The 52,919-nt window shown below is 38.3% G+C and carries 47 protein-coding genes, 2 pseudogenes and 1 riboswitch (1 of these 50 only partly in view); of the genes and pseudogenes, 29 read left to right on the top strand and 20 right to left on the bottom strand.

The window, feature by feature from the left end:
- The 3 genes from BM211_RS14305 to BM211_RS14295 form a co-directional block, all read right to left on the bottom strand.
- Positions 1-1,079: SH3 domain-containing protein (locus BM211_RS14305; RefSeq protein ID WP_090998128.1), on the bottom strand; the 1,079-nt coding region annotated here is incomplete at its 3' end.
- Between the two features lie 210 nt (positions 1,080-1,289).
- Positions 1,290-2,162, bottom strand: coding sequence for a D-amino-acid transaminase (locus tag BM211_RS14300; RefSeq protein ID WP_090998125.1), 873 nt, complete (start codon positions 2,160-2,162; stop codon positions 1,290-1,292).
- Positions 2,163-2,401: 239 nt separating this feature from the next.
- Entirely contained in the window at positions 2,402-4,324 is a 1,923-nt protein-coding gene (locus tag BM211_RS14295) for an LTA synthase family protein (RefSeq protein ID WP_035430561.1), read from the bottom strand.
- Between the two features lie 631 nt (positions 4,325-4,955).
- Here BM211_RS14295 and BM211_RS14290 point away from each other — a divergent pair.
- Together BM211_RS14290 and BM211_RS14285 are read left to right on the top strand one after the other, a co-directional pair.
- Complete coding sequence (locus BM211_RS14290; RefSeq protein WP_035430560.1) at positions 4,956-5,321, top strand: YkvA family protein; 366 nt, start codon at positions 4,956-4,958, stop codon at positions 5,319-5,321.
- 29 nt (positions 5,322-5,350) lie between these two features.
- Positions 5,351-5,842, top strand: coding sequence for a metal-binding protein (locus BM211_RS14285; protein WP_035430559.1), 492 nt, complete (start codon positions 5,351-5,353; stop codon positions 5,840-5,842).
- A 172-nt stretch (positions 5,843-6,014) separates the two neighbouring features.
- Here the strand turns inward: BM211_RS14285 and BM211_RS26495 are convergent, their stop codons facing one another.
- Positions 6,015-6,188 (bottom strand): hypothetical protein, encoded by a 174-nt coding sequence (locus BM211_RS26495; RefSeq protein WP_177206940.1) that lies wholly within the window; start codon positions 6,186-6,188, stop codon positions 6,015-6,017.
- A 305-nt stretch (positions 6,189-6,493) separates the two neighbouring features.
- Between BM211_RS26495 and BM211_RS14280 the strand changes: the two are divergent.
- Together BM211_RS14280 and BM211_RS14275 are read left to right on the top strand one after the other, a co-directional pair.
- A pseudogene (locus tag BM211_RS14280) lies at positions 6,494-7,629 on the top strand (phytase).
- 284 nt (positions 7,630-7,913) lie between these two features.
- Positions 7,914-9,575, top strand: a complete 1,662-nt coding sequence (locus tag BM211_RS14275) for a lactate permease LctP family transporter (RefSeq protein WP_035430558.1) — start codon at positions 7,914-7,916, stop codon at positions 9,573-9,575.
- A gap of 45 nt (positions 9,576-9,620) precedes the next feature.
- Here BM211_RS14275 and BM211_RS14270 read toward each other — a convergent pair whose 3' ends face one another.
- Positions 9,621-10,316, bottom strand: a complete 696-nt coding sequence (locus BM211_RS14270; protein ID WP_035430557.1) for a hypothetical protein — start codon at positions 10,314-10,316, stop codon at positions 9,621-9,623.
- 45 nt (positions 10,317-10,361) lie between these two features.
- Positions 10,362-11,720, bottom strand: a complete 1,359-nt coding sequence (locus BM211_RS14265) for an arsenic transporter (protein ID WP_035430677.1) — start codon at positions 11,718-11,720, stop codon at positions 10,362-10,364.
- A 200-nt stretch (positions 11,721-11,920) separates the two neighbouring features.
- Positions 11,921-12,035: riboswitch (TPP riboswitch) on the top strand.
- A gap of 247 nt (positions 12,036-12,282) precedes the next feature.
- Between BM211_RS14265 and thiC the strand changes: the two genes are divergently transcribed.
- The 3 genes from thiC to BM211_RS14250 all read left to right on the top strand — a co-directional run bounded on the left by thiC (position 12,283) and on the right by BM211_RS14250 (position 15,425).
- The gene (gene thiC, locus BM211_RS14260) at positions 12,283-14,043 is read left to right on the top strand and encodes a phosphomethylpyrimidine synthase ThiC (protein WP_035430676.1); all 1,761 of its coding nucleotides are present in this window, start codon (positions 12,283-12,285) and stop codon (positions 14,041-14,043) included.
- A gap of 350 nt (positions 14,044-14,393) precedes the next feature.
- Positions 14,394-14,951 (top strand): DUF7010 family protein, encoded by a 558-nt coding sequence (locus BM211_RS14255; RefSeq protein WP_090998118.1) that lies wholly within the window; start codon positions 14,394-14,396, stop codon positions 14,949-14,951.
- 165 nt (positions 14,952-15,116) lie between these two features.
- Positions 15,117-15,425, top strand: coding sequence for a hypothetical protein (locus BM211_RS14250; protein ID WP_090998115.1), 309 nt, complete (start codon positions 15,117-15,119; stop codon positions 15,423-15,425).
- Positions 15,426-15,487: 62 nt separating this feature from the next.
- Here the strand turns inward: BM211_RS14250 and BM211_RS14245 are convergent, their stop codons facing one another.
- The 3 genes from BM211_RS14245 to BM211_RS14235 form a co-directional block, all read right to left on the bottom strand.
- Complete coding sequence (locus BM211_RS14245; protein WP_035430552.1) at positions 15,488-16,846, bottom strand: arsenic transporter; 1,359 nt, start codon at positions 16,844-16,846, stop codon at positions 15,488-15,490.
- Positions 16,847-17,224: 378 nt separating this feature from the next.
- Positions 17,225-18,244 carry a cytochrome d ubiquinol oxidase subunit II gene (locus BM211_RS14240; RefSeq protein WP_035430550.1) on the bottom strand — a complete coding sequence of 340 codons (1,020 nt, stop codon included), beginning with the start codon at positions 18,242-18,244 and terminating at the stop codon, positions 17,225-17,227.
- Positions 18,237-19,592 carry a cytochrome ubiquinol oxidase subunit I gene (locus BM211_RS14235; protein ID WP_035430548.1) on the bottom strand — a complete coding sequence of 452 codons (1,356 nt, stop codon included), beginning with the start codon at positions 19,590-19,592 and terminating at the stop codon, positions 18,237-18,239. Before BM211_RS14235 ends, BM211_RS14240 begins: the two co-directional genes overlap by 8 nt.
- A gap of 284 nt (positions 19,593-19,876) precedes the next feature.
- On the opposite strand from BM211_RS14235, the gene BM211_RS14230 reads away from it, so the two are divergent.
- The 6 genes from BM211_RS14230 to BM211_RS14205 all read left to right on the top strand — a co-directional run bounded on the left by BM211_RS14230 (position 19,877) and on the right by BM211_RS14205 (position 23,221).
- The gene (locus tag BM211_RS14230) at positions 19,877-20,020 is read left to right on the top strand and encodes a hypothetical protein (protein ID WP_090998139.1); all 144 of its coding nucleotides are present in this window, start codon (positions 19,877-19,879) and stop codon (positions 20,018-20,020) included.
- A 269-nt stretch (positions 20,021-20,289) separates the two neighbouring features.
- Positions 20,290-20,592 carry a PTS sugar transporter subunit IIB gene (locus BM211_RS14225; RefSeq protein WP_035430546.1) on the top strand — a complete coding sequence of 101 codons (303 nt, stop codon included), beginning with the start codon at positions 20,290-20,292 and terminating at the stop codon, positions 20,590-20,592.
- A 14-nt stretch (positions 20,593-20,606) separates the two neighbouring features.
- Positions 20,607-21,911, top strand: a complete 1,305-nt coding sequence (gene celB / locus BM211_RS14220) for a PTS cellobiose transporter subunit IIC (protein WP_035430545.1) — start codon at positions 20,607-20,609, stop codon at positions 21,909-21,911.
- Between the two features lie 6 nt (positions 21,912-21,917).
- Positions 21,918-22,235 (top strand): PTS lactose/cellobiose transporter subunit IIA, encoded by a 318-nt coding sequence (locus BM211_RS14215; RefSeq protein ID WP_035430542.1) that lies wholly within the window; start codon positions 21,918-21,920, stop codon positions 22,233-22,235.
- Between the two features lie 130 nt (positions 22,236-22,365).
- On the top strand, positions 22,366-22,812 hold the full coding sequence (locus BM211_RS14210) for a LytTR family DNA-binding domain-containing protein (protein ID WP_035430541.1): 447 nt from the start codon (positions 22,366-22,368) through the stop codon (positions 22,810-22,812).
- Between the two features lie 4 nt (positions 22,813-22,816).
- On the top strand, positions 22,817-23,221 hold the full coding sequence (locus tag BM211_RS14205; RefSeq protein WP_035430540.1) for a DUF3021 domain-containing protein: 405 nt from the start codon (positions 22,817-22,819) through the stop codon (positions 23,219-23,221).
- A gap of 65 nt (positions 23,222-23,286) precedes the next feature.
- On the opposite strand, the gene speD is transcribed toward BM211_RS14205, so the two are convergent.
- Positions 23,287-23,658 (bottom strand): adenosylmethionine decarboxylase, encoded by a 372-nt coding sequence (gene speD / locus BM211_RS14200; RefSeq protein ID WP_035430539.1) that lies wholly within the window; start codon positions 23,656-23,658, stop codon positions 23,287-23,289.
- Positions 23,659-23,681: 23 nt separating this feature from the next.
- Positions 23,682-24,674, bottom strand: coding sequence for a spermine/spermidine synthase domain-containing protein (locus tag BM211_RS14195; protein WP_051957220.1), 993 nt, complete (start codon positions 24,672-24,674; stop codon positions 23,682-23,684).
- Positions 24,675-25,011: 337 nt separating this feature from the next.
- On the opposite strand from BM211_RS14195, the pseudogene BM211_RS14190 reads away from it, so the two are divergent.
- The 3 genes and pseudogenes from BM211_RS14190 to chbG form a co-directional block, all read left to right on the top strand.
- A pseudogene (locus BM211_RS14190) lies at positions 25,012-25,098 on the top strand (PTS lactose/cellobiose transporter subunit IIA); the annotation flags it as partial.
- Between the two features lie 54 nt (positions 25,099-25,152).
- Positions 25,153-26,478 carry a 6-phospho-beta-glucosidase gene (locus BM211_RS14185; RefSeq protein ID WP_035430538.1) on the top strand — a complete coding sequence of 442 codons (1,326 nt, stop codon included), beginning with the start codon at positions 25,153-25,155 and terminating at the stop codon, positions 26,476-26,478.
- Between the two features lie 114 nt (positions 26,479-26,592).
- The gene (chbG, locus tag BM211_RS14180; protein WP_035430536.1) at positions 26,593-27,297 is read left to right on the top strand and encodes a chitin disaccharide deacetylase; all 705 of its coding nucleotides are present in this window, start codon (positions 26,593-26,595) and stop codon (positions 27,295-27,297) included.
- Positions 27,298-27,533: 236 nt separating this feature from the next.
- Here chbG and BM211_RS14175 read toward each other — a convergent pair whose 3' ends face one another.
- From BM211_RS14175 to BM211_RS14155, 7 genes are all read right to left on the bottom strand, one after another.
- Positions 27,534-28,250: a hypothetical protein gene (locus BM211_RS14175; RefSeq protein ID WP_141771645.1), complete on the bottom strand. Its 717-nt coding sequence runs from the start codon at positions 28,248-28,250 to the stop codon at positions 27,534-27,536.
- An 81-nt stretch (positions 28,251-28,331) separates the two neighbouring features.
- The gene (locus BM211_RS14170) at positions 28,332-29,525 is read right to left on the bottom strand and encodes a chromate transporter (protein WP_371261879.1); all 1,194 of its coding nucleotides are present in this window, start codon (positions 29,523-29,525) and stop codon (positions 28,332-28,334) included.
- A gap of 24 nt (positions 29,526-29,549) precedes the next feature.
- The gene (locus BM211_RS27160) at positions 29,550-29,858 is read right to left on the bottom strand and encodes a hypothetical protein (RefSeq protein WP_256217109.1); all 309 of its coding nucleotides are present in this window, start codon (positions 29,856-29,858) and stop codon (positions 29,550-29,552) included.
- 13 nt (positions 29,859-29,871) lie between these two features.
- A complete protein-coding gene (locus tag BM211_RS27155) occupies positions 29,872-30,168 on the bottom strand; it encodes an HNH endonuclease (protein ID WP_231559669.1) in 297 nt (98 codons plus the stop codon).
- A 91-nt stretch (positions 30,169-30,259) separates the two neighbouring features.
- Positions 30,260-30,799 carry an RNA-guided endonuclease IscB gene (gene iscB, locus BM211_RS27150; protein WP_256217108.1) on the bottom strand — a complete coding sequence of 180 codons (540 nt, stop codon included), beginning with the start codon at positions 30,797-30,799 and terminating at the stop codon, positions 30,260-30,262.
- Between the two features lie 704 nt (positions 30,800-31,503).
- Positions 31,504-32,268, bottom strand: coding sequence for a polysaccharide deacetylase family protein (locus BM211_RS14160; protein WP_090998112.1), 765 nt, complete (start codon positions 32,266-32,268; stop codon positions 31,504-31,506).
- A 152-nt stretch (positions 32,269-32,420) separates the two neighbouring features.
- Positions 32,421-33,491, bottom strand: coding sequence for a glycosyltransferase family 4 protein (locus tag BM211_RS14155; protein WP_035430531.1), 1,071 nt, complete (start codon positions 33,489-33,491; stop codon positions 32,421-32,423).
- A gap of 431 nt (positions 33,492-33,922) precedes the next feature.
- Here BM211_RS14155 and galE point away from each other — a divergent pair, with 431 nt between their 5' ends.
- Together galE and wecB are read left to right on the top strand one after the other, a co-directional pair.
- Positions 33,923-34,909, top strand: a complete 987-nt coding sequence (gene galE / locus BM211_RS14150) for a UDP-glucose 4-epimerase GalE (RefSeq protein ID WP_035430530.1) — start codon at positions 33,923-33,925, stop codon at positions 34,907-34,909.
- Positions 34,910-35,056: 147 nt separating this feature from the next.
- Positions 35,057-36,172, top strand: coding sequence for a non-hydrolyzing UDP-N-acetylglucosamine 2-epimerase (wecB, locus tag BM211_RS14145; protein ID WP_035430529.1), 1,116 nt, complete (start codon positions 35,057-35,059; stop codon positions 36,170-36,172).
- A gap of 41 nt (positions 36,173-36,213) precedes the next feature.
- Here the strand turns inward: wecB and BM211_RS14140 are convergent, their stop codons facing one another.
- Positions 36,214-37,404, bottom strand: a complete 1,191-nt coding sequence (locus BM211_RS14140; RefSeq protein ID WP_090998109.1) for an LCP family protein — start codon at positions 37,402-37,404, stop codon at positions 36,214-36,216.
- Between the two features lie 163 nt (positions 37,405-37,567).
- Positions 37,568-38,209, bottom strand: coding sequence for a YigZ family protein (locus tag BM211_RS14135; protein WP_035430527.1), 642 nt, complete (start codon positions 38,207-38,209; stop codon positions 37,568-37,570).
- Between the two features lie 304 nt (positions 38,210-38,513).
- Between BM211_RS14135 and BM211_RS14130 the strand changes: the two genes are divergently transcribed.
- The 11 genes from BM211_RS14130 to cccB form a co-directional block, all read left to right on the top strand.
- Entirely contained in the window at positions 38,514-39,356 is an 843-nt protein-coding gene (locus BM211_RS14130) for a DegV family protein (protein WP_090998088.1), read from the top strand.
- Between the two features lie 114 nt (positions 39,357-39,470).
- The gene (locus BM211_RS14125) at positions 39,471-39,785 is read left to right on the top strand and encodes a winged helix-turn-helix transcriptional regulator (RefSeq protein WP_035430525.1); all 315 of its coding nucleotides are present in this window, start codon (positions 39,471-39,473) and stop codon (positions 39,783-39,785) included.
- 623 nt (positions 39,786-40,408) lie between these two features.
- Positions 40,409-41,593, top strand: coding sequence for a C40 family peptidase (locus tag BM211_RS14120; protein WP_090998085.1), 1,185 nt, complete (start codon positions 40,409-40,411; stop codon positions 41,591-41,593).
- 357 nt (positions 41,594-41,950) lie between these two features.
- The gene (locus tag BM211_RS14115) at positions 41,951-43,297 is read left to right on the top strand and encodes an ATP-dependent helicase ComFA (protein WP_035430521.1); all 1,347 of its coding nucleotides are present in this window, start codon (positions 41,951-41,953) and stop codon (positions 43,295-43,297) included.
- Entirely contained in the window at positions 43,297-44,004 is a 708-nt protein-coding gene (locus tag BM211_RS14110; RefSeq protein WP_035430519.1) for a ComF family protein, read from the top strand. The genes BM211_RS14115 and BM211_RS14110 overlap by 1 nt, the downstream gene beginning before the upstream one ends.
- A gap of 1,076 nt (positions 44,005-45,080) precedes the next feature.
- Positions 45,081-46,679, top strand: coding sequence for a lipase family alpha/beta hydrolase (locus tag BM211_RS14105; protein ID WP_035430518.1), 1,599 nt, complete (start codon positions 45,081-45,083; stop codon positions 46,677-46,679).
- A gap of 197 nt (positions 46,680-46,876) precedes the next feature.
- Positions 46,877-47,074 (top strand): cold-shock protein CspD, encoded by a 198-nt coding sequence (cspD, locus tag BM211_RS14100; RefSeq protein ID WP_035430517.1) that lies wholly within the window; start codon positions 46,877-46,879, stop codon positions 47,072-47,074.
- Between the two features lie 540 nt (positions 47,075-47,614).
- A complete protein-coding gene (hpf, locus tag BM211_RS14095) occupies positions 47,615-48,157 on the top strand; it encodes a ribosome hibernation-promoting factor, HPF/YfiA family (RefSeq protein ID WP_035430516.1) in 543 nt (180 codons plus the stop codon).
- 273 nt (positions 48,158-48,430) lie between these two features.
- The gene (gene secA, locus BM211_RS14090; RefSeq protein WP_090998082.1) at positions 48,431-50,941 is read left to right on the top strand and encodes a preprotein translocase subunit SecA; all 2,511 of its coding nucleotides are present in this window, start codon (positions 48,431-48,433) and stop codon (positions 50,939-50,941) included.
- 316 nt (positions 50,942-51,257) lie between these two features.
- A protein-coding gene (gene prfB / locus BM211_RS14075) for a peptide chain release factor 2 (RefSeq protein WP_141771643.1) occupies positions 51,258-52,359 on the top strand; the annotation gives its coding sequence in 2 pieces (ribosomal slippage) (positions 51,258-51,329 and positions 51,331-52,359; 1,101 coding nt in all).
- Positions 52,360-52,880: 521 nt separating this feature from the next.
- On the top strand, positions 52,881-52,919 hold the start of the coding sequence (cccB, locus tag BM211_RS14070) for a cytochrome c551 (protein WP_035430513.1). It continues 291 nt past the right edge of the window; the window shows 39 of its 330 coding nt (coding positions 1-39); its start codon is at positions 52,881-52,883; its stop codon lies beyond the right edge, outside the window.

Raw genomic sequence — 52,919 nt, 5'->3', positions numbered from 1 at the left:
GTATTACCTTGTCCACCACTTACAGGTGTTTTAGATAAGTAACGAGTTCCTATATAGCCAGTGCGGCCGTTATAGCTAATTTTGCTCCAACCATACTCGTCTGCAAGTACTTGTACTTTTTGTCCTTGCGGCAGTGAACCGATTATACCGTAGTCCATTCCAGCGCCGCTGCGTACATTTAGTGCGCTCACATTGATGTAATAGTCTCCACTTCCTTGAGATGAAGTGTTGTTATTGTTGTTTGTTGACGGATTAGAAGTACCGCCTTTAACAAATTTCACAAATTCGCTGCTAACATAACCTGTATTTCCATTATGTTTTACTTTGAACCATCCATTTTCAGCACCAATAACGTTTAATGTTTGACCGTTTAATACGCCACCAATGATACTGTGGTATGTAGCTGGGCCTGTACGAACACGTAAAGATGTAGCATTTACAACATATGTACCGCCTGTTTGAACTGTAACATTGTTGTTATTTTGTTGTTGTTTATCTTGTACAACGTTAGCGTCAGAACCGCCTTTTGTTACATAGTCTTTGCTAACGTAAGCGTTTTGTCCACCGTAGTTAATTTTGAACCAATCTTTTACTTCACCAATGACTTGTACAACTTGTCCTTTATGTATAGAGCCTAATTGTGTGTGTGATGTGCTAGGGCCTGTACGAACACGAAGGGAAGATACATTTACTGTATAATTTCCGCTTGCTGGTTGAATAGTTGAGTTGCCTTGTGATGAAGAGCCTGTATTTACAAAATCGCCGCTAACGTAGCCGACTTTTCCGTTATATTGTATTTTATACCAGCCGTTTTCTTGTCCAATTACGTCTAGTTTCTGTCCTTCATACACACGAGAAGTAATGTCATAATCTGTGCTAGGACCCGTACGAACGCGTAATACGTCTGCATTTACTGTGTATTTTGTGTCGCTTTTTGGAGCTACTTTAGTTGTTTGTTCTGTTTGTGCTGCAGGTTGTTGTGCATTTTGTCCAGTTGTTTCTGCCTGAACTGTGCCCATTGCCGGGGCTGCTGCACCTGCTACAGACACTGCTGCAAGACCAGCAAGATATTTTTTCATAGTTTGTCGATTCCTTTCTGTCTGTATTTTAGGTGATGAAAAAATTACCAACTATAAAAATTCTAAAGTGGTTGTCGACTGATGTCAATGCATATAGGAAAATCCATATATGGTAAAAAGGATAAAAAAGAAGGGTGCTAATTCATTTGCACCTTATTTTAGGAACTAAATCTATATATTAATAATAAATAGATGTATTATTATTCGTTTTTAAGATAAAAAGGCGTTAGAAGTAGAAAAGCTTTGCATAAATGTCTTTTGTAGTAATTTTGTGATCGGGCCTACTTGCCCGTTTTGAATAGGGGTTCCATCTAGATGGGTAAGTGGCATTATTTCAAAGGTTGTGCCTGTAAAGAAGCATTCATCTGCTTTATACACATCATGAATGCCAAATAATTCTTCATGCAGGGAAATATGTAATGTATGGGCAAGTGATATAACATATTGCCTAACAATACCATTTAAAATGAGATGATTTGCAGGATGAGTGTATAGTTTGCCGTTTTTCACAAGAAAGAAGTTAGAATGACTACCTTCTGTGACAATGCCATTTCGAACGAGAAGAGCTTCTTTGCAGCCTCTTCGCTCTGCTTTCGTATTAGCTAGTATATTAGGTAACAAATTTAATGACTTAATATCGCAGCGAAGCCAGCGAATATCGGGCTCTGTTATCGCACGAATTCCATATTCAATCCATAAAGCAGGTCGCTCTTTTTTTCGAATGTAAGCATAAATAGTTGGAGTAGTATCAAAAGAGAAGGCATGAACACGAGGATTGACACCTCGGGAAATTTGTAAATAAATGATGCCATCTTCTTGAAATTGATTCTTTTCAAGTAGTTCGTATAAGAATGAGATAAGCTCAGCTTTTGAAAGGGTAAGGGACAACTCAATTTCTTCCATGGAGCGGTATAACCTTGTTATGTGTGGATCTAATAAGTGCAAAGTACCTTTATAAATACGAATAACTTCATATATGCCATCACCGAACTGTAGACCGCGCTCCTCTATATCAATATGAGGTTGTTCTTTTGCTGTATCAATCATTTTTCCATTCCATAATACAAAGCGTTCATACTTCATGTTTTCCCCTTCCTTCTCCAAGTAGTGTTTGCACATACAAATTCGAAGGTTGAAAGAAAGAATCCTGCTTTATGATATAAAAAATAGCAACGTTCTATCATAGAACGTTGCATAAAGGAGGGTAGCTTGTTTGTTAGGGACAAAGCTTACATGTTTTATTATAGAGATGTTTCATGAATTTTATGTAAAATTTTGGTGAAGGTTGTGTAATGGTTGCGCAACTATAAAAAAAGCACTGATTACTCAGCGCTTTTTTCTTTAATTGCAGTTTTGATTGTACCTGTTTTTGTTTTGTTGCCTTCAAAGAAACGAAGTAAGTCACCTTCAATGATCTTATCTGACATGTGCAATTCGTTTTGAGCACGGTCAACCATTGCTTGTGCTTCATCTTTTGGTACTTGTGCAACCTCACCTGTCAGGCGATTATAGAATGTGCTATTTGTATAAAGGTATTGATCTGTAACGAAGCTTCCATCACGTAATACGACAAATGATTTGCGATCTGGCGCGAACAAGTCATGTCCGAAATGAATATCGTTTGTTGTATCAACACCTAGTAAATTAAGAATTGTTGGTTTTACATCAATTTCTCCAGCAGGTGCTGTAATTGTTTTACCTTCTTTTTGACCAGGAACGTGAATGAAGAAAGGTGTACGTTGTAAGTTCATATGGTCAAATGTTGTAATTTCTTCTTTTCCTAAGAACTGTGCCATTGCACGGTTATGGTTTTCAGAGATACCATAGTGATCACCATAAAATACAATAACAGAGTTATCGTAAAGACCTTCAGCTTTTAAACGTTCAATAAAGTGTTTTAAAGCTTCATCTAAATAGCGAGCTGTTACTACGTAACGGTCAAATACACCGTCACCAGAGTTATAAGGCTCAATTAATTTTGTTCCATCATCATAATCAAATGGATAATGGTTCGTTAATGTAAGGAAACGTGTATAGAACGGTTTCTTAATATTTTTTAACATATCCACTGATTGATCGAAGTACTCAATATCTTTTAAACCCCAACCTAATTTCGTTTCAGGAGTAATTTTATAATCTAATTCATTAAAGTAACGATCGTAACCAAGTGCTGGGTATACGATGTTACGGTTCCAGAACGTTGCGTTGTTTGCATGGAACACAGCTGTGTAATACCCTTGATTGTGCAAGATTTCTGGTGTTGCAATAAATTCATTGTTACCGTGTGTAAAGAATACAGCGCCGCGATCTAACGGATATAATGAGTTGTCTACAAGAAACTCTGCATCAGATGTTTTCCCTTGGCCTGTTTGATGATAGAAGTTTTCAAAGTAATAGCTTTCTTTTGCGAATTGGTTTAAGAATGGTGTTACTTCTTGACCATTTACTTTTGAACCAATTAAGAATGTTTGCATTGATTCAAGAGATACAACGATTACGTTTTTCCCTTTTGCTACGCCGAACATATTTGGGTCTGGCTTTTCTTGTACTGTCTTCACATAGTTTTCTGCTTCTTGCAACTTACTTCCATCTGCAAATGCTTTTTGTGAACTTGATTTTGCTTGTAAACCAAGATCATATACTTGGTGTGTGTATAAACCTAAGTTTTTCACAAGCATAACGCGGTCAAATGAGCGCGTTAATAATTCAGGACGCTCTGTTTCTGCAAGCCCTAAGTTTGCAAAGAAAATAGCAATTGTTGATACAAAATATAATGAGCGCATTGGACGTGAAATACGCTCTGTTTTTGCATACTCTTTCTTTTTCTTTAAAAGAATAAAGAAGAAGATAAGATCAGCAAACGCAACGACAATTTTGTAGTTAAAGAGCTCTTTCACACTAGAGCCAAGACTACCAAAGTTTGACGTTTGTCCCAGTACAGGTAATGTTACGAAGTCGTTATAGAAACCATAGAACATTACGTTACCGACAAGAACGATAGTAAGAACAAAGTCGATTCCAAGTGCAATATAATTTCGTTTTTTTCCTTTTGCGAATAATGCAAGACCCACTAGAAATAATGATGTTGCTAACGGGCTAATAAATAAAATAAATTCTTGCATGAAAGACTCTAATTTTAAGTCGAAACTAGTACGTGTAATAATGTACGTTTTTAACCATAATGTAATGGCGACAAAGAAAGTAAAACGCACGTTTTGAAATTGTGATTTTAAAGATTCCTTCATCCATTTTCACCCTTTCTCTATCAGGCTTGGTCAATTTTGAGAGAAAAATGCTAAAATAAAAAATACATAGTTTTCTTTGCCATGAATAGAGTTTTTTCTTTCGTACATCCATATATGACTTGAACTATGCATACCTTTGTTTTCCTGCCTCTATGTTGTTCCATAAGCACAATGTCATTTTTGTATTATACAACAAAAATTGACTATTAGGAACACACTGGAATTTTACATTTTTTGTATCTTTTTCATTGTAGCTGACAGTGAAAACTTTAACATTGGTTTATATGCTCGTCAACTAAAAAATATAACAAAAATGGCAAAGGATATGTAGAGAAAGTGAGTATTATATTATTGAAAAATTTTTAAAAACAGAAATCGAACACTTGTTCTTTTCGTGTCTATTTGATATAATGAGGGTACATGATAAGTAGCGTAGCCAAGCTAGAACTTACCTTATATTGTATGTGTGTAAAGTTTGCTTATGTTGTAAATAAACGTAGTATATATAGAAATAATGTGAATTTCCCATTAGCAGAGGGTTTTCCTGCTAATGAAGCGCTCTAAATAAGTTTCTTTATTTTGTCACAAATTGACCGCAAATAGCGGGAAAATAACGAGGGGAGATTTCATAGTGAAGGAGAATTTTTCAGTCGAAGCGTTTTGGAATAAAGTAAAAAATGCGGCAATTAAGGCGGGACATTCAGTCATTTATACTAGTTTGTTACTGTTTTATGTATTGCAAAAACGAGATGTTCCAAAACGAGTAAAGCTTGTCATTATTGGTTCTCTTGCGTACTTTATTGCACCGATTGATGCGATTCCTGACTTTGTAGCTGGACTCGGTTATACAGATGACTTAGGGGCATTAACAGCTGCACTTATACAAGCTTCTATGTATGTTGATGAAGAAGTGAAAGAACAAGCGCGTACAAAACTGGGAGAATGGTTTGGTTCTGATGTGGATACGTCACTTATCGATCAAAAGTTAGATTCATGAAGTGAAACGTCTAACAGAAGGAATGGGATATGCCGTCAGGAAAAACACACACGAAGATAAACTTAGTTTCTCTTCCCATCGTATTATTTATGCTCGTCTCTTATGGGTTAACAAATTTTGATTTTTTACTTATGTTTGTAATTGGATTTATCGTTGGAACGTACTTTTTAACGCCGGATTTGGATATTCATAGTTCCGCTTATCGGAAATGGGGACTACTTCGCATCTTTTGGTATCCATATCAAACTGTGATGCCGCATCGCTCACCGCTTACTCATACCATTATTATTGGTGATTTAATTCGTCTTCTCTACATGCTTCTCGTTTTCTCACCATTTTTATATGTGTTAAATAAAACGGTGCTAGAAGGAAAGCTAGTAGAGATTGCAAAGGTACATGAAGTGGAAATTTTCACGTTTGTACTGGGCGTTATAGCTGCTAGTACATTACATATTGTAGCGGACAGCATCAATACAAGGCGGAAAAAGATGAAGCGCCGCAAACGGAGAAAAAGAAGATAGTAAAAGCACTTGCATACTGCAAGTGCTTTTTTGTTATCGATTGTTCTTTGAAATATATCGGCGCTTCGACACGGGATAAAGACCCCTTGACAATATTCGACACGCAAGTAGTCAATCGGCTGAGCTGAATCATCTCGAAAAGTGAAATTTTTAGTCAGCTCGTTGTTCCTTGTTATCTAGTTGTGACATCTTTCATTGTTTCTGAAATACGATCAACAGCTGCTTTTCCAGCGTTTTCAACAGTATCAATTGCATTTTGCATTGCGTCACTTGCTGCTTCAATGCCACGTTTTGTTTTATTACGTCCTTCGTCAATAGCGGCTTGATTTCGATTTTGGTCAGTCATTTGCTATTCCTCCTAAAGTCAGTTTTCTACTTTAGTATAAGAAGATGTTACTTTACTATTCATAAATAAACTGGAAACAGCAGTTTCATTTTTGGTGGATAATTTTAACAACTGGCGTATCATTTCGATTACGATAGGACCTCTAATTTCCTCTCCTAAAATTTACAATAAATACATAAATAATTAAAAATTAATCGATAAAATAATACAAGAAAAGTGCATCTGTTCTCGTTAACAAGATAAAGGAAATTATTATTTTCAGGGGGGAAATACAAATGTTAAAGGAAATATCAACAGCTGCTTTAATGACGAGTGTATTATTTTCGACAGTAAATTCTGCGGCGGATTTGGTTGGGGAATTTCCAAGTCTGAGTGTTCAAGAGAAACAAAGGCATTCAAAGTTTGTAAAAGTGGAAGCAAAAGAAGAAACAGCTGCAGTTGCCAATGCGGGTGATGCAGCGGATGATCCAGCAATTTGGGTTCATCCTCATGATTCTGAAAAGAGTAAGATTATTGGAACGAATAAGGAAGAGGGGATATCTGTCTACGATTTAAAAGGAAAACTGCTGTATTCATATAATTTTGGGAAACTAAATAATGTTGATGTACGATATGGATTTCCCATTGGAGGTAAAAAAATTGATATTGCAGCAGCTTCAAATCGTTCTACAAATACAATCGATATTTTTGCGATAAACTCTAAAACAGGAGAATTAGAAAATATTACGGGATCTCCCATTAAATCAAATATGAAAGAAGTATATGGGTTTAGTCTCTATCATAGTCAAAAAACAGGTGTTTTTTATGCATTAGTTGTAGGGAAGGACGGAACTTTTGAGCAATATGAGTTATTTGACAATGGAAAAGGGAAAATAGAAGGAAAGAAAGTACGTGAATTAAAGTTAAGTTCTCAATCAGAAGGAATTGTAGCAGATGATGAGTATGGAACAATGTATATCGGTGAAGAAGATGTTGCGATTTGGAAATTCAATGCGGAACCAGACGGAGGAAAACAACCGATTACAAAGGTAGATAGTGCTGATGGAAACCATTTAACAGCGGATATTGAAGGTTTGACGATATATTATGGGAAAAATGGGACAGGATATTTAATTGCTTCTAGTCAGGGGAATAATACTTATGCAGTGTATGACCGTAAAGGTAACAATGAGTATATTGGTAATTTTGCTATTGTTGATGGTAAAAATACTGATGGAACGAGTGATACAGACGGTATTGATGTAATGAGTTTTGGATTAGGAAAAAATATCCAAACGGCATTTTTCTAGCGCAGGATGGAGAAAATATAGAACGCGGGAAAATAGTAAATCAGAACTTCAAAATGGTGGATTGGAAAAAGATTGCAAAAGGATTTGACTCAAAATTACAGATAGAAAATAATGTAGACCCTCGTAAACTGAAATTTAGACAAAATAGTTAAGGGAAATAAAAGGACATTTCATTGTATATTGAAATGTTCTTTTTTTAGAAATAATGGGTATAACATATAATCATATCACTTTTGTGAAATAGTGAACAAACAAATTGTGAACAAAATTTGAAAAATTAGATTGTAAATAAAGGAAAATATGATAAAGTATAAATATCACATTACTGAAAACGTTTTCCTAAAACGTTTTATTTTTAGGTGTAAAGGTATGATGACCTGGTGGTCTACTTATATGGTTATTAGGAAACAGGGGATATTGGAAAGGGAGAGGGACTATGAGCACATGGGCACAAACTTATGATCCGCTAGGTAACATTTGGATCTCGGCAGCAGTTGCAATGATTCCGATTATATTTTTCTTTTTGGCTTTAGCAGTTTTTCGTATGAAAGGCTATGTTGCGGGATTTATTACAGTTGTATTAACAGTTATAATTGCACTTTTCGTTTATAAAATGCCATTTACGATGGCGATGGCAGCAACCGGTTATGGATTTGCATATGGATTGTGGCCGATTGCGTGGATTATCGTTATGTCAGTGTTTTTATACAAAATTTCGGTGAAAACAGGACAGTTTGATATTATTCGTGCATCTGTTCTTTCTATTACAAGTGATCATCGTTTACTTGTTATTTTAATTGGTTTTTCGTTTGGCGCGTTTTTAGAGGGGGCAGCTGGATTTGGAGCACCGGTAGCAATTACAGCAGCGCTTCTTGCGGGACTTGGTTTAAATCCATTATACGCAGCTGGACTTTGTTTAATCGCCAATACAGCACCGGTAGCGTTCGGAGCTATGGGGATTCCGATTTTAGTAGCGGGTCAAGTAACAGGTATTGATCCTCATAAAGTAGGACAAATGGCTGGGCATCAATTGCCGCTTCTATCATTATTTGTTCCGTTTTTCATCGTATTTTTAATGGATGGATTAAAAGGTGTGAAACAAACGTGGCCTGCATTATTTGTAGCAGGCGGCTCGTTCGGGGTTACGCAGTTTATTACAGCAACATATCTTGGACCTGAGCTTCCAGACATTACATCAGCATTAGTCAGTTTAGTCAGTTTAGCGCTATTCCTAAAAGTATGGCAGCCAAAAGAAATTTACCGTTCTGAAAAAGGACAGGCTGAAGCAGCGGCAACGGTAGAGGCTGATTCTACAATGCAGTTAACGATGGGAAAAGTTTTAAAAGCATGGTCACCGTTTATTATCTTAACGGTAATGGTTGTTATTTGGAGTCAAAAATTCTTTAAGGATTTATTTGTTCCAGGCGGTGCGCTTGAAAGTTTAGTGTTTAAGTTTAAAGTTCCGGGTCTGCATAATTTAGTCATGAAGGCGGAGCCGATCGTTAATAAACCGACGCCGTATGAAGCGGTATTGAAGCTTGATATTTTATCGGCAACAGGAACAGCAATTTTGATTGCGTGTATCATTACAATGTTTGTTTTAAAAATGAGTCCAAAACAAGCAGTAGCTACATTTAAGGAAACGTTGCAAGAATTAAAAATGCCAATTCTATCAATTGGATTAGTACTTGGTTTTGCATTTATCGCAAATTACTCTGGACTTTCCTCAACGTTAGCATTAGCGTTAGCGGGAACAGGAAGCTTATTCCCATTCTTCTCACCATTCCTTGGCTGGATTGGGGTATTCTTAACAGGATCAGATACATCTGCAAACGCATTGTTCTCAAATCTACAAGCGATTACAGCGCAGCAAGTAGGTGTGAAGGAAGTATTGCTTGTTGCTGCCAATACAACGGGTGGGGTAACGGGTAAAATGATTTCTCCGCAATCGATTGCAATTGCATGTGCGGCAGTTGGACTTACTGGGAAAGAATCGGATTTATTCCGCTTCACAGTGAAACATAGTTTATTCTTTGTAACAATTATCGGCATTATTACATATATTCAAGCTTATTATTTAACTTGGATGATTCCATAAGCACAAACAAAAGGGATTCTCTTATAAGGAGATTCCCCTTTTTCATTATTTTTGATTTTGATAAGGAAAATGAACAGTTTTAATATGGTGTAAGTTGAAATGAAAATGTTGATTACGTGCTGTAATGAGTTCAATTTGACTGTCAGTTACTTCCGTTAATTTTCCAATTTTGTAAGTTTGTATGCCGAGATCAAGTAATACAATATGTTGTTTTAGTTTTTTCATTTGTTCAGAAAACGTTCGGGCAAGTGTGAGTTTGGAGGATGTTGGTGACAGTCTTTCTTTTTCTAAGCCGTAAGGTGTTTCGGCGTCTTTATAAGGAACAAGATATTTGACGTGGTGAAATGGGACGTATAACGTTTGATAGACAGGTGAGAGGAAGACAAAATAGTCATTCATAATATGAGTGACATATCCATGTAAAAAATGTTCGTATGATAGTGCGAGTTCAATAAATTGTCCTTTTGCCACTTGTAGTGTTTTTCGAAGTGAAATTGTCGATTCGGTTGATAATATATCTTGTGGTAGCAAAGATTCTGGAATTGTGAGATTTTCAAAGTCTGGGCATTCTGTGAATGGAGTTAAATGTTGAATGTGTAGACTAGAGATATACATGTATTTTTCTCCATCATACAAGACGATAATATCGGAACCTTTATCAATCATAATTCCTTCAAATGGAAGGTCTCCTGATAATAATACTTGCACGGGTTGATTCATATATTTTTGTAAATGAAGCATAATAATCTCCTTTCTTGTAATTACATACGTTCCTTCTCTTCATCTTTAAGCTGCAAAGATTAATTTCACCCAATAATATAAGCAAAATAGCGTGAAAATGACAGTTGGCGGAATGACGAGAAATGTAGTTTTCATATACGTTCCCCAGCTGATATTTACTTTTCCTTTTCTTGTAATATACATCCACATTAAGGTTGCTAATGTACCGATTGGGAGTAGTAGTGAGCCCATGTCACTACCGATGATGTTTGCAAGATAAATTGTTTTCAATGTAATCGGATCTAGCCCCATTTCGGTAAGAGCGATTGTACCGATCATTAAGGCAGGATGGTTATTAAAGATGTTAGAGAGGATTGAGAGTAAGCCGCCCATAATAAAGCTAGCATGAAATAAGCTACTGGTGATGAGTGGCTGAAGTTTTGTAACGAGAAAGTTAGTTAAACCGATGTTATGAAGTCCGTATACAATTACGTACATAGAAAATGCGAAAATTAACACATACCAAGGTGTTTTCTTAATCATGTCAACTGGTGGAATGCGCAGTTTATGCCATCTCCACCCAAGTAAAATAATAGAGCCAATGACCGCTGTGATGGCGATAGAAAATTGAAAGTACGATGCAATAAACAAGCTGATGCGAACGCATAAAATAAATAAGAGCATTCCAAACATAAATCGTGTTCGCTTACGATTTGCATCTGTTTGGGGTCTTGGCTGCAATGGATGAAAGGATTTTTTGACGAAATTTTCATCTAAATGTATCGGTAAGACCGGGAGGGTTTTCGGTAATTGTTTTTGAAAGATGAGGAATAACAGGAATGCCATAAAGATAAGGCCTAATGTGGCAGGGACAAACATCATTGCTGTATGCATGTATAAATCCATATGGATAATTTTCAAGGCGATTAAATTTACAATATTGCTTACACCAATCGGTGCACTTGAGGCAGTGGCGATGAGTGCGCCGCTTAATAAGTAAGGTATTTTTTGATCATGTTTAAGTCGTAAATGGTGTAACAAAAGCAGTAAAATGGGAGTTGTAATTAATATGCTACCGTCGTTATTAAAGAATAATGTCATGAGAAAGCAAAGAAGATTTGTATACCAAAAGAGGCGAATACCGGAGCTTTTTGCCTTTTTGGCAAGTTGAACAGCGCACCAATGAAAAAAGCCAAAACTCTCTAGTACGATCGCCATGACAATGGTAGCCATAATCGTTATAGCAGCGCCAATAATTTTTGAGCTAATATCACCCAAGTCAGCAACAGAAACAGTGCCGCTTAAAATGACAATCATTGCTCCAACTGTTGCTGGAATTGCTTCATTCATTCCTTTTGGTCGCCAAAAGATGATGAGCATAGTTCCGAGAAACGCGAGTATGGTTATGAGAGATTGGAGGTTTATCAACTCTTTCACTCCTGTTCTTATAGTGAAGTGTCCTTGCAGAACATAGTCCTACACCGGCTTATACTACATATGTATGAAGTGCGGATTCGGCTTGTACTAAGTGAAATAACTATTTTTTGAGTGAAAAGAAAAATTGTAAATATCTTTGCATTTTTTAGACAATGATGTATGATAGGTGCGTAGTAAAAATTTAATCAGTGATAAACTGGGGGTGCCCGTAGAGCTGGGCTGAGAGAGAAGCGTGTTGAAGCTTCTTAACCCTTTGGACCTGATCTGGTTCGTACCAGCGGAGGGAAGTTGTCGGCTTTACATAACAATGTCTTTATGTAGCCAGGTCCTATTCTTTATGATGGGCCTGGCTTTTTTATTTGGCATTGCTAGCCGCTAGTTCTCTTCCTTGTCACAAGAAAAGTGGAGCCGACTGTTTAGACCCGTCGGCTAAGGTTCTTTCGCACCGAAAGCGTTTTTTGTTTTCTCGTGCGGAAGGTTCTTAGACGGAAGGGTTTAGGAGGCGAAACTGGATCACAAGAAAAGTGAAGACACAGGGGAGGAAAAAATGATGAAACAATCTGTTTCAGCTGAGCAAATTGAGTTAAAGTCAAGTTTACCAGGAAGCAAGAAGGTATATGTAGAAGGTACGCGTGAAGACATAAAAGTACCAATGCGTGAGATTGCGCAAAGCGATACAAACGGTGTACCAAACTCGGCTATTCGTGTGTATGATACGAGCGGTCCTTATACAGATCCGAATTACACAGTGGATTTAGAAAAGGGGATTCAGGCGCCGCGCCGCTCGTGGATTGTGGAACGAGGAGATGTAGAAGAGTATGAAGGTCGTGAAGTGAAACCGGAAGATGATGGGGCGAGAGCAGCGTCTACACATACGCCTGTATTCCCGCAAATGGGACGGAAGCCACTTCGGGCAAAAGACGGGGAAAATATTACGCAAATGCATTATGCACGTAAAGGTATCATCACAATAGAGATGGAATATGTAGCCATTCGCGAAGGTGTGGAGCCGGAATTTGTACGGAAGGAAATTGCTGAAGGGCGTGCTATTTTACCAGCAAATATTAATCACCCGGAAGCAGAACCGATGATTATTGGTCGTAACTTTCATGTGAAAGTAAACGCGAATATTGGGAACTCAGCTGTTTCATCCTCTATTGCTGAAGAAGTTGAGAAGATGACGTGGGCAACGCGCTGGGGTGCTGATACGATTATGGACCTATCTACTGGGAAAAATATTCATACGACGCGTGAATGGATTATTCGTAATGCACCTGTACCAGTTGGAACAGTACCGATTTATCAAGCACTTGAAAAGGTAAACGGAATTGCCGAAGATTTAACGTGGGAAGTATACCGTGATACGCTCATTGAACAAGCCGAGCAAGGGGTAGATTATTTTACGATTCATGCTGGCGTGCTACTTCGTTACATTCCGCTTACAGCCAAGCGTGTAACAGGAATTGTATCACGCGGTGGTTCGATTATGGCGCAATGGTGTTTATACCATCATCAAGAAAACTTCTTATATACACACTTTGAAGAAATTTGTGAAATTATGAAGAAGTACGATGTTTCCTTCTCTCTTGGAGATGGATTACGCCCTGGTTCGATTGCGGATGCAAACGATGAAGCTCAATTTTCTGAGCTCGAAACATTAGGAGAGCTTACGAAGATTGCTTGGAAGCATGACGTCCAAGTGATGATTGAAGGGCCAGGGCATGTACCGATGCATTTAATTAAAGAGAATATGGATAAAGAGCTTGAGATTTGTCATGGTGCCCCGTTCTATACGCTTGGGCCATTAACGACAGACATTGCACCTGGTTATGATCATATTACTTCTGCAATCGGTGCAGCGATGATCGGTTGGTTTGGTACAGCAATGCTTTGCTATGTAACGCCGAAAGAACACCTCGGCTTGCCAAACAAAGATGACGTTCGTGAAGGTGTGATTACGTATAAAATTGCTGCACACGCTGCCGATCTTGCAAAAGGTCATAAAACAGCACATGAGCGCGATGATGCTCTTTCGAAAGCGCGTTTTGAATTCCGCTGGCGTGATCAATTCAATTTATCATTAGACCCTGAACGTGCAATGGAATATCACGATGAAACATTGCCAGCAGAGGGAGCAAAGACAGCGCATTTCTGCTCTATGTGCGGTCCTAAGTTTTGCAGTATGAGAATTTCGCATGATATTCGTGAGTATGCGAAAGGGAATGATTTAGAAACAACTGAGGCGATTGAGCGAGGTATGAAAGAAAAAGCCGAAGAGTTTAAAGAAGCGGGGAGTCAGTTGTATAAATAAGTAGAAACTTGAAAAGCTGAAATGAAAAACCTTTCTTTTTTTGGGTGGGCCGGAGGGTATGGCTGTGTGTGGGAGCGGTTAGTGCCCTTTTCTAAACAGCTTTTAATCTATGATCATGTGTACTTAATCTAATATATAATCATCCCCCTGCTGAGTAAGAGCGGGGGATTTGTTGTTCTATTGAGAATGCTTTATATGGAATGGCGACTTGGAGAAAGATTTTAAAATCACATTATACAGTAATAATATTCAGAAAAAATATAAAATTGGTTAAAATGCTATATAATGAATATGTAGAATAACCAATATTTGGTCTTGTTGTTATATGTTATGAAAAGGGGGATGGGGTATTGGAATTAGATGGCTTAAGGGATGATATAGCGGTAAGGGGTAAACGGGGATTACATTTTATTCTAGCTTCAATTATGATTTGGAGTGCTATCTTAGTAGTATGGTTACTTCCGATAAAGGAGGTATCGACAAAAAATTTATTCATATTTTGTATTACTGCAACGCTTTTACCGATTGCTTTTATGATGTCTAAAATAATAAAGGCAGAGTTTTCAACTAAAGATAATTCGTTAAATGCTTTAGGAATATTATTTTCTTGTAATCAATTTTTATATATTTTAATTGCAATGTGGATTTATCAAGCTGTTCCTGAAAAAATGGTTATGATATTAGCAGTAATATTTGGAGCGCATTTATTACCTTTTGGATGGTTATATAAATCTAAAGCGTACTTTGTAATGGCGATAGTTGTTTCTTTCACATCTTTTATAGTAGGAATTATTTTTAGCCCAGCAATAGTGGCAATAGTTATGATATCTTTAGAAATTATATTTTCTATATGGTTAAGTTTTGAGATTAAGGCTTTAGGAAGTCGGATACATAGAGGTGAAAAGTAAAAAACTTTTCGAGGTGAGCGAGGGCCTTAAATAGACAGAGCCTTTTAATCTATGATTATGTGTATATAACTTAATATGTAATTATCCTCCTGCTGAGCGGGGGGATTTTGTTTTTTTATCAAGAATACTTTTCGTAGAAAGTGAGATGAATTGGAGGAAAGAAAGGTGAAGCAGAAGGTTATTCTTGCTATTGCATGTATATTACAGATTTTTTTTGTTGTGACATTTGTTTTGTTATTGTCACCAAGTTATGAGAAGGAAATGGATATTATTTTAACAGCCGTTGGTACGTTGTTTCTCGTATTTAGTAGTTTTGGTCTTTCCGTATATTCATTTGCGAGGAGATGGTACCCAAAATTATCGTTTTTACTTATCGTCACATCGTGTATGTTTCTTGCCTATTTCATTTTGGCCTTCATTCTTCCGGAGGCTGGGATCCCGCCTTATCTCTGTCACCGATTTGTAGAGCGTTAGTATACATTAAAATAGGGACCACCCCTAATCTATTTTTTTGGGTCCCTATTTAGTTTGATAGATTAACGGGCGAAGACGAGCTGTACCCAGTAGAATAAGAGGAAGAGTGTTACGATTGTGGTGAGTGGAATGACAATTAAGGAGACCCTCAAGTAATCTTTCCATTTTACTTTAATTTTATTTTGCTTTAGGATATACATCCAAATAAGAGAAGCGAGTGTACCGATTGGTAATAACAATGATCCCATATCGCTACCGATGATGTTGGCAAGGTAGATGGTTTTGAGGGTAATAGGATCTAATCCCATTTCTGTTAAGGTAATTGTTCCAATCATTAAGGCAGGGTGGTTGTTAAAGATGTTTGATAGAATCGAGACGAGTCCGCCCATGGTAAAGCTGGCATATAATAAGCTTTGATTGACAATCGGTTCGCATACTTGGACAAGCCAAGCTGTTAATCCAGCGTTATGAAGCCCGTAAATAATAACGTACATGGAAAAAGCGAAAATGAGAATGTGCCACGGTGTCTTTTTTAGTATATCGACTGGGTTTGTTCGTAAATAATACCATCTCCAGATGAGGAGAACGAGGGAGCCGACTACCGCGACAATCTCAATCGGAATGGAAAGAAATGAGGCAACGAAAAGAAGACAACGCATAAGGAAGACAAACAGTAACACTTTTAACATAAATTTTGTGCGTTTCTTTTTCGTATTAATTGAATCTGTCCCTTTTAATGGATGAAAGTGTTTTGTGAAAAAGACTTCTTCAATGTCATAAGCGGATTTTGGTAGTTGTTTCGGTAATTTCTTTTTCACAACTAAATACATGAGCCATGACATAAAGATAAGCCCTAATGTTGCAGGGACAAACATCATTGCTGTATGCATATAGAGTGTCATGTGAACGATATTTAATGCGATTAAATTTACAATATTACTAACGCCAATTGGAGCGCTAGAAGCTGTTGCAATCAATGCGCCGCTTAATAAATATGGAATTTGTTGATGCGGTTTTAATTGAAGATTTTTTAGAAGTAAAATTAATATTGGTGTTGTAATTAAAATACTACCATCGTTATTAAACAATAATGTCATAAGAAAGCAGAGTAATTGAATGTACCAATATAGACGATGCCCAGATCCTTTTGCTAAGCTTGCGAGCCTAGCTGCTGCCCAGTGAAAGAAACCGAAACTTTCCAATATAACGGCCATAACGATTGTGGCGATGATGGTAATGGAGGCGCCGCCGATCTTACTAATGATATCGGCAATGTCAGCACGTGAAACGAGGCCGGTAATAATGATAATTCCTGCTCCGATTGCAGCTGGCCATGCTTCATTCAATCCGCCTGGTCGCCAAAAGATGATGGTCATGGTAAGAAGAAAAACAACGACCGTAATCCAAATTTCGATACCCATAGCTAGCCTACCCTTCTAAGTTGTTTAGTTTGAACAAGAGTATTTCAACTTGTCCGAGACTTTCTACTTAATCATATTCAAATTGTTAATAGAAGGTATGAGGCATTACCCTAACTGTTGTAAATATGTGTGTTTAATACTTTAGGGAAAAGACATAGCATATAGGGGATTTTAAATGAAAATAGGCACATAGTCAGTATGTGCCTATTAGGTATTTATAAGAGAAAAGTGATTGCGTACATCTACCTAATTATCTTTTGGTAGGTAAATGCGGAGTGAAATCTACTCTTTATTTTGTGGTAGGTGATGTTTGACTAAGTATTTTGTTATGAGTATAGGTATTTGTGATGCTGTCTGTAATCGTCAGGTAGTTGAACGTCACTTTAAAAATGATCGATCTTTCAAAAATAAGTTCCAGAAGAAGATGAAGCCTGGTAGTAAAATTGCGATACCGATTGCATAAAGGACGAGCAGTGCATAAAATGTTTCTGTCGTTGTAAAGCTTGTGAACACGGTCACTTCTGGGTAAATGATATATGGAAGATGGGCAACGCCGTAAGCATAGCTTGCAAATCCATATTGGGCGACGACAGAAAGAACTGCAATACGCGGCCAACCTAGTATTCCTTGCCTGTTGTTTGTCCACCAAAGTGATGAATAGCCAATGGTAAAAAAGATAATTGAGATTGTAAACCATAGAATTTGTTTCATTAAACCTTCCATAAGCCAATGTGTTTCCGGTTCCGTGACGACAAGTGCGATGATAGCGGTGACAAGCGTTGCAGGACCGAGTAAGATGGCATTTCTTCGATATAGCCGGTATGTATCTTTAGAGCCTTGTTCGCTAGCAAAGTCGGCGAGAAAGAGGGCTGATAAAAAGAGTTCGGACGTTAAACCGAAGAGCATGTACCAATATACGACCGGGCTTGATAATAGCTTTCCGTATAGTAACGTTTCTTTCCCGTTAGCAGTCGTAATGAAAGCTCCTTCTGTTACAGGGAGAACTGTAATTAAGAGAGCTGGAATTAATAGACCCGTAATGCCTGAAATTGTGCGCAGCATATGCTCGTACTTTGGTACCGAGTAAGCAAATACCATAAAGGTACTGCGGATGGCAACGAGAATGAGAATTAAGGTAACAGGAACAAACATTGCTGTTGCAAGTGTAAATGCAGCCTTTGGGAAGAATCCGAGAAACGCTACAACGACAAAGACTAGAAATGTATTCGTAACTTCCCATGTTGGAGACAAGTAGCGATTCGCTAGCTTTCCAGCAAGTGTTGGATGCTTTGCGTACACCATCCCCCAAAAGCCAGCTCCGAAATCGATCGAGCCTAAAATACTGTATACAAAAATGACGGCCCAGAGAATGATAATAGCAATACTTGCTTCATGCATGTGAATCCCCCCTGTTCGATTGTAAGTCGTTCTTTAGTGGATGGCGCTTAAAGAACGTTCGTAAGACAAAGACAGTTAATGTGCCGAGCGCGATGTAAAGGACGACAAAGACGATAAATAATGGTCCGACAAAATCAGCGCGCGTAGCAGCATCTGTCGTCCGCTGAAATCCATAAATTGTCCAAGGTTGACGGCCGCTACAGCTGAAAATCCAGCCGAATTCAATGCCAAGAAGCATAATTGGACCACACGCCGCAACGGCCCACAGCATCCATTTCGGCAATTGTCCTCCTTTTTTTCTGTAAATGAAGTACCAATATCCAAGGGCAATTGCAGCGACGGCAAATGTGAATGTAGCTGTTCCAACCATTAAATCAAAGAATAAATGGGTGTAGAAAGGCGGCCACGTTTCTTTTGGAAATTCATTTAATCCTTTTACAACTGTATTTGGAGACAGGCCAACTAACATGCTCAGTAAGTTTGGAAATTCAATAGCGTATTTTAATTTGTTTGTTTCTGGGTCAAGTACGCCGCCAATAGCTAGCGGTGCATGTGATTGTGTTTGATATAAAGCTTCTGCTGCTGCTAATTTTTCTGGCGAGTGCTCATGAAGGGCAATCGCAGATTCATGTCCAGAGAGCCACATGATTGCACCTGCAATAAACGTGACGATTAGACCTAAATATAGTCCTTTTTTATGATAGGTAATCTCCTGTGCGCTTTTGTTTCGTTTTAATAATTTAAAACCGGCAATCGAAGCAATGACAGCAGCTCCTGTTGCATAAGCTGTAATGACAACGTGAATGGAGCTTGTGACAAAGCTTGGATTGAAAAAGGCTTTCCAAGGGTCGACATTGTAGACCGAGCCGTCTGCAGCCATTGAAAACCCGGCTGGTGTATTCATCCACGTATTTGCTGATGTGATAAGCACAGCAGATGCAGTTGCACCAAACATCACAAAAAAGAGCGATATTAATCGCATGAATGGTGGCAATTTATCAGCAGCATACACGTAAATGGACATGAATAATGCTTCTAGGAAGAAGGCGAAAATTTCAATTTGAAACGGGACGGAAATGACTTGTCCAACAATCTTCGCAAAGCCAGGCCAAAGCAAGGAAATTTGGACGCCTACAATTGTTCCTGTTGGAATGGCAACACCGAGAAGAATTGCAAATGCTTTCGTCCATCTTTTGGCCATTACAGAATAATCGGGGTCCTTTTTCCAGTGATATAACACTTCGCTTATAAAAATCATTAAAGAAAGTCCAATTCCTAGCGTTGCAAAAATAATATGGAAGGCTAACGATGATCCAAAGAAAGCGCGCGATAGTGTAACAGTATCCATATGTCTACTCCTCATCTTTTTTTACCATTATTTTCTTACCTTTATGGAAAATTTATTCGAAAAAGTGACAAAAAATATATATGTACTTGAGGAGGGATTATGATATTATAATGTTGAAATCTTCGGAAAAAAATAAAAAGAAGAATTTGAATTTTATAATTGTGCTTTGGAGAAAAATGGTTTATAATGCTTTATGCAAACATAAGTTCTGTTTTGTTTTTATAGACTAGAGGGTAATGTTCACTGGATTTAGTCGTATTCATGAAACGGAGGGAAAAGTTTTCATGTATCCAGAGGTCATTAAAAAAATGGCATTTTCGAAAGAGCATAAAGATTTATTGTTAAAGCTATATAATAAAGAAATTACAAGGCGTGAATATGATCGTCTCGTACAAACATTATATCGGCCCGCAAAAGAAAGCGTGTAGTGAAAGAATCATTTCATTACTATAGCAATAAAGGAAAAGAGGTAACCTGCCAAAGGTTACCTCTCTTTTGTATGGTGATGGATACTTGTTGTTAATTGAAATAGTAAGCCCTTCTTGCTAGAAGCTTCATTTCATGATAGAGAAAGTGAATTTAGTATAGAGAATTTTTGTTTATATGCTCGTCATATGAGAATTACCCTAGACATATATATAGGTTAGCTTAACCTTATGGGTAGCTGTAAAGAGCTGATGAGAAAGGGAGGGATCATATGAACATTTTGCTTTGCTGCGCTGCAGGGATGTCTACGAGTTTACTTGTTACAAAGATGGAGACAGCAGCAGAGGCGCAAGGGATAGAAGCAAGAATTTGGGCCGTATCCGGGGCGGAAGTGCGCAATCATATCGATGAAGCGGATGTGTTATTACTCGGCCCGCAAGTACGTTATCTATTACCGAAAATGCAGGAGCTTTGTAAAGAAAAAGGAATACCTGTTAATATCATTCAATCAGTGCACTACGGACTTTGTAATGGGGAAGCGGTGTTACAAGCAGCATTGTCAATGAAGGCATAAGGGGAGTGGAGAGGATGACGGGATTTTTAGAAAGATACGTTATGCCTGCAGCAGGAAGAATTGCTGAGCAGCGTCACTTACAAGCTGTTCGAGACGGAATTATTTTAACGATGCCTTTCTTAATTATCGGATCATTTTTCTTAATCATTAGTGCGTTGCCGATACCTGGGTATAATGAGTTTATGGCCAATTTATTTGGAGATGGTTGGCAGAAAACATTAGGGTATCCGGTAAGTGCTACGTTTAATATTATGTCTTTAATAGCCTCTTTTGGAATCGCTTACAGATTGGCGGAACAATATAAAGTAGATGCATTAGCGTCAGGGGCATTGTCGCTTGTGTCTTTTTTAGTAGCAACGCCATTTCAAGTTACTCATGTTGTAGAAACGACGAAGGAAAGTATTTTAGTAGAAGGGGTAATTCCAGCTGCACTTACAGGCAGTCAAGGTTTATTTGTGGCGATGATATTAGCACTTATATCTACAGAAATATACCGCGTTATTATACAGAGAAATATTGTGATTAAAATGCCTGAAACGGTACCACCAGCCGTGTCGCGTTCGTTTGTTGCACTCATTCCTGGTTTTGTCGTGATTACTTTCGTATGGATTATACGGTTAATTCTAGAACGTACTTCATTTGTGAGCGTTCATAATATTGTGGGACAATTGTTACAAGCGCCGCTTAGTGCACTTGGTGCTAGCTTATTTGGAGCTGTAGTTGCGATTATTCTTATTCAAGTATTGTGGGCGTGCGGGATTCACGGAGCAGCAATTGTTGGCGGAGTGATGGGACCAATTTGGCTCTCATTAATGGATCAAAACCGCGTCGCCTTTCAAGCTGGGCAGGGTGTGCCAAATACAATTACACAGCAATTCTTTGATTTATGGATTTATATGGGCGGTTCTGGGGCAACGCTCGCACTTGTTGTGGCGATGTTACTATTTGCACGAAGTCAGCAATTAAAAAGTTTAGGCCGACTATCTATTGGACCAGGTATTTTTAATATTAATGAGATGGTGACATTTGGAATGCCAATTGTGTTAAATCCCCTTCTTCTCATTCCATTTATTCTTGTTCCTCTTGTCCTAACAATTGTGACATACTTTGCGATGGAGTGGGGGGTTGTTGCACGGCCAAGCGGCGCAGCTGTACCGTGGACAACACCGATTCTGTTTAGCGGCTATTTAGCGACAGGAGGTAAGGTTTCAGGTGTTGTAATGCAGCTAGTAAACTTCTTCCTAGCTTTTTTTATCTATTTCCCATTCTTAAAAATGTGGGATAAGCAAAAGCTGGCAGAAGAAAGGGGGGAGCAATAGAGGGAAATGGATACGCTCGAGACAACGGCTTTTCATTTAATTTTACATGGAGGAAATGCGAGAAGCTCGGCGATGGAGGCAATTCAATTTGCGAAACAAGGAAAACTTTCCGAAGCGGACGGAAAATTGCAAGAGGCAGACAGCGAGTTAAAGGAAGCCCATCGCTTACAGACAGCGCTGATTCAACAAGAGGCCGGCGGCGAACGGGTCGAACTTACGTTACTGTTCGTTCACGCGCAGGATCACCTTATGAATGCTATAACAATGAAGGAATTAGCGAGTGAGTTTGTTGATTTATATAGGAAGATGTTAGATGGAAAATAGGCCTTGCGGATGCAAGGTCTTTTTCATGCACCGAAAACGACAAGTAAAACAAATAACGGAACCGCTTATGTACATATCTATTTATTTTTTCCACATTTATGTAAAAATAAAGTTGTAAGGGGGGGCTGAAATGAAGATTCATATTGATTTAGACCCAGCACATGAAGAACTAGAAATCGTGATAAGGACGAAAGAAATGACTGAAGATGTTCAGCACATTTTGAAAATATTAGAAGGGGGGACGATCAAGCAAATTGTTGGGATAGCAGATCAGCAGTTTTATTTACTAGAGTTTAAAGAAATATATTGGTTCTATTCGGAAGGCAGAAAGGTATTTGCCCAAACGACAAAAGGAAACCTTGAAGTAAAACACCGCTTGTATGAATTAGAGACCTCTCTGCAGCACGAAGGATTTGTGAGGTTCTCCAAATCAACAATTGCAAATATAAAGCATGTGAAAAGTTTTGAAATGTCGTTTAGTGGCAGCATGTGTGCCCATTTTTCAAACGGGATGAAAGAGTACGTTTCGCGAAAATATGTGCCGCTTATTAAAGAAGTTTTGAATATAGGAGGTTAGTAAGATGATGGATAGAATAGGTGCAAAGTTGGCAGCTGGTATGGGGATGGCGATGTTTTATAGCTTACTATTTTTAGGCATCGGTTATGCAAATGGGATGGAGACAATCGAGACAAGGACATTGTTAATTCAGCTTGTTGTCGCAAATATCATTGGGATCATTTTCTCCGTTGCTTCTTTTGTTTTTGAGAGGGAAGAGTGGAGCCTGTTAAAGCAAACAATGATTCATTTCATTATATTACTAGGAACATTTCTCCCAGTAGCAGTATGGATGGGATGGGTTCCTAGTCATGCAAGTGCCATTTTCATTTGTGTAGGAAGCTTTATTATTATTTACCTCGTGATATGGTTTGCAATGACAATGTATTGGAAGAAAAAGATTGAGGGTTTAAATAACCAAATTAAATAAGAAGGAGAATACAAAACACGCCGGGTATGGAAAGTACTTGGCGTGTTTTGTATGAATGTGATCGTTTAGTTAATAACTGTGATTTCGCCTAAGCCACGAATCAACCGTTTTATATACCATTGTTTCGGCTTGAATATAGGTAATATATAATCGATGGCTTGTTGCGGATCTACCTTTTTTCCGCACGTATAGCAGTCAATGGCTGCGAACTTTTTTTCTGGATACGTATGAATAGAGATGTGACTTTCCGATAGTAAAACTAATATTGTAACTCCAGATGGTTCGAATGTTATGGAGTCTACTGATAATATAGTTGCACCGCACACATTGGCTGCCGTGACTAAATGTTGTTGTAAGAATTCACAATCATTTAATAAGGCAGTGTCTATCCCCCACATATCTACTATTATATGTCTTCCAAATGTTGAATACTCCATGATACCTCCTGTTTTATATAAGACTAATATTCCATATCTTCTTGATAGCAACGGTGTAGTGTAAGTTTGTTCTCTGTGTTGATTACTGCATTTTTCTGTTCCTCTAAGAGGTCTTCTCTAAAGCGAAATAATAAAGCGAGGTTGTTTGGAAGTGTTCGATGAGGAACGGTTACGGGTAGTGGGTTTCTATTGCGCATAATAGAAGAAGAATTGGTCGCGATATGAAAGCCCCAATCGTTTCCGAAAGAAGGAACGATGGTATGATAACTTGCAACTGTTAATCCAGTACTGCGAATTGTTTGGCCTATGCTCCAATAGGTAAGCGGTGCATCTTCTGGTGAGTTAGATTGACAGACGAACGCGCCACCTTTCGTAAGGAAGCTAGATACAACAGAAAATAATTCTTTCGTATATAGCTGACTTAATGTCTCGGTTGCGGGGTCTGGGAAGTCGATAATAATCACGTCATATTTACGAGATTTTGTACGTAAAAATTTTCGAGCATCGTATGCATGGATTTTTACACGCTTATCGAAAAAAGCACCTTCATTTAATGCGACAATTTCAGGCACATTGGTTGCAATTTTGATAACTTCTTCATCCAAATCGACAAGATCGACGCGGCGAACCGTTTGATATTTTAAAACTTCTCTTAATGCAAGGCCATCACCGCCCCCTAAAATGAGAACAGATTTTGGAGAATCTACTAGCGCCATTGCAGGATGAACAAGTGCTTCATGATACAGCCGCTCGTCTACAGAGCTAAATTGTAATTGTTCATCAAGATACATTCTGACATCATTTACTTTTAGCACATCAACCTTCTGGTATTGACTCTTTCCTTGAAATAGAGCGGTATGTTTGTCTGCTAATATTTCTCCTAAACTTAGTTTGTCCCATATATCACCGTGGCTGTAACTTTGAGATGATGTTGAGTTTGATGTATTGCTGTTATATTTTTTACAACCTGAAGTAGATTCTTTCTTTTGATCTTGCTTCCGACAGTTTCTTGACATATTGAGCCCCTTTCTTTTATGTGAAATATATTTTGTAGGTTCATGTTAGTATATGTAAATTACCAGGGGAGAATTGGGTTATTTTCAATTTTGGGAGAATTTTTTTATAGAATAGATTCATAGAGAATTTTGTTCGGAAAAACTTTTTTTCTAAACGTATACAACTAGAGAACTAATCGCTGTATAAATTTCATGTAAATGTGTGTCAATAATGCGTTCTTTTTGTAACACATAGTCTTATTTCTAGTAATACAAAAGAAAAACGTGCAAAAAACATTGATAGAAGTTTTACTTTGTTACATTTGATTCTTTAATCATTATTACTCCGACAACGCCAGAAGAAGCAATTCAAGAAGCGCATCATTTTCAAACCAGGCTCATACAATCAGAAACAAGAGGAGAAAAAATAGAGATTACATTACTACACTGAATAAACTTTCAATTTATAAAAAATCGATTCGAAAGGAGAACGTGTAGCATGCGTGGAATAAAAATTACAACAATTGGCGGTGGCTCTAGTTATACACCAGAATTAATTGAAGGTTTTATTAAGCGCTATCATGAACTTCCTGTTCGTGAAATTTGGTTAGTTGATGTGGAAGAAGGAAAGGAAAAGTTAGAGATTGTTGGGAACTTAGCGAAGCGTATGGTGAAAAAGGCAGGAGTACCAATTGATATTCATCTGACATTAGATCGCCGCGAAGCGTTAAAAGATGCTGACTTTGTGACAACGCAGTTTCGCGTTGGATTATTAGAAGCACGCGGTAAAGATGAAGTCATTCCGCTAAAGTATGATGTAATCGGTCAGGAGACAAATGGTCCCGGCGGGTTATTTAAAGCTTTACGAACGATTCCTGTTATTTTGGCTATTTGTAAAGACATAGAAGAACTCTGCCCGAATGCATGGTTAATTAATTTTACAAATCCAGCGGGTATGGTAACAGAAGCTATTCTTCGCTACACGAACATTCAAAAGGTTGTTGGGTTATGCAACGTTCCGATTGGGATTCGTATGGAATTAGCGAAGATTCTCGATGTTGATTCAAGCCGTGTACATGTTGATTTTGCAGGATTAAATCATATGGTGTACGGATTAGATGTGTATGTAGATGGTGTAAGCGTCATGGACCGTGTGCTGGAACTCGTGACCGACCCAGAGAAACAAATGACGATGAAAAATATTGCAGCGCTTGATTGGGAACCGGATTTCATTCGCGCGCTTCGGGCAATTCCATGCCCATACCACCGTTATTACTACAAAACACGCGAAATGTTAGAAGAAGAAAAGCAAGCATCAATGGAAAATGGTACACGTGCAGAAGTGGTGAAAAAGCTAGAGAATGATCTGTTTGAACTATATAAAGATCCAAACTTAGACATTAAACCACCACAACTAGAAAAACGAGGCGGAGCATATTATAGCGATGCTGCCTGTAGTTTAATTACGTCTATTTATAACAATAAAGGTGACATTCAGCCTGTAAATACAAGAAATAACGGTGCAATCGCAAGTTTGCCAGCTGACTCCGCTGTTGAAGTAAACTGTGTGATTACAAAAAATGGCCCAAAACCGCTTGCGGTTGGGGACTTGCCAGTACCAGTTCGCGGGCTAGTACAACAAATTAAATCGTTTGAACGTGTAACAATTGAAGCTGCAGTAACAGGTGATTATCATAAGGCGCTGCTTGCGATGACGATTAATCCACTTGTTCCATCCGATAAAGTAGCAAAACAAATTTTAGATGAAATGCTAGACGCTCATAGAACATATCTTCCGCAATTTTTTAAAAAAGCGGAGAACTAAAAGCGGCGCTATGGAGCCCGCTTTTTCAGTTTGAATTATCTCTCTTTTTTTAGGTGAGCGAGCGTGATTTTTTGTTGGAAGTATCTGTTGAAGAATCATATAGGAGGGGATGTAATGATTCAATTAATTGTAAATGCAGATGACTTCGGTTTAACGCGAGGTGTAAATTACGGCATTGTTGACGCGCATGTGAATGGGCTTGTGAATTCTGCAACGATGATGATGAATATGCCAGGGGTAGAGCATGCCGTACAATTAGCGAAGGAATATAAGACGCTCGGGGTTGGTGTACATCTTGTCTTAACCGCGGGAAAACCGCTTCTTTCTGATGTACCTTCTCTTGTGAAAGAAGATGGTTCGTTTCATTCACAAAGTACGGTGTGGGGAGGAAATATAGATTCATATGATGTTGAGAAGGAATGGACTGCACAAATTGAAAAGTTTCTATCATATGGTTTAACACCGACGCACCTTGATAGCCATCATCATGTACATGCACTGCCAATTTTGCATGATGTCTTAGAGCGATTGGCAGCGAAATATCATCTTCCAGTGCGCCGCTGTGAACAAGAACGTGCGATATGTCCATTTTCTGATGTGTTTTTGCACGATTTTTACGGAGATGGTGTAACGGACGACTACTTTATGACTTTGCAAGAGCGTGTAGCGGACGGAGCGACAGTTGAAATCATGGTACATCCAGCTTATGTAGATGCAGAGTTGATGAAATGTTCGTCTTATGTGATGAAGCGTGTTGAAGAGTTGCGTATTTTAACAGAGAGCAAGCTTCCGAGCGGGGTGGAGCTTGTGAAGTTTTAGAAATAGAGCTGACCAAAAAGTCTACTTTTGATTCAGCTCCAGCGAATGGACGATTCGTGTGTCGAACGTTGTCGAAGGGTCTTTAAATCGTGTCGAAGCGCCGATATATTTGAAAAAGCGCTGATAAATGTATCATTTGCGCCGATATATTGCGAAAAGCGCTGATATATTTGGTGGACATGTGAAAGGAGCGCATTCAAAAGGTACTTATGTGCCCGTTGAGTGCGCTCCTATTATTATTTCGTCCAAAGTTTGACCAGTTCTAAGTCGCTAGCTGAATATTCCCTTTCTCCATAACGAACTTTTTCATAGATCGGTATAATATTTGCTGGTTTATTCAGCCTTGATAGCCACTGCTGCACGGTCTCATATGGTTTTCTTCTATTATGTTTAGGTAGGGTTTTTTCCCATTTTATAAGTGCTTGTCGGATTTCATTGTGAATCGAATGGATGTCATTGCTATGTTCATCTGCTATCGGAGTAGTTTCTGTGTTGACTTGTTGTTTAGGACGTAAGGTAGGGTAGGATTCGGTTGGTTTTTTCTTTTTGAAATATAGGAAAGCAAGAATGATAGTTGCGGTGATAATTAAGGTAGTTAGCCATGATTTTTTGTTATTTTTAATGCTTTCATTGATGGTACCTAAAATCTTAACTTTCCATGACATTTGAATCGGTTGACCTTCTAGTTTCTCATTGTCGTCTTTAATTTCATATGCTTCATCACTTGGAATACCTGGTGGCTTCCCATTCCAATCCGCTTCATAGTTATAGTAATGCCCCCAACCTATAAATTTTCTAAATTCCTGTTGTGTAAACAAAGAAAATGTAGATAGTCCGGATGAAATGATTACAAACATCACAACAATTATCGTGCGAGAGAACCAGAGCCGATTTTTAGGCATGCGCAATGCAACTCCTGTTTCTAAATTTGTTTGTTCTATAAATCGTAACATAATTTGCAGGAATAATAAATTGAATATTCAAAAAATAATAGTGAAATCCTCCAAAGTGTGAGGAGGATGTAAGGTTAGCTTTTATAGTACCGACAAAATCATCCCGCTGATTGCACCAATTATCACAATGATCCACGGCGGCATTTTCCAAAAGGAAAGCATCGTAAATAAGAGTAATGCGACAATGAAATCAGCTGGCTGCATAACCGTGCTTGTCCAAATGGGATGATAGAAAGCGGCGAGTAAAATGCCGACAACCGCTGCATTTATTCCAAACATAGCTCCTTGTATGTACGGTTTGCGGCGCAGCGCATCCCAAAATGGCAATACGCCGACAACAAGTAAGAAGGCAGGAAGGAAAATGGCGATTGTCGCAATCGTTGCCCCGGCGGCGCCGTTCATAATAGCCCCGATATAAGCGGCAAATGTAAATAATGGTCCGGGCACAGCTTGCGTCATTCCATAGCCAGCGAGAAATTGTTCTTTCGTTATATAGCCGTTTGACACAAATTCATTTTCTAAGAGCGGAAGAACGACATGACCGCCGCCAAAGACGAGAGAACCAGAGCGATAGAAACTATCAAACATAGCAATCCAGTGCGAGAAAGGGCGTAATATCGGTAATAGTATGAATAAGAGAAAAAATAAAGATAGGCATAGCGCTGCGACTTTACGAGAGATAGAAATCGATATTTCTGTTTTAGCCGTGATTGTGTGCTCTCTGTATAAGAGCCAGCCAACGATGCCTGCGCATAGAATCACAATGATTTGTATCCAAACTGTTTGGAATAATAGAACGGTAGCCGCGGCGATGACTGCAATCGTTACGCGGTTCCGGTCTGGGGTTAGCTTTTGTGCCATTCCCCATAATGCATGAGCGACAATCGCTACGGCTACTAGCTTTAGGCCGTGAATCCATCCTGCGTGTGCAATATCGATCTGCTGTAGTAATGAAGCAAACAGGACGAGCGCAAGAACAGAAGGGAGCGTAAATCCAAGCCAAGAAACAATCGCTCCAAGTATACCGCCTCGTGATAACCCAATTCCGATTCCAACTTGACTGCTAGCAGGACCAGGAAGAAATTGGCAAAGAGCTACCAAATCAGCGTAGCTTCTTTCATCTATCCATTTTCGCTTTTGGACGTATTCGTTATGAAAATAGCCAAGATGTGCAACAGGTCCTCCAAAGGAAGTAAGCCCAAGTTTCGTGGAGACGAGAAAGATTTCTGTTAATATTTGCAAATGCTTTGTAATACTTTGTTTAGAGTTCATCATATTTCGGCGAGGAGACCCCGACTTCTAAGCGAAAGCGTAAGTCGGGGACGAATCGCTTTCTCTCCTTTCGATGAGTAAAGTATCGGTATATTCGACTCGTTTCAATTTTTTTACACTTGCGGACGCATGAATTTTGCTTCCGTCTAACAGTCTTAAGTCAAAATACCCTGTTTTTCGTCTTCCGAAAATAAAGCACTCTTGCCCTTCGTAGACCACTTTGTCAAATAGCTGAAACCCTTTTACGTATCGTTCTGCCTTATTCGATTTGCGCTTCCCGCCTTTCCCAATCGTTGCTTTATACAACTGACGGTTGTTCTTGCGAACGAATTTCATGAGATACACTGCATCAATAGGTTTCGCTACTGGATAACCACTCACGCATCGCGCATCGACGATGTGTGATGCGTGTATGCTTCGTGAGATATCCGTATGTCAACTGGGCATGGGGATAGATTTCTTTGATTCCGTTATAGATAAACCATCGCATCACGGTCATCTGAGAGGCATCTCGCAATGATTTGCTTTTCCGCTTAATGGTATGTTCTAATCCTTTTCGATGAATTTCATTATGACACGTTTCGCACAGTGTAATCAAATTATCAGGACGATCTCCGCCTGTTTTCCGACTTTCAATGTGATGCACATTAAGGATTTTGTCTTTCTTCTTTCCTTTACAGCGCTGACACGTGTGACGATCGCGAAACAAGACATATTCTCTAGTATTCTCTAGTGTTCTAAAACCCCATTTGTTCGCCTTGTTGATATTGCTCTCCTTGAATATCGGGGTTTTTCAGCAGTTGTGTGTCAAATTGAGCAACTTCCACTGTTAGTTTGGTAACAGGAAGGATGTCATGTACAAGGCTTACGATTTTGAGATGAGAATTGACTTTATGTTGTACCGAAGGGGCTAACCAACCTTTTGGTTTCTTACGGTTTAAAAACCTTGCCTTTCGGTAGCGTGTTGTACGGTTTCTTCTCGCTTTTCGAAACTGGGAACGAGTCGTCAGTAATTCTTGGATATCGGTACGAAGCTGTACATTTGCTTCGAATAGAACCTTTTGTTCTGTTGGCGCAGAAACACCAATGTGTTTTGTTCCTGCGTCAATTCCTAAGGAAACAGATTGTTTGTATCCACTGCTCCCATAGAGTAATTGAATGGTAAATGGTGTTCGTTTGATTACCTTTGCTTTTCGTTCCTGTAATAAGCGCCTTGCTTTTCTTGGCGAACATGGCATGACAGGTTCATCGTGTTTGTTTCTTACGTATACGAACAAAACGTATACCTCCTTTTTTGGAGTGTGTGCCTCATACCCAATGTTGGAAAGGCTTGTTAGGTCTACAGCACCGCTCCTACCCATCAGAGCTTTTAACCATAGACGACAGGGCTGCGGACTTGAGGAGTATCCACAGGTGTCATGACCAAACCAACGTAGTTCGCGAAAGACTGAGGGTAGTCAACAAAGGCCTTTGCAAGCCTCCACTTCAAACCGCATCAGCGGGTAAGTGGCGGGTTATTGGCAGTGATAGAAGTCACCTTTTTCTTGAATAAAGTTTTTTATAAATTTTATGTATGGCCAGACGCTTTCGCCCCTCCAAAAAGGGAATGTTGTTTTTATCATATCGAATCTATGTAAATAAGGAAATGGCGAGAATGTTATGAATATGTAAAATTGCATAATTGAGAAGTGGTTTTTTATGGTACAGTGAATTTGTAAGAAGATAGCCTCCTAACTATCTTTGATCTAACGGATAATAGCTCTACAAAATTACTTGTCATTGAGAAAGAACAAAAGAAATCTCTTCATTGAGGATTCCTTTGTTCTTTCTCTTTTTTCTTTGTTTTCACATGGCTCGGCCGTTCTTTGCAATATATCGGCGCTTCGACACAATATAAAGACCCTTCGGTAATATTCGACATACAAGTAGTCGATTCAAAGTGAAAGGAGCTAACTAAAAAGTAGACTTTTTAGTTAGCTCCTTATAATCTTGCGTCCTTCCAAAAATTCACTTCTAAATGAGAGGAAGGGTTGTAAGGGAGAAGTGTATATCCTTGTGAATGAAGATAGTCAATGATTTTTGGTAAGATTTGTACGGTAACGTTTGAATCATGCATTAAAATGACTTCGATTGAATTATCACTTTGATTCATTACTCGTTCCAATACGGCAAATGGATTATGTGCGCTTTTCCAATCGTATGTATCGATTGTCCAATCCCACATTTTATAGTGAGAGGAAACGAGAGCGTCGCGATAATTTTTCTTTAAATAGGGCATACTGCCATAAGGAACGCGAACAAGATGTGTGTCAATTCCAGTAATCATCCGAACAATTTTCCGGGCCTGTTCCATTTCAGAAACTAAAATAGAGGGATCACCATTATAAAGGGATTTTGCATTGTGAGACATACTATGTAATCCTAAATAATGACCTTCTTGAATGACTCGTTTTGTTGTTTGAGGATAACGAGAGACGCGTCCACCGATAACAAAGAAGGTTGCTTTTCCGTTTTTTTGCTTTAAAATGTTTAAAATTTGTGATGTGTATTTGTTTGGTCCATCATCGAATGTTAAATAAGCTACTTTTGTTTGCGAAGCAGCGGTATATTGATGGAGCGGTTGTGTTTCAGAATGAGAGATAGGGCGATTCTCATGTGAAGGTACAACGGCACCCTGCATAGGTGATAGAAAACAAAAGATGATAGTCGAAAACAAACAAAGAAGTAAAAATGTTCGCTTAATCATGATAATCACCCTAATTTGAAGATTGTACTGTTATCTTGCTCCAAGGTGGACCTTCTCAAACGAACTATATTTTGGAAAACAAAAAAACAGGAAATTTCTTTAAAGAAATTTTCCTGTTTGTATATTTTTACGTTGTATTGGTTATGCTATTTTTATTCTTCACGTCTTTTTACTTTTTTATAGATTGAAATAATTGGTTTATAGCGATCGTGTACAAGACCGATAATTTCTGCCACAATTTCAGTAATTAAAATAAGCAGGAATAGAAGAACAATTGAGAGCCATAATGTTGCTTTTGAGAAAATAATGGCATTTACACTAAAGAAAATACCAAATGCATAAATAATTAGCACCGTTGTTCGATGAGAGAACCCTATTGCCAGTAAGCGGTGATGCAAATGCGATTTATCTGGTGCTGAAATAGGTTTCTTATTTACAACACGGCGAATAATCGCAAATGTTGTATCAAAGATTGGTACCCCTAAAATAATGATTGGAACGATAAAGCTAAATAATGTTACGCTTTTGTATAGTCCGAGTAGTGACAGCACCGCAATGCAATATCCTAAAAACAGTGCCCCCGTATCTCCCATAAAGATTTTCGCTGGATGGAAGTTATAGAATAAAAATCCAATTGTACTTGCTAATACGATAAGTGCAAGCGGTAAAATAATTGCACTACCGGCACCAGTCACGCTAGTAGCAGCCATGTAAGCTAATGTTGCAAGAACAATGGAAGAAATGCCAGCTGATAATCCGTCAAGTCCGTCAATTAAATTAATAGCATTCGTAATACCGACAATCCAAAAGACTGTAATTGGATAAGATAGCCATCCAAGTTCAGTGTCTCCTAAGATTGGAATGTAAAGCACTGGTATTTGTAAGTTTTTCACGATTAACAAAGCGACTAAAAGTTGTCCACCGAATTTTACTTTTGCAGATAATTCATACATATCATCTAAAATTCCAATGATAATGATGATGACAGCACCTATACTAATCGATACGATACGCTGTTCATACAAGCCGCTAACAAAGCACCCTATAGCAACTCCGATAAAGATTGCCAGTCCGCCAAGACGCGGCATAATGTTCTGGTGTACTTTACGAGCATTTGGCTTGTCTGTTGCCCCGATCTTAAAGGCTAACTTAATTACGAAAGGGGTAGCGATCAGTACGGTAATGAACGATGCCAAAACTGCATAAATAATTCGTGAGTCCATTAATACCCCACCTTTTATATTTTAACGTATTGAAATCTCTTTTTTACTTTAAAATTCAATATAAGTTTTTGGCTCATAACATATGGTATCACAAAAAGAATGGAATTCAATCTTTTTTTCGCATGACTTTAAATTGTAATATCTGAAATATATGACATTTTAAAAGCGAATTATAAGATGAAAATTAATCTTAATATGGATGTTTTACAGAAAAATATGTATGTTTCTTATGCGAGGATGATGTGGGGTGGTATATAATGGTTATGGTAGAACTGCGTTGTGTAAATATATACGTTGAGAGAATAGCGGAATACAGGTGAATGCTTTTTTCTTGTTATAAGCTATTAGGAGAAAGTTGATTTTGCAGCTAGGAATTGCTTTATAATAATTATGGAGCTATAGATAATATATTTTTTATAGGGGGAGAAACCATGATTTTAGTCGTTGGCGGAGCAGGGTATATTGGAAGTCATACAGTAAAACAATTGTTAGACCAAAAATTTGAAGTGGTCGTATTAGATAACTTATCAACTGGTCATCGTGAAAGTGTTGATGAGAGAGCGATCTTAGAAGTAGGAGATTTAAGTAACGCAGCAGATTTGGATCGTGTATTTGGTAACTACTCTATTGATGCTGTTATGCATTTTGCGGCAAATAGTCTTGTTGGTGAATCTGTTTCCAATCCGTTGAAATATTATAAAAACAACGTATCGGCAACGATGACGTTGCTAGAGAAAATGATGGAGCATGGCGTAACATCATTTATTTTCTCTTCAACAGCGGCAACGTACGGAATTCCAGAAACAGATATGATTACAGAAAAGACGGCAACAAATCCAATTAATACATACGGACGCACTAAATTAATGGTTGAGCATATTTTACAAGATTTTCATGCCGCTTATGGCCTGAAATATGTTGTACTTCGCTACTTTAATGCAGCGGGAGCCCATGTATCAGGAACAATTGGTGAAGATCATACGCCAGAGACACATTTAATTCCGCTTGTACTTCAGCATTTATTAGGAAAACGTGAATCGATTGCTGTTTTTGGTACAGATTATGATACACATGACGGTACTTGTATTCGCGATTATATTCATGTGACAGACTTAGCGGAGGCGCACATTTTAGCGCTGCAAAGTTTACAAAATGAGCAAAAATCAAATGAAGTATACAACTTAGGGAACGGAAAAGGATTTTCTGTTAAAGAAGTGATTGAAACGTGTGAACGTGTAACGGAGAAGAAAGCAAATGTGATTAGCGCGGAGCGCCGCGCTGGAGATCCTGCAAGGCTTATCGCTTCATCAGAAAAGATTTATAATGAATTAGGTTGGAAGGCAAAATATTCGCTTGAAGAAATGATTCAAACAGCTTGGGAATGGCATACATCCCATCCGGACGGATATAGTAAGTAAAAACAAGTCAGCTGCTTCCTTGTAGCTGACTTGTTTTTATATATCTTTTAGAAAATATTTCCTTTTGACATTATGGATTCTCATATATAATAACAAGTGTTGTCGTATATGACGAATCGAGAAACTGAAAGAAGAGAGGAATTGAATATGACAGAACGCATTAAAGTAATGACGATTTTTGGAACGCGTCCGGAAGCTATCAAAATGGCCCCTCTCGTGTTGGAATTGCAAAAACATTCACAGCAAATTGAGCCTATTGTGACTGTAACAGCACAACATCGTCAAATGTTGGATCAAGTGTTAGACATTTTTGGTATTAAGCCAAATTATGATTTAAATATTATGAAAGACCGTCAAACGTTAATTGATATTACAACCCGTGGTTTAGAAGGTTTAGATAAAATCATGAAAGAAGCGAAACCAGATATCGTTCTTGTACATGGTGATACAACGACGACATTTATTGCAAGTCTCGCTGCTTTTTATAATCAAATTCCAATTGGTCATGTGGAAGCTGGCCTTCGTACATGGGATAAATATTCTCCATATCCAGAAGAAATGAACCGTCAATTAACGGGTGTAATGGCAGATCTTCATTTTGCACCAACAGCGAAGTCTGCAACGAACTTACAACAAGAGAACAAAAAAGAGGTAAACATTTTCATTACAGGAAATACAGCAATTGATGCGTTAAAAACGACAGTGAAAGAATCGTATACGCATCCGGTGTTAGAGAAAGTTGGAGATAGCCGCCTCGTTCTCATGACAGCTCATCGCCGTGAAAATTTAGGTGAGCCGATGCGTAATATGTTCCGTGCTATTAAACGTCTTGTTGAAACTCATGAAGACGTGCAAGTAGTATATCCGGTACATATGAATCCTGTTGTTCGTGAAATTGCAGGAGAAATTTTAGGGGAGCATGATCGTATTCATTTAATTGAACCGCTTGATGTTATTGACTTCCATAACTTTGCAGCTCGCTCATACTTAATGTTAACGGATTCTGGCGGTGTGCAAGAAGAAGCGCCATCACTTGGTGTGCCGGTTCTTGTTCTGCGTGATACTACAGAGCGTCCAGAAGGTATTGAGGCTGGTACATTAAAGCTTGCTGGTACAGATGAAGAGACGATTTTCAACTTAGCAAATGAGTTATTATCAGATAAAGAAGCTCACAGTGCAATGGCAAAAGCATCGAATCCATACGGTGATGGTCAGGCGTCAGGGCGTATTGTGAAGGCGATTGTAGAATACTTTAATAAATAAGATGAAAAACAGCTGTCCCTAAAAAGGAGACAGCTGTTTTTTTAATGTCCAGACATTTGCCATTCTTCATCTGATTGCTGATTGGATGAAGGTGTCTTTTGTGTATTGGAATTATGATTCGGTTTAGCTGGTTCTTGCTTTTCAGCTTGTGTATTCGAATTTTGATCATGTTTAGCTGGTTCTTGTTTTTCTTGCTCTGTATTTTGGCCGTTCGTTGGTTTAGCCGGTTCTTTTGTTTCAGGTTGTTCTTGCGTACCTGACGAAGAATCTGGTATTTCTAAGTTTTGATTAAAGGTATGGCGAACTTCTTGAATGTTTATTTCGTTTGGAACGAAATAATAAATTCCATCGATTTTCTTATCTTCGCCTTCTAGTTTTAACGTTTGAATGCTAGATGCATCAAAACCAGAGAATTTTTTATAGAGTGCAAGGCCATCAGATACAGGTATGTCTGTTTTGATATATTTCCCGATTGCTTTTGCAAGATCGTTTATTTTAAATACGGTAGTAGGTGAGTTTAATTCATGTACGACCGCCGCAAGTACTTGACGTTGACGAGCTGCACGTCCAAAATCACCATTTGGATCTTGCTTTCTCATTCGAACATAAGCTAATGCTTCTTCTCCGTTTAAATGCTGTTGTCCTTTTTTAAACTCAATCTTTTTGTAATAGTTCACATCAGATCGTTCCCAAAAATCAAATGGAACATCAACTGTAACGCCGCCAACAGCATCGACGATACCTTTAAATCCTTTAAAGTCCAGTTTTATATAGTGATCCACAGGCACTTTTAGAAAGTTTTCGACTGTTTCTCTTGTCATTTTTTCTCCGCCATAGGCATGAGCTGCGTTTATCTTATCTTTTTTATCACGCCCTGCAATTGTCACACGTGAATCGCGCGGGATACTCATTAAAGATACTTTTTGTGAATTTGGATTAATTGTTGCAAACATTAAGGAATCAGTTCGTCCATTTTCGCCACCTGTTGCATAATCTTCAATTCCCATAATTAAAAGACTAAATGGTTTTTTCGTAATTTCTACATCTTCTGTACGGAGTTTCGATTTATCGTGCTGCATACCGCTATAAATTCCCATTAAAGAAGAATAGGAATTATAAGCATAAACTCCTCCACCTCCGATAAGGAGGGCGAAAATAAGGAATATGAAACCTTTACGTCTTCTTTTCTTTTTTGTTCTTCGATTTTGGAGATGATGATAACGATCTTCCATAAATAATCTCCTTTAAGTGTAAATTAGTGTTGTACTATATAAATCCAAATTGACTTTCCAACATACAAGTCACGGCCATGTTGGGCAAAAAGTACCCCGCTACTTTCTTTCTCTCTTTGTTTAAATATCGCATGTGGCAGAAAAAGGTTTTTAAGTCAGTTTTTCAACTTGGATTTATATCTTGTTCTAGATATAACATCTCATCTTCGTTAATTGTACATTTCCCATTTGTGATTTCAATCATCCATTCTGTGAATGATTGTTTTTGATCTTCCTCCACATATGTATCGCATATGACGTGATCTAAGTAGTGTATATCTTTAATAGCATATATAGAGTTGCGTAATTCATTTTCAACTTTTCCAAGCAATGTATAATCAATTTTTGTTTTCATGACGCGCATCAATTTTCGTTCAACGATGCCGATATGATTGAGCCCTTCACTTGTACATTTTCCGTATGCGCGAATTAAACCACCTGCTCCGAGTTTAATGCCGCCGAAATAACGTGTGACAACGACTACAGTATCTTTTAAGTGACGTTTCTTTAATACTTCTAGAATAGGTACACCAGCCGTGCCGCTCGGTTCTCCGTCGTCATTTGCTTTTTGTATTTGGTCGTGCTCACCAATTAAGTAGGCTGAGCAATTATGAGTTGCATTCCAATGTTGCTTTTTAATCTTTTGGATAAATTCTTGTGCTTCTGCTTCTGTTGTTGCGCGGTTTGCATAGCAAATAAAGCGAGATTTTTGAATAACGATTTCATGTTCGCCGTATCCTTTTAATGTAAAATATTGTAATAACAATAATATACGCTCCTATCTTAATAAATTGCAACTTTGACTCTATCTCAATCTTTTTTCGTCTCTCAGAAGGTGAAGGATTTACAAGATAAATAATCAATACTTTTTTATTCTAAAAGGGCTAGTTTGGAGTTTCAAATCTTTTTTGTATAAGTTTGACTCTTTCTATTATAATTTGAATTTTTTTGTTGTAAATTGGTGAGATAGTATTTATAATCTTTACCTTTCGTTTATTCGTCAATTAATGCACCTTTTTCCATTTTCATGTACAATAAATAATAAAACTGTTTATAAGGTAGGTACGAAAATGAAAATAGCTATTGTCACTGATAGTACGGCATATATACCAAAACATGTACGTGAAGAGTTACAAATACATATGATTCCTTTAAACGTTATTTTGGGAAATGAATCTTATCAAGAAGAAATGGAAATTACAGCGGAAGACTTTTATGAGAAAGTTAGGGAGCAAGGAGAACTGGCGAAGACGTCGCAACCAGCTATCGGGGAGTTTATTAAGTTGTTTGAAGAGCTAGGAAAAGAGTATGATGCGGTGATTAGTATACATCTTTCTAGCGGCATTAGTGGCACATACCAGACGGCAACGACAGCTGGTCAAATGGTAGAAGGAGTCGACGTATATACATACGACTCAGAAATTAGTTGTGAAGTACAAGGATTTTATGTACGTGAAGGCGCAAAAATGGCGAGTGAAGGGAAAAGCCCAGAAGAGATTCTTTCTCGTTTTGATGAAATGAAGAAAACAATGGATGCGTACTTCGTTGTTGACGATTTACATCATTTGCAGCGCGGCGGTCGTTTAAATAGTGCACAAGCATTTATTGGAAGCTTATTACAAGTAAAGCCGGTATTATATTTCCGTGATAAAATCATTATTCCATTTGAAAAAATTCGTACGCGTAAAAAAGCATTAAAACGTATTGTAGAAATCTTTGATGAACAAGCAAGTAAAGGAATCCCAATGGAAGCTGTTGTTGTCCATGCGAATCGAGAAGAAGAAGCAAAAGAATTGGAGCGGGAATTGAAAGAACTATACCCGCATGTTGAATTTCGAATCAGTTATTTTGGACCAGTAATTGGAACGCATTTAGGCGAAGGTTCGCTTGCATTAGGATGGTATACAAAATAATAAAAATGAGGCTCTCTTTTAAGTAGGGAGCTTTTTTGGTAAAAATATAAAAAATAAGTAATTCTACTTACTTTTTATAAGAAACTATTTTATAATAAAAAAGAGGTGAAACATATGGAACATAATCCGTGTTTATGTCCAAAGTTCGAATCTGCTTTTACACTTCTTAGTAAAAAGTGGACAGGTTTAATTATTAAATCATTATTAGAAGAACCGAAACGATTTCGGGAAATTGCTGATATTATTCCAAATATGAGCGACCGTATGTTATCAGAGCGTTTAAAGGAATTAGAGAGTGAAGGAATTGTTGTGCGTTCCGTTTATCCTGAAGTGCCAGTACGCATTGAGTATGGCTTAACAGATAAAGGGAAAGCGTTAGAGAGTGTTATGCAAGAAGTGCAAAAATGGGCGGAGAAATGGGTTCATTAATAAAGTGAATTTTGGTAGCTCAGGAAAAAGTGCAAGTGGAGATTCTTGCGCTTTTTTTATTTGCGTGTATTGAGTGGGAAACGGCATAAAAACCTCCTTTTTTTAGGGGAGGGCGAGAGGGACTGGCCGTGTATGGGAGCGGTCAGGGTCTGTTTTTGTCACGTGCGAGTGGCGTTTGTATTGACTTTTTCGAAGCAGCGATTTATGTGTCGGGACGTTGAAATTAAGAATGAAATGAAAGCCCTTCCTTTTTTAGGGTGAGTGAGAGTATTTGTTTGTGAATGGAAGTTAGTTGTATGTTAGAAAATCAATATAAAATTATATGAAAATAATAGAAAAGTAGTGGACTGGTAAATTATTCTATGTAATAATAAGGGAGTTTGAATGTGTTATATTTTTGTAAAAAAACTGAAATTGTACAAAAAAGGGAAAAGGGTTATCGTTTTATTTCCTTATTTCTTTACAAGAAAATACAATATTAGAATGGAAGTGTCAAAAAACTACAAGCATAATATTACATTTCTTTTACAAAAACGTAACATTATAAAAAAGCATTGGTAATTATGGTATAAATTTATTAGATAAATTCGGGAAACTAAAAAAAGAAAGCGGTGTAAAACAAAATGAAAAAATTAAAAATCGCATCTTGCGCATTAGCTGCAGGATTTATGATGTTTTCAGTAGTAACACCAAACGCATTTGCTGAAGATGTAAATACACAAATTCAACAACAAAAAGACACTTTACATAAACAACAACAAGAACGTGATGAAATCCAAAAACAAATGGATGAATTAAAGAAGACAATTCAAGGGTTAGATAAGTCTGTTCAAGAGAACGAAGCGAAACTTGCTGAAACGATCAAGCTAGTTGAAGATGCACAAAAAACAATTGAACAAAAAGATAAAGAGATTGCAGAGTTACAAACGAAAATTGCACAGCGTGAAGAACTGTTAAGAAAGCGCTTAGTTGCTCTTCAAGAGAAACCAAATACGAACGTTGTAACAGAAGTAGTTGTAAACTCTAAAAGTATTGCGGATTTAGTTGATCGTTTAACTTCTGTTTCACAAATTCTTGATTCTGACCAAGATATTATGAAAACGCAACAAAGTGATCAAGCGAAAGTGAAAAAAGATGTAGAGCTTATCAAAGAAAAACAAAAAGAATTAAAAGATGCACAAGCGAAAATCGAAACTGCGAAAAAAGAACTTGATGTTGAAAAAGCGAAAAAGCAAACAGCAATCGATGAATTAAACGCAAAAATGCAAACGGTTGTAAACGGAATGCAAAGCACAGAGGGTCAATTAAAAGACCTAGAAAAGCAAGCTCTATATTTACAAAGCTTAGCTGAAAAAGCAGTACAACCAGCGCAACAACCAGCGCAACAACCAGCAAATAATGGTGGTGGACAAGAGAAACCTAAGCCAAAAGAAGTTAAGCCAAATCCTGGTCCTACTCCTCCAGCTCCTGGTGTACTTGGAAAAGCACAACAATACCTTGGTATGCCATATGTTTGGGGTAGTGCAAGCCCATCTAACGGTGGATTTGACTGCAGTGGATTCATTTCTTACATTTACGGCGTAGGTCGTCAAGATGTAGCTGGATACTGGAATTCTACTCAGCACATTAGCGATCCACAACCTGGTGATTTAGTATTCTTCCAAGGTACGTATAAAGCAGGTCCATCTCATATCGGTATTTATGCTGGTAACGGACAAATGATTCACGCTGGTGATAAAGGGATTTCATACTCTGACTTGGGCAGTTCTTACAACCAAAAACATTTCTTAGGATACGGTAGATTCTAAGATTTCTAATGAAATAAATTACGTGTATAAGGTCGATAGCTTACTATTTTAAAAGTAGGTTATCGGCTTTTTTGCGTTTTTACAAACTCTTTCCAAGCTTTTATAGTAAAAGCAGAAAGGGGGGAATCTGGTTTAAAACTTATATCCCTTTGCGTATAGTTGACCCGGATAAATGATTATACGCAAAACAAGACCGTTCCTAACAAGAACCTGCCGTTATTCTTTCACAATAGGTGAATGAGAAGGTGATAACCTTGCGGACAGGAAAAGGGTGAGATTCCTTTTCGGAAGTTGGCTTTTGTCTTGGTCCGCCAACGTTTTGATAGAATTTTATAAGTTTTTTAAACCAGGAGTGAGATGCTAGAAGGTCGTCAATTACTGTTAGAGGAAGTACCTGTATCGAAAGAAGAACTGCATCAATTAGAGCGAGAAGGCCATATTCGTTATGAGAAAGGCGTTGTAAAGAAAAACTCTCGTTATATATGTAAGCGCTGCGGAAATAAAGAGCAACGATTGTTTTTTTCGTTTCGATGCTATCGCTGCGGTGCGATGTGCATGTATTGCCGGAAGTGTATCATGATGGGAAGAGTGAGTGAATGTACAAAGCTCGTTCGCTGGACTGGTCCGATACAAAACGAAGTGATTGCGAATTGTTTGAGGTGGGATGGTCAGTTATCAGAAGGGCAGCGAAAGGCTGCAGATGGAATTGTTAGGGCGGTAGAGCGAAAAGAATCATTTTTCGTCTGGGCTGTATGCGGTGCGGGGAAAACAGAGATGTTATTTCATGGGATACAAGAAGCGCTGCATAGGGGAGAACGTATTTGTATCGCTACGCCGCGGACGGATGTTGTACTTGAACTTTATCCGCGTTTACAGGAAGTGTTCCCATCTGTTTCAATTTGCGCGTTATACGGGGGAAGTGACGACTTATCAAAAAATGCGCAGCTTGTTATTTCGACAACGCATCAACTTCTTCGTTATTACAGGGCGTTTGATGTAATGATTGTGGATGAAATTGATGCTTTCCCTTATTCAGTGGATGAAACGCTGCAATATGCAGTTCGCCTTGCTAGTAAAGAAAATGCTTCGTTTATTTATTTGACAGCGACGCCGTCTAAAGATTGGCAGAGAAAGCTTCGGAATGGAAAACAAACCGGTGTGATTATTCCGGCGCGCTACCACCGTTATCCCCTCCCTGTCCCTCTTTTTCGCTGGTGTGGTAATTGGCGAAAATCCATCGAAAAGAAAATGTTACCTTCTAATGTTTTGCGGTGGCTCCATATGTATTTAGAAAAACAATATCCTCTATTTCTATTTGTTCCTCATGTTTGTTATGTAGAAGAAATCGTTTCTATTTTAAAAGGTATCGATGATCGTATAGAGGGTGTGCATGCGGAAGAGGCAAACCGGAAAGAGAAAGTGGCTTCGTTTCGAAAAGGAGAGATTCCGTTATTAGTAACGACGACGATTTTAGAACGAGGCGTTACTGTTTCGAATTTACAAGTGGCAGTGTTAGGAGCAGAAGAGCATGTCTTTTCAGAAAGTGCACTCGTTCAAATTGCCGGGCGGGCAGGGCGCAGTCGTCACGCTCCTTCTGGAGATGTCATCTATTTTCACTACGGCAAGACAGAGGCGATGGTTGCGGCGAAAAAACAAATTCAAATGATGAATAAACGAGCGAAGCAAGAAGGGTTAATTGACTAATGAATTGTCTTCTGTGCGACGATGTTGTCTCTATTTTGCCGAGCTGGTTTTCCTTTTTTGTTGAACAAGATAAGCGGTATGTATGCACGCATTGTGAACAAAAATTTTCTTATATTATAGGAGATATTTGTGCGGATTGCGGCAGAATGTTTCAATCTTTAGCGGATGAGTATAGAGAAGGAGAATATTGTCAGGATTGTTTACGCTGGAGGAAAGATCCGCATTTTCGGCATGTATATGTCAAAAATCGCTCTGTCTATGTATATAATGATTGGATGAAAGAAGTGTTAGCTCGGTTTAAGTTTCGCGGTGATGCGGCTCTTGTGCAAATATTCTTTTCTGCTTTTGCGAATGCTTTTCGGCAACATTTTCCGCATTGTGATTGTATTGTTCCGATTCCGCTTAGCTTGCCGCGTCAATATGAACGAGGATTTAATCAAGCCGAATTATTAGCGGCATGTTTATCGGCCACGGTAATGAAGACATCTCTTGTGCGAAGCGGTGCAGAGAAGCAAAGTAAGAAAACGAGAGCGGAGCGATTGCAGCGTTCTCGGCCTTTTTATTTTGCGGCGGATGAGTCTTTTCGTGGGAAGGATATTGTCTTAATTGATGATGTGTATACAACCGGTATTACGGTGCGGCAGGCGGCGGAATGTTTCTATGAAAAAGGAGCGAAGAACGTGTCGTCTTTGACGTTATGCCGCTGATTTTTCATTTGCGGTCTTTTTTACTACTGTAGTTTGATGTAAGCGCGCTTTCTACTTGAAAAGCAAAAAGAACTTGTAGCAATCACTACAAGTTCTTTTTGAGATAATAATAAGGGTAATACAAACTATCTTAACAAGTAAAACAGGGGAACTTACCTAGGTGATTATTTGACAAGTTTATTGTATAACAAATATTAACATTTGGATCACTTAATTTTGAAAACTTTGTGAATTAGGAAAATTAAACAATTTATTCATTCAACAAACTTTTTTATCAAATATAAAAACTCTATGAAAAACTGACAGAAAAGCAATTTTTTTAATGGGCGAGAGGGACTGACTATGTATAGAGTTGGTCAAGACCTTTTCCTACCACGCGCAAAGTTTTAATACAAAGAAAGACAGCGAGGTGTAGTTCCATTTTTCGATATGTATACTAGAATACTTTTTGTTATATGTAAGCTCACACAAATAATCTGCACATCAATTTAATTTTGATAGACAGATTATTTGTACGATAATTTATTATAAGTGCGAGAAGATTACATGAATGCTTTTAAAAGAGTTGTGATTAACGGAATTAATCCACCTAAAAATGATAAAACTGCAATTGCGATTGCCATAATAATTCCTCCTTTTATATTTTTTGAAAATTAAGAATTTTGTAAGTTTAGTATATTATAGATTCAAGAATATGGCAATATGTTTTTTTGAAATTGTATATCATCATAGTTTTTATCTCTATATATCCATTTTAATTTTCCGGCATATAAGTTTCTGTTATGCGAAATACAACATGACCGCTACTTGTTTTCTCCTTTTGTTTTAAATTTAGCATGTGGCAGAAAAGGGCCCTGACCGCTCCATGCATGGTCAGACCCTCTCGCCCACCTAAAAAAGTGGTTTTTGTATTGGTTTTTCAAGTTGTATTTATATACTCGCATTATGCAGTGACACTATTAAATCTTTGTAAGGAGAAATCTGTGTCTATTATTCAATTTAATACAAATGATTGGATAAACCTCTGCATAACATAATTGTGTGGGACAATTTTAAATTCGATGAGGGGGTCTGTTATGTTTCATAAGTTCAAACGGTTCTTTGCATTGGTAACGGCTTTTATTTTGATTTCTTGCTCTTTTTCTATTTCATCTGCTTTTGCTAGTTCTGTACAAATATCTGGGGGGATTTTTCCACCGTCAGAATCGTTTACTCCTGGGAGTTGGTTTTTAGGGGCAACTCCTGAGAATAGTTCGGATAAACCACCTATCGTATTCGTTCAAGGTAAGAATGGAAATGCTAAGAACTGGTATGGTGAAACTGTTTATCACGGTATGAATGATATGTATAGCTACGCTTACAATGCAGGGTATCAAACTGTTTTTGTTCAGCTGTATGATGCGGCTGGAAAAGGTTCGGCAAGTGAGTGGGACAATGGACGTTTGCTCGCGTCTATGCTGGAGGAAATCTATAATCGCTTTGGGAAGAAAGTGAATATTGTCGCGCACAGTAAAGGTGGGCCAGACACGCAAGCAGCGCTTATTCATTACGGTGCCAGCCGTTATGTTGGAAATGTAGTGACGCTTGCTTCTCCGCATTATGGATCTAATTTAGCGGACTTAGCGTATAGCTGGTGGGCAGGCTGGCTTGCTTCTTTACTGGGGCAACAAGATGCGGGCACGTATTCTTTACAGACGGGGGAAATGGCGCAGTTTCGTAATGTAACGGATAGTAATCCGAACGCAAAGTTAAACCGGTATTATACAGTAGCGGGAACAAGTTGGGGACCGGCCTTCTCCGCATTGTCCGTAGGTGGGTTTTACCTCTCTTGGTATGGTGCGAATGATGGGTTAGTTAACGAATGGAGTACGAAGCTGCCTTATGGAAAACATCTATTTACAGACTCTAGTCTTGATCATGATAGCATTCGAATGGGATCAGCTGTATTTTCACGGATTGAGCCTTATTTGCGTAGTGCTGCACCATCTCCTTCTATGGTAAGCGAAAGTATGCTTGGAGAATCACAAAAAAGCTTGGCTAGTAATGCGAATCAAACAGTGCTTGGAGGAACTCTCCCAGCAAATAGCTGGGCGGAACAAACCTTTGCGGTGGACACTGTAACAGATGGAAGTATTTCTGTATTGACTGCAAACGAAAATGTACAAGTGCAACTTATCGCTCCATCTGGTAAGGTGTACACAAATCAAAATAGTAAAGCGACAATTGGAGAAGAGTATGCTTATTTTAACGGAGCGACTATTCGAACATTCCAAGTAGATCAAATGGAAGAAGGCGAGTGGCGTTTGAAAATGCTGTCACAGAAAAAGGACGATGCGTATTTGATGATTGCGAATTATAAACAAGCTGCACCGTTTACATTAGAAATGCCAGGTAAAGTGAAACAAAACAAAGCGGAGTTTAAGGTAACGAAATCTCAAAAGCGCTCCGTGCAGCAAGAAAACGTATCTTTTGATGTACACGTTGTAGATCGAGATGGAAAGCTAGTTTCGCAATCTAATAAACTGCAAAAAGAAGATGCAGCCACATTCACTGGGAAGTTACCAAATGTCGAAAAATCAGGTGTGTATAATGTAACGATCGATATTAAAGGGAAGAATAAAGAAGGAAAAGCATATACACGTACCATTGTACGTTCGGTGTATATTGAGAAATAGAGTGAAACTTGCATCCCCTACTTATCTTCTTTGATTCTTTGTCAATCTTAAATCTGCCCGCGAATAGCGGGAAAAAGTATGTCGAAAGGTACAATAAAAAGACGACAACTCTTCTTTGACTTTCTGTTTTCTAATTCGTTATAGTCAAAGTATGGGGCATATGCCTTTATTTTAAGATTGAAGGGAATGGAACGAGTATGCAAGGAAAAGTAAAATGGTTTAATTCAGAAAAAGGTTTTGGGTTTATCGAGCGCGATGGTGGAGATGATGTTTTCGTTCATTTTTCTGCGATTCAGCACGATGGATACAAATCGTTAGAAGAAGGAGAAAAAGTAGAATTTGAGATTGTAGACGGCGCGCGTGGTCCGCAAGCGGCAAACGTTGTAAAGTTATAATCATTTTATTTGAGAAACATGGTGTGCTTTAAGGACCAGCGTTTCACATAAGAGAACCTCCGTTGCATAGCTAACGGAGGTTTTATCATAAAGTGAAACTTTAATCAGTGGGGGTTCTTCATCCCCACTGATTATTAGTTGAACCAATCGGGCTTTTACGGGCAGTTTATCTCCCACCTAACTTCTTAAGAAAAGCGGAAGCAGCTCGCTCAGAATCGCAGGGCGAAACGACCGGAGATTCTAGCCGCTGGAGCTGGACAATGTTTTCGCCGAATTTTGAGGTGGAAGTATTTACTGCCCGCGAATAGCGGGAGAAGTTGTCAAAAAGTTGTTGCAATTTTGTAACGGATTCTTCACACGTACATACAGTAAACAAGATGTGAATAGGATAAAATAAAAGTAGGAAAGATAATACATTTTCTTTTCTACAAAAATCGATAAAAAATATCGAATTTTATCAAAAATTTTTAAAATGTAGGAAGGGTTTTTGATTCCTTTGTCGAAAACCTTATACATAGGCTTGAAAGGAGGAGTTCATCTATGAAATTCAACATTCGCGGTGAAAATATTGAAGTAACTCCAGCATTAAAGGAATATGTAGAGAAAAAGTTAAGTAAATTAGAACGCTATTTCGATACTTTTCCAGAAATTAAGGTAAACTTAAAAGTATACTCTGACAAGCAAAGGGTGGAAGTAACAATCCCGTTTCCAGATTTATTACTTCGTGCTGAAGAAACAAATAGCGATATGTACGCTGCTATTGATTTAGTAGTAGATAAACTGGAAAGACAAATTCGTAAACATAAAACAAAAGTAAATCGTAAGTTACGTGAGAAAGGCTCTGTAAAAGCAATGTTGATTCTTCCAGATCAACCAACTGCGCAAGAAGAGGTTGCTGAAGATGAATTAGAGCTTGTTCGTACAAAACGATTTGACTTAAAACCAATGGATGTAGAAGAAGCGATTTTACAAATGGATATGTTAGGTCATAATTTCTTCGTCTTTACAAATTCAGAAACAAATGAAACAAATGTTGTGTATGGTCGTAAAGATGGAAAATATGGTTTAATCGAAACTAAATAATATAATGGAAAACGCAGCTGTCATGGCTGCGTTTTTTTAGATTCTATATACATATGAACAGACCTCTTCCTTACTTTCCTGCAGCCGTGTTTGGCAGATTGTTGTCATACATATAAAACAAGTGTTACAATTGTTAGTATGTTTATACTTTTTTAGTAGGCGAAAGAATTCGATGTTTATACAAAATGAAATTGAGTGTTATAACGACCAACCAGTGAAAAGAATCACGACACTGATGGAAGTTTTATTTTAATAAAAGAGGAGCGTATTCTCATGATCGGTATTTTAAAAAAGGTGTTTGATACAAATGAACGTCAAGTAAAACGTATGCAAAAAACCGTGGATAAAATAGAAGCATTAGCAGATCAAATGTCACCACTGACAGATGAACAGTTAAAAGGAAAGACAGTAGAGTTTAAAGAGCGATTAACAAAAGGTGAAACAGTAGATGATTTGTTACCAGAAGCTTTTGCTGTTGTGCGTGAAGCGGCAACACGTGTACTAGGTATGCGTCCATATCCTGTTCAGTTAATGGGTGGTATTGCCTTGCATGAAGGGAATATCTCTGAGATGAAGACAGGGGAAGGTAAAACGTTAACTTCTACTTTACCAGTATACTTAAATGCTCTTACAGGAAAAGGTGTTCACGTTGTTACTGTCAATGAATATTTAGCACAGCGTGATGCGAGTGAAATGGGACAACTCCATGAGTTCCTTGGTTTAACAGTTGGTATCAATTTAAATCATATGTCACGAGAAGAGAAGCAAGTTGCGTATGCTGCTGATATTACGTACAGCACGAATAATGAGCTTGGATTCGACTACTTACGTGACAACATGGTGCTTTATAAAGAACAGTGTGTACAGCGTTCACTGCACTATGCCATCATCGATGAGGTAGACTCCATTTTAGTCGATGAAGCACGTACACCGTTAATTATTTCTGGACAAGCGCAAAAATCTGCAGAATTATATATTTTTGCGAATGCATTTGTGCGTACGTTAACAAATGAAAAAGAATACACATTTGATGTGAAAACGAAAAATGTTATGTTGACAGAAGAAGGGATCAACAAAGCAGAGAAATCGTTCCACATTGAAAACTTATTTGATTTAAAACATGTAGCGCTTCTTCACCATATTAATCAAGCGCTTCGTGCTCACGTTGTTATGCACCGTGATACAGATTATGTTGTACAAGAAGGCGAAATCGTAATCGTTGACCAATTTACAGGTCGTCTTATGAAAGGTCGCCGCTACAGCGAAGGATTGCATCAAGCGATTGAGGCAAAAGAAGGCGTAGAAATTCAAAATGAAAGTATGACACTTGCGACAATCACATTCCAAAACTATTTCCGTATGTATGAGAAGCTTTCTGGAATGACAGGTACAGCGAAAACAGAAGAAGAAGAATTCCGTAACATCTATAATATGCAGGTTGTTGTGATTCCGACGAATAAGCCGATTATTCGTGACGACCGTGCGGATTTAATTTTTAAAACGATGGAAGGAAAATTTAATGCTGTTGTAAACGATATTGTTGAGCGTCATAAAAAAGGACAACCTGTTCTAGTTGGTACAGTGGCAATTGAAACATCTGAGTTAATTTCGAAGATGTTAACGAGAAAAGGTGTACGTCATAATGTCTTAAACGCGAAAAACCATGCACGCGAGGCAGAAATTGTTGCTGAAGCAGGTTATCAAGGTTCGGTGACGATCGCGACAAACATGGCTGGTCGTGGTACGGATATTAAACTTGCAGAAGGTGTACGTGAAGTCGGCGGTTTAGCAGTTATCGGTACAGAGCGTCATGAAAGCCGACGCATCGATAATCAGCTGCGCGGTCGTTCTGGACGTCAAGGAGATCCGGGTGTGACACAGTTCTACCTATCAATGGAAGATGAACTGATGCGTCGTTTCGGTGCTGATAATATGAAAGCGATGATGGATCGTTTAGGTATGGATGATACACAACCGATCGAAAGTAAAATGGTATCTCGCGCTGTTGAATCTGCACAAAAACGAGTAGAAGGTAATAACTACGATGCGCGTAAGCAGCTTCTTCAATACGACGATGTACTTCGTCAGCAGCGTGAAGTGATTTACAAACAGCGTCAAGACGTAATGGAATCAGAAAATCTGCGCGGCATTATTGAAGGAATGATGCATTCTACAGTAGAGCGTACGGTAGCTCTTCATACGCAAGAGGAATTAGAAGAAGAGTGGAACATTGCTGGTCTTGTTGAGTACTTAAATGCAACTCTTCTACAAGACGGTGATGTGAAAGAAGAAGAATTACGCCGCTTAGCGCCAGAAGAAATGATCGATAGCGTCTTTGCGAAAGTGAAAGCACGCTACGATGAGAAGGAAGTACAAATGCCAGAAGCACAAATACGTGAATTTGAAAAGGTAGTTGTATTCCGCGTTGTAGATTCGAAATGGATGGATCACATCGATGCAATGGATCACTTACGTGAAGGTATTCATTTACGTGCATACGGTCAAATTGATCCACTTCGTGAATATCAAATGGAAGGCTTTGCGATGTTTGAAGCGATGATTGCTTCTATTGAAGAAGAAATTTCTCGTTACATCATGAAGGCGGAAATCGAACAAAACTTAGAACGTCAAGAAGTAGCGCAAGGAGAAGCAGTTCATCCAAAAGATGGCGACGAACTTGCAAAGAAAAAACCAGTCGTAAAAGCTGACCAAACAGGCCGTAACGACTTATGCTCATGCGGCAGCGGGAAAAAACACAAAAACTGCTGTGGAATCGGGAAGTAATAAAGAAAAGCGTATGCGGCTCGTTCAGAATCGCAGGACGTTGGAGCCAAAGGCAGAGAGGCGCTTTTTGCCTCGTCCGAGGGGGCGAAACGACCGGAGATTCTAGCCGCAGGAGCTAGACAATAAAGAAAAGCGTATGCGGCTCGTTTAAAATGTTTTTCTCATGAATGGAAATTTTTAATAAACATTCATATAATAACAAGAGATGAACTCTCTCTCGCAAAAGCAGAGAGAGTTTGCCTTGTTGCTAGGATAAAGTAGTGAAGGTTTTATTATTCTTTCGTATGAGAGAAGTAATTACATAGAGGTGACAAAAATGGAATTAGTAGAAATTAGGCAAGAACTAGAGAAAATGGCTAAGAGATTAGCGGCGTTTAGGGGGTCTCTTTGACCTCGCTGGAAAAGAAAAGCGAATCGCAGAACTAGAAGAAATTATGATGGGTGCAAGCTTTTGGGATGATCAAAAGAGTGCACAAACAGTTATTAATGAAGCGAATGCTTTAAAAGATATGGTTGGTAAGTTTAACACGCTTAATGAAACGTTTGAAAATCTAGAAGTAACACATGAACTTGTAAAAGAAGAATACGATGAAGAATTACATGCGGAGCTTGAAGCTGAAGTGAAAACTTTATCTGCCGATATGAACGAATACGAACTTCAATTATTACTAAATGAAGAACACGACAAGAATAATGCTATTTTAGAGTTGCATCCAGGTGCAGGTGGAACAGAATCACAAGACTGGGGTTCTATGCTGCTTCGTATGTATACGCGCTGGGCGGAAAAACGCGGTTTTAAAGTAGAAACGTTAGATTATCTTCCTGGTGACGAAGCGGGGATTAAAAGTGTTACGTTATTAATTAAAGGGCATAATGCTTACGGTTATTTAAAAGCAGAAAAAGGCGTACATCGTCTTGTACGTATTTCACCATTCGATTCATCTGGCCGTCGTCATACATCTTTCGTATCTTGTGAAGTGGTACCAGAGTTTAACGATGATATTGAAATTGAAATACGTACAGAGGATTTAAAAATAGATACGTACCGTGCAAGTGGTGCGGGTGGACAGCATATTAATACGACGGACTCGGCTGTTCGTATTACACATACTCCAACAAATGTTGTCGTAACATGTCAATCTGAGCGTTCCCAAATTAAAAACCGTGAGCATGCAATGAAAATGTTGAAAGCGAAACTGTACCAACAAAAGTTAGAAGAACAACAAGCAGAGCTTGATGAAATTCGTGGTGAGCAAAAAGAAATTGGCTGGGGAAGTCAAATTCGTTCATACGTATTCCATCCATATTCTCTTGTAAAAGATCATCGCACAAATACAGAGGTTGGGAATGTGCAAGCCGTTATGGACGGAGAAATTGATGCGTTTATTGATGCATATTTACGTTCCCGTATTTCATAAATAACAAAAAAATGCCAACAGGCGTTGGCACATGCGTGAGAAAATGCGAAGCATACCTTCTATTTAGAGGGTGAGAAAGAGGAGAGAAGTTGCATCACAACTTCTCTTTTTGGTGGGTGTAGTTGTAGCATACAAGTTGTATATTCTTTTGTAAAAAGTAGAAAATAATAAAATGATGCATGTGATAGTACAAAAAATAGAGTGCATTTTGGATTCTTTATACTATATAAATGCAAATTGAAAGAACGACATAAAAATTTAAATGGATGAAGCGGTCAGGACCTTTTCCTGCATAGCGACGATTTATATGTTGAAAAATCGTAATGAAATTATATAGAAAACATTAATTTTATTGCATCCTATCATTTGTTCACGAAATTGAAACAATTGCTATAGGCCTTGAGCCCGCAAGAGATGACCCTCGTTTAGGATAATATTGGGTATGCAGGTAAGTTTTGAAATCGCAGGGAAATCATTATAATGGCTATTGAGGGATTAATTAATAGTGGGGAGCGATATAGATGAAGAAGAAATTATTGACGATAGTATTAGGCGCATCG

Source organism: Bacillus sp. 491mf, assembly GCF_900112415.1.
Lineage (GTDB): Bacteria > Bacillota > Bacilli > Bacillales > Bacillaceae_G > Bacillus_A.
This window is presented reverse-complemented; position numbering and strand designations above follow the sequence as displayed.

What these genes read in the sequence shown, in the direction of transcription:
- BM211_RS14175 (WP_141771645.1), bottom strand. Translation starts at nt 28,250, where the DNA reads ATGTTACGATTTATAGAACAAACAAATTTAGAAACAGGAGTTGCATTG.
- BM211_RS14155 (WP_035430531.1), bottom strand. Translation starts at nt 33,491, where the DNA reads ATGGACTCACGAATTATTTATGCAGTTTTGGCATCGTTCATTACCGTA.
- BM211_RS14215 (WP_035430542.1), top strand. Translation starts at nt 21,918, where the DNA reads ATGGATACGCTCGAGACAACGGCTTTTCATTTAATTTTACATGGAGGA.
- BM211_RS14130 (WP_090998088.1), top strand. Translation starts at nt 38,514, where the DNA reads ATGAAAATAGCTATTGTCACTGATAGTACGGCATATATACCAAAACAT.
- BM211_RS14235 (WP_035430548.1), bottom strand. Translation starts at nt 19,592, where the DNA reads ATGGATACTGTTACACTATCGCGCGCTTTCTTTGGATCATCGTTAGCC.
- BM211_RS27160 (WP_256217109.1), bottom strand. Translation starts at nt 29,858, where the DNA reads ATGAAATTCGTTCGCAAGAACAACCGTCAGTTGTATAAAGCAACGATT.
- BM211_RS14205 (WP_035430540.1), top strand. Translation starts at nt 22,817, where the DNA reads ATGATGGATAGAATAGGTGCAAAGTTGGCAGCTGGTATGGGGATGGCG.
- BM211_RS14295 (WP_035430561.1), bottom strand. Translation starts at nt 4,324, where the DNA reads ATGAAGGAATCTTTAAAATCACAATTTCAAAACGTGCGTTTTACTTTC.
- BM211_RS14125 (WP_035430525.1), top strand. Translation starts at nt 39,471, where the DNA reads ATGGAACATAATCCGTGTTTATGTCCAAAGTTCGAATCTGCTTTTACA.
- celB (WP_035430545.1), top strand. Translation starts at nt 20,607, where the DNA reads ATGACGGGATTTTTAGAAAGATACGTTATGCCTGCAGCAGGAAGAATT.
- BM211_RS14300 (WP_090998125.1), bottom strand. Translation starts at nt 2,162, where the DNA reads ATGAAGTATGAACGCTTTGTATTATGGAATGGAAAAATGATTGATACA.
- thiC (WP_035430676.1), top strand. Translation starts at nt 12,283, where the DNA reads ATGAAACAATCTGTTTCAGCTGAGCAAATTGAGTTAAAGTCAAGTTTA.
- BM211_RS14210 (WP_035430541.1), top strand. Translation starts at nt 22,366, where the DNA reads ATGAAGATTCATATTGATTTAGACCCAGCACATGAAGAACTAGAAATC.
- BM211_RS14195 (WP_051957220.1), bottom strand. Translation starts at nt 24,674, where the DNA reads ATGTCAAGAAACTGTCGGAAGCAAGATCAAAAGAAAGAATCTACTTCA.
- BM211_RS14225 (WP_035430546.1), top strand. Translation starts at nt 20,290, where the DNA reads ATGAACATTTTGCTTTGCTGCGCTGCAGGGATGTCTACGAGTTTACTT.
- BM211_RS14185 (WP_035430538.1), top strand. Translation starts at nt 25,153, where the DNA reads ATGCGTGGAATAAAAATTACAACAATTGGCGGTGGCTCTAGTTATACA.
- BM211_RS14105 (WP_035430518.1), top strand. Translation starts at nt 45,081, where the DNA reads ATGTTTCATAAGTTCAAACGGTTCTTTGCATTGGTAACGGCTTTTATT.
- BM211_RS14115 (WP_035430521.1), top strand. Translation starts at nt 41,951, where the DNA reads ATGCTAGAAGGTCGTCAATTACTGTTAGAGGAAGTACCTGTATCGAAA.
- BM211_RS14245 (WP_035430552.1), bottom strand. Translation starts at nt 16,846, where the DNA reads ATGGGTATCGAAATTTGGATTACGGTCGTTGTTTTTCTTCTTACCATG.
- hpf (WP_035430516.1), top strand. Translation starts at nt 47,615, where the DNA reads ATGAAATTCAACATTCGCGGTGAAAATATTGAAGTAACTCCAGCATTA.
- chbG (WP_035430536.1), top strand. Translation starts at nt 26,593, where the DNA reads ATGATTCAATTAATTGTAAATGCAGATGACTTCGGTTTAACGCGAGGT.
- BM211_RS14120 (WP_090998085.1), top strand. Translation starts at nt 40,409, where the DNA reads ATGAAAAAATTAAAAATCGCATCTTGCGCATTAGCTGCAGGATTTATG.
- BM211_RS14110 (WP_035430519.1), top strand. Translation starts at nt 43,297, where the DNA reads ATGAATTGTCTTCTGTGCGACGATGTTGTCTCTATTTTGCCGAGCTGG.
- BM211_RS14160 (WP_090998112.1), bottom strand. Translation starts at nt 32,268, where the DNA reads ATGATTAAGCGAACATTTTTACTTCTTTGTTTGTTTTCGACTATCATC.
- BM211_RS14285 (WP_035430559.1), top strand. Translation starts at nt 5,351, where the DNA reads ATGCCGTCAGGAAAAACACACACGAAGATAAACTTAGTTTCTCTTCCC.
- wecB (WP_035430529.1), top strand. Translation starts at nt 35,057, where the DNA reads ATGACAGAACGCATTAAAGTAATGACGATTTTTGGAACGCGTCCGGAA.
- speD (WP_035430539.1), bottom strand. Translation starts at nt 23,658, where the DNA reads ATGGAGTATTCAACATTTGGAAGACATATAATAGTAGATATGTGGGGG.
- BM211_RS14170 (WP_371261879.1), bottom strand. Translation starts at nt 29,525, where the DNA reads ATGATGAACTCTAAACAAAGTATTACAAAGCATTTGCAAATATTAACA.
- secA (WP_090998082.1), top strand. Translation starts at nt 48,431, where the DNA reads ATGATCGGTATTTTAAAAAAGGTGTTTGATACAAATGAACGTCAAGTA.
- galE (WP_035430530.1), top strand. Translation starts at nt 33,923, where the DNA reads ATGATTTTAGTCGTTGGCGGAGCAGGGTATATTGGAAGTCATACAGTA.
- cspD (WP_035430517.1), top strand. Translation starts at nt 46,877, where the DNA reads ATGCAAGGAAAAGTAAAATGGTTTAATTCAGAAAAAGGTTTTGGGTTT.
- BM211_RS14275 (WP_035430558.1), top strand. Translation starts at nt 7,914, where the DNA reads ATGAGCACATGGGCACAAACTTATGATCCGCTAGGTAACATTTGGATC.
- BM211_RS14270 (WP_035430557.1), bottom strand. Translation starts at nt 10,316, where the DNA reads ATGCTTCATTTACAAAAATATATGAATCAACCCGTGCAAGTATTATTA.
- BM211_RS14230 (WP_090998139.1), top strand. Translation starts at nt 19,877, where the DNA reads ATGTATCCAGAGGTCATTAAAAAAATGGCATTTTCGAAAGAGCATAAA.
- BM211_RS26495 (WP_177206940.1), bottom strand. Translation starts at nt 6,188, where the DNA reads ATGACTGACCAAAATCGAAATCAAGCCGCTATTGACGAAGGACGTAAT.
- BM211_RS14140 (WP_090998109.1), bottom strand. Translation starts at nt 37,404, where the DNA reads ATGGAAGATCGTTATCATCATCTCCAAAATCGAAGAACAAAAAAGAAA.
- BM211_RS14240 (WP_035430550.1), bottom strand. Translation starts at nt 18,244, where the DNA reads ATGCATGAAGCAAGTATTGCTATTATCATTCTCTGGGCCGTCATTTTT.